Consider the following 57,671-nt stretch of genomic DNA (forward strand, 5'->3'; position numbering starts at 1 on the left):
GACTATATTAATATTGATATTAATGAACTTCAGTATGACTAATTATGAGTAAAAATATATTTGAAATAGGTTGTGGTAATTCAGATGAAGAGATATTTATAGATCTTTTTAAGAAAGAGGGTGTACATATTGAGAAAATAATATCTTATGGCCAAGTTACGCCAAAAGATAATCCATATATTCAAGATCATGATGAGTGGGTTTTAGTTTTAAGTGGCAAAGCTAAATTAAAGTTAGAAAATAAAGAATATACTCTAGAGACAGGAGAATATTTATTTATACCTAAAGATGAGAAGCATTGGGTTACATATACAGAATGTCCAACAATTTGGCTAGCTATACATTTATTAAAATGATTAATGGTATAAATATTTTCTATTTAAGCTAAATATTCTTATGTATCATTAGATTGATATTTATTAAATATTTTACAAAATGGTTGAATTTTTTTCTGAGCATTTCTATATTCTTTGTTTTTATCTTATCTGTATGGGCTTCTTAGCTGGGTTTATAGATGCTATAGCTGGTGGTGGAGGTCTGATAAGTCTTCCAGCTCTTAGTATAACAGGGCTGCCAATAGCACTAGTTTTAGGAACTAATAAATTTCAGAGTACAGTTGGTACATCTGTTGCTACTTATAAGTATTGGAGAAATGGATTAATAAATTTTAAAACTGTTTTTAGAGGTCTTGTAATGGGGTTTGTGGGCACAGTTTTTGGAACATTATTAGCTATTTTTATTCATAATGAGTTTATGAATTATATTGTCCCTGTGCTTCTTATAGCTGTATTCTTATTTTCTATTTTTAATAGGAACCTAGGTATTTCACCGGGTAAAAAAAGAATGTCAGAGTTAGCGTTTTTTAGTTTATTTGGTTTTATGCTGGGAGCGTATGATGGTTTTTTTGGCCCAGGGACAGGAAATTTCTGGGTTATAGCAATAGTTTATTTCCTTGGATACACTTTTCTGCAAGCATCAGGGTATGCAAAAATCTTAAATTTAAAAAGTAATATTTTTTCTTTATCAGTATTTTTATATTTTGGACAAGTTAGTTTTATGTTAGCTATAATCATGGCTATTGGAAATTTTGCTGGCGGTTTTATGGGTTCAAAGATGGTTATATTAAGGGGTGCTAAATTAGTAAGACCAGTTTTTATAATTGTGGTTGGAGTAAGTATATTATCCTTTTTAATTACAAAGTTTTAGACAAGTAAATAATAAATTTAATTCATACAACTATAATAATATTTCATAGAGTTTCATCATATTCTTATAAAATAAGATGATATAATTTCTTTATTCCTTATTTCTATTTTTGATGATGAGAAAACAAAAAGCTTTAGAACTTATAAATGTAAGTAAAATATATAAAGGTGGTTTAAAAGCTGTAGATGATATTAGTTTCATAGTGAATCAGGGGGATTTTTTTGCTCTTCTTGGTCCTAATGGCGCAGGTAAGTCAACAACTTTGGGAATGATATCGTCTTTAGTAAATAAGACTAGTGGTCAAATAAAGATATTTGGTTACGATATTGATGTTGATAGCCAAAAAGCCCGAAAGCATTTAGGAGTAATGTCTCAGGAGATTAATCTAAATATTTTTGAAACACCTCTTCAAACCCTTATCACACAGGCGGGTTTTTTTGGAGTCCCTAGAAAAGAAGCTTTGCCATATGCAGAAGAGCTTTTAAAGAAGGTTGATTTATATGATAAGCGTAATGTTCAAGTTAGGTTTTTATCAGGGGGGATGAAACGCCGCTTAATGGTTGTAAGGGCATTAATTCATAAGCCTAAACTTTTGATTTTGGATGAGCCAACAGCAGGCGTTGATGTAGAATTAAGAAATGCATTGTGGGAAATGATTTCTGAATTTCACAAAAATGGTTTAACAGTTATTTTGACTACTCACTATTTAGAAGAAGCAGAAGCTATGTGTAATAAAATTGCGCTTATTCATAAAGGTGTTCTTCATACTAATACTGATATGAAAACTTTTTTAAAATCAGCAGACAGACAAGTTTATGTGTTTGATCTAAAGAATGCATATTTGGGTGAGGAAATATCTCTAGAAATTGGACAAGCTAGGTTAATAGATGAATACACATTAGAAGTTGAAGTTAAAAAAGGGATACTTCTGAATGATGTATTTAATGAGCTAGTATCAAATTATAATTTAGAAATAATGGACGTTAGAACGAAAACAGCAAAATTGGAGCAACTATTTATAGATGTTGCAAGAAATAAAATTTAGGTGATTTTATGACATTTAAAGACTATTGGGTAATGTATATTACTATTTTAAATAGAGAAATTGTGAGGATATTTAGGATATGGCCTCAGACTTTGCTTCCCTCTGTTATTACATTGACTTTATATTTTTTAATTTTTGGGAAAGTTGTTGGTTCTAAAATTGGAGATATGGCAAATGGAGTCACTTATATGCAATATATAACTCCAGGACTTATAATTATGTCAGTTATTCAAAACTCCTATGGTAATGTTGTAAGCTCATTTTTTGGCATTAGATTTAGTAGATCTATAGAGGAATTGCTGGTTTCTCCAGTTAATAATCATATTATAATTCTGGGATATATTTCAGGTGGTATATTTAGAGGCTTCACAGTCGGTATTTTTGTGAGTATAGTTGCATTTATATTTGGTGGTTTTACCAGTGATATTCAGAATATTTTCCTTATTCTATTTGGCTTTGTTTTTTGTGGGGCGCTATTTTCATTGGGTGGGCTATTGAATGCTATATTTTCACAAAAATTTGATGATACAACTATCTTCCCAACTTTTGTTCTGACACCACTTATATATTTAGGTGGAGTATTTTACAACATTAATAGTTTAACAGGAATATGGCATTATATATCACTTTGTAATCCATTGTTTTATATTGTTGATTTTGTGAGATATGGTTTTATAGGACAATCAAGTGTTAATCCATATGTGGCTTTTTCAGCAATAATAATCTTCACCTTTTTATTATATTATCTTGCTTGGTATCTTTTAAGTAGAGGGATCAGGCTGAAACCATAGAGATATAACGGATATCTATTTATTCTTTATAAGAATTTTCTTTCCTAGATAGACAGATAATATTATTGTAAACATTCCTACTAGTTGTTGTAGAGAGAAGGTTTCCCTAAATAAAATATAGCCGTAAAGTAAAGCAAAAATTGGACCAATTAATAGAACTAGCGAACTTAAAGATAATGAAATATGCTTGATTCTGCTAATATAAAGTATATTGCCTAGAAGATGTCCAAATAGGGCAATTGCAACTAAGACTAATACACCACTTAATGTCGTTGGAAATATCTGCTCTTTAAGTACTATTGCGAGAGCAAATAAAATAATAGAACCACTTAATGAAGCTATAAACATCATTCTAAAAGTAGAGCAAGTATTTCTTAATTCTTTAGATAGGATTATAAAAAGTGAATAAAATACTGCTGAAATAATAGCTAGCCAGTTTCCTAGAATATGTTCTGAACTAAGTCCTGCCTGACTCATTAATAATAAAAGTCCTGCAAAAGCAATTAAAAGAACTAGATAATATTTTAAAGGAACTTTCTCTTTAAAAAAAATAATAGCAACGAAGGTGGTCATAAAAGGGCATAAATTTGTTAAAAGACTAGCCTCTGCAATAGAGGTGTACATCAAAGATATACTATAAAATGCAAGATCTAATCCTAAGAAGAAACCAGTTAAGATGGCAATATTAAAAGATTTCTTTGATAATTTATCTTCATTTTTAGAAATTGATAGGAATGAATAAAGGAAAATGCAAGGAAGTAGTAATCTATAACCAAAGCTTGCAATAGGGCCAATTTCAGAATATCGAACCAATACAGAAGCAATAATAAGATTTGAAAGAGCAAATATTATTATAAAAAAATTTCTATCCATGCTATCTCCTAATTTATGGAGCATTAAGCAGATGATAGCATGAAATTAGCAATATTGGTTTTATAGTATGCGAAAAAAAATATATAATTTTAGAGAAGTCATTTTTTATATAAAATCAATTAGGTTTGTTAGGTAGTCATATAAATGCAAAAGCAGATTCCAGTATTAGATAAAACAAATACATTAAACGTTTTAGTAAATAGTTTTATAGAAGATTTAAAGTCTAAAAAATTTGAGGGTGATATTCATTCAGATTACGCATCTAGAATATCTTCATCTATTGACAATAGTATTTACATCGTTGTTCCTGAATTAGTTCTTTTTCCAAAAGTTGCAGATGATGTAAAAAAAGTTTTTGAACTTGCTGCAAAGTCCGAATATCAGGATCTAAAGTTTTCTCCTAGAGGTGCTGGTACTGGAACTAATGGCCAGTCACTATGTAGCGGAGTAATGATTGATACAAGTAGGTATTTAAACAATATTTTAGAAATTAATTTAGATGAGGAGTATGTAAGAGTTCAGCCTGGAGTCGTATTAGATCAACTAAATGAAGCTTTACAAGATACTGAGTATTTTTTTGCTCCAAACTTATCTCCTAGTAATAGGGCTACTTTAGGGGGGATGGCAAATACTGATGCGTGTGGAAAGGGTTCTAGAATTTATGGTCGTACTAGTCAGCATATATTGGGTTTAGAGTGTGTACTGGTTGATGGAACAAATCTTGCTACTAAATCCATAAAACTATCTGATATAAAAGAAGGTGAGCTTACTCAGATAGAAAAAAATATATACTCAACAATTGTTGAACAAATTATAGATAAATATGATCAAATTGAGAAAGATTTACCTAAGTTAGATAGATTTTTAACAGGCTATAATCTTGCAAAAACTTATGATAAAACTAAAAATTCTGTTAATTTAAGCTATTTAATTTCTGGGTCAGAAGGAACTTTGGCTTTTGTTTCAGAACTTAAATTGAAACTTACTAAAAAACCAAAGTATAAAGCTCTTTTTGCTATTTCATACTTGGACTTTGATGTTGCTTTGAGATCTGCAAGAATGCTTTTGTCTTTTGACCCTTCAGCTATAGAGACAGTAGATGGCAATATTATTAGTCTTGCTAAAGAAGATGAAATCTATCATAAAATTAAGCATATGCTTGAAAAGAAAAGAGGTTTTAATGTTGCAGCTGTAAATTTTGTAGAGTTTATATCTCAAGAAGAGCATGTTCTTCATGACAAAACTGCGAGACTGGAAGAAAGTTTATTGGCTCAAGGTATTAGTTTTCATTTCACAGAATATAAAGAGGAAATAGAAAGTCTATGGGAACTAAGAAAGAAAGGAGTCGGTTTACTTGGTGCAATGAAGGGCGACAAAAAACCTGTTCCGTTTATGGAAGACACTGCAGTACCACCAGAAAAACTAGCAGATTACATAAAGGAACTAACTGCTCTTTTAGATTCATATGGACTAAAGTATGGTATGTTTGGGCATGTTGATGTTGGTTGTTTACACGTTCGCCCAGCATTAGATATGAATACTGAAGAAGATATGAAAAAAATAGCTAAGTTAACTAAAGAAGTTAATGAGTTAGTTAAAAAATATGGAGGATTATATTGGTCAGAGCATGGGAAAGGATTTAGAAGTGAATATGTAAAAGATTATTTTGGTGAAGAGCTATATAAATCATTAGAGCATATTAAAAAATCATTTGATCCATATAATCAATTAAATCCAGGAAAAATTGCTGTTCCTTATGGTAGCTCAGATAAACTAGTTAAAGTAGATGGCCCGTTTAGGGGATATGGGGATTCTCAAGTTCCTGAGAAAATGAGAGAACAGTTTTCAGGAGCATTTAATTGTAATGGTAATTCTCAGTGTTTAAATTATGATTCAAATACAGTTATATGCCCTTCAGCGAAGGCTAGTCGAAATTGGGTATACTCTCCAAAAGGACGCTCAGCTATATTAAGGGAATGGTTGAAGCAATTATCTGCTGAAGGATACTCGACAGTTGATAAGCTTGATAGTATAGGTATTGAAACAGCTAAAAATGTACCTAATGATTTTTCTCATCAAGTCTATGATTCTTTAGATGAGTGTTTAGGCTGTAAAGCTTGTGCAACAGCATGTCCAATTAAGGTTGATATTCCGCACATGAAATCAGAGTTTCTAGCTAATTATCATTCTAAATATCGTCGTCCAAAGCTTGATTATGTTATTAAGTATAGCGAAGCTATGTTAAAAGTTAACATGCGCATGCCTAGAATCTTTAATGACTTATTTAATACACAATTATTAAAAAATAGTGTGCCAAAATTAATAGGAATGGTAGATACTCCATCTATTAGTATGCTAAATCTACGAGCAGAGCTCGAGAAAAGGAAAGCCCCTGTTTTTGATTTAGAAACTTTTAAAACCCTGTCAAAAGAAGAAAAAAATAAAACTGTTTGTGTGATTCAGGATGTATTTACAACAGTTTATGATACAGACATAGCTTTGAGCTTGTATGATTTCCTAACATCATTAGGTTATAAAGTATATTTTGCTCCATTTAAGATAAATGGTAAGCCAGCACATGTTAAAGGCTTCTTAAAATACTTTAAGAAAAAGGCATTAAAAGCTACTTCTCTGTATAACCAAATAGCAGAGGCTGGGATAGAGATGATTGGTATAGATCCGGCGATGACATTAGTTTATAGAGATGAATATGTGAAATTGTTAGGTGATGAAGTTAAATTTAAAGTTAAGATGATTCAAGAGTGGCTACTTTCAAAACTTCCAGAAATTGCAATTGCTGAAGAAAATGTTGGTGAAGAGTTTACTTTATTTGCACACTGTACTGAAAGATCTTTGTCTAGTGTTTCATTAATTCAATGGCAGAGAATATTTAGACATTTTGGCTATAAGATGAATGTTGCTAAGGTTGGATGTTGTGGTATGTCAGGTAGTTTTGGTCATGAAGCTAAACATTTAGAAACATCTAAGAATATTTATAATTTGAGTTGGAAAGAAGAGATGACTAAAGTTGGGCTAGCTTCTGCTATGGTAACTGGATTCTCATGCCGTTCTCAGGTTAAAAGGATAGAGGGGCATAGAGTTAGGCATCCAATAGAGATTCTATATAGAAACAATAAAATGTCACAAAAGTTATTGACTTAAAATATCACATTAGTATAATAAACAGCATTGAGTTTGGGTTGTTAGCTCAGTCGGTAGAGCAGTTGGCTTTTAACCAATTGGTCACAGGTTCGAATCCTGTACAACCCACCACTTCTTTCAAATAAATTTTATCTATTAATTGGGTTGTTAGCTCAGTCGGTAGAGCAGTTGGCTTTTAACCAATTGGTCACAGGTTCGAATCCTGTACAACCCACCATTTACTTTATATCTTAATTTATAAATCTGAAGGCAACTCGTATATATAAGGCAGTAATTCTTTTATATTTGTCTCTACGATATCAGATCTTGCTATGTTTGTAAGAATTATAGGGCAATCTAAAGTAAGATGTTCCGACATTATTTGTCTACATGCACCACACGGAGAAACAGCTTTTTCAGTATCAGCAAGAACAGCAATTTTAACAATATCATTTTTCCTATATCCTTGTGAGAATGCATAAAAGATAGCAGTCCTTTCGGCACAGTTAGTAAGTCCAAATGTACAATTCTCAACGTTAGCACCATTTATAATATTTCCATCTTTCATTAGAAGAGCTGCTCCAACCTTAAACTTAGAATAAGGGGCATGAGCATTAAGGAAGGCTTCATATGCTTTATCAATTAAAATATTATCTTCACGAGTTATAGTCATATTCTTATATTCTCCTAATCTATATAGAAATTATTTTGGATGCTGTCTTTTATCATAAGCATTATAGTGCTCATAGAATCATTATATTTACTTTTATCAACTTTTTCTGAATTAGTTCTTTTTGCCATTACGCTACATAGACATGTCGCCTCTAATCCAAATGTAGCACAAATTGTAAGTATAGCAGATGACTCCATTTCTAAGTTTAGTACATTAAGTTTTCTCCATTCGCTAACAGTATTTTTAAATTGATTTCTAACATATCCACTATAGTTATCTTGTCTTTCTTGTCCTGGATAAAAAGTATCTGAAGAAGCTGTTATCCCGAAGAAAACATTGTGATTAGCTTTTGTAGCAGATTTTTGTAAGGAGCTATTTAGTTCAAGACTTGCTACGGCAGGATATTCTATAGGGGCGTAATGATATGAAGTACCATCTAATCTAACTGAAGCGTTTGTAACAATAATATCACCAATATTAATATGCTCTTGTATGGTCCCACAAGTTCCAACACGTATAAATTTCTTAACACCTATCATAGCTAGTTCTTCTATACATATTCCAGAAGATGGGCCTCCCATGCCTGTGGAAATAACAAGAATATCTTTATTAGCTACTTTAGCAAGGTAGGAAGTATATTCTCGATTTTTAGCTAGGAAAGAGGCATTTGTATCTAGCATCTTCGCTATAAATTCGACTCTTCCAGGATCGCCAGGAAGAATAGCAATTTCAGAATTTTTTATTAGATTAGTACTTAAAGAAATATGATATAGAATTTCATCTTTATCAACGCGATGGTTATTTATATTTGGATTAGCCATATTTATCTTTTAACTTATATATCCATATATGAATTATATATTATAAAACTGGTGTGGTTAAAGAAGATTGTTTTTATACTTTATTTATAATTCTTTTTTAATATACTAGATAACTAAATTTTAAATAAGTTAAGTTTGTAAATGGAATATAAATATGCAAATTTTGAAACTGTAGAAGACTTTCTTCTTTGTGAGACTCCAATTAGTTGGATTAAAAAGGCTCTAGAAAATATAGATCTAATGCTTTTAGATCATGCATATTGTGAAAAGAAAGCAGCTTCTGCAGCTATAAGCTATTTATATAGGCATCCAGATAAACCAGATTTAATAATGAGAATGTCAAAGATAGCTAGAGAAGAATTGGTTCATTATGAACAAGTTCAGAGAATTTTGAAAAAAAGAGGTATTAGTTATAAAAATGTAAGTGCATCTAGATATGCTGAGGGTTTACAGAAAGTTGTTCGAACTGATAAAGAGGGTCGATTTATAGATGCTTTAATTGTTGGAGCATATATTGAAGCACGCTCTTGTGAAAGATTTGCAAAGATAGCTCCATACTTGGATAATGAGTTGAAGAAGTTCTATAATGGTCTATTAGAATCTGAAAAAAGGCATTTTACAGTTTATTTACACTTTGCAGAGAAATATTCTAATAAAGATATAAGTGAGCATGTTCAAAGAATCGGAGAGGTTGAAAAGGAGTTGATCTTATCTGAAGATAAAGAGTTTCGTTTTCATAGTGGGGCTTAAATTTGGGGAAGTTTCCATTTATATTGAATGGTCAGAACTCTCAACAACATTCCAACACTAATTATAATTGCACTACCAACATAGATATTTACACCGTAATGCATAAATATAATATTTGTTAGGCCTATTATTCCTGCAACAGAAGCATAAAGCTCATCTTTAAAGGCTACAGGTATATCATTACAAATCATATCTCGCATAATACCGCCAGAAATTCCATTAACTATAGCTATCACTGTTCCAACAATTAAAACGTTAATGAAAGGCATATTAAATACATTAGTACATATATGGTAAGCTATGTTACTACCGATATAAGCGAATGCTATTAAGCCTATAGAGTCTAATATAAGGAATACTTTATAAAGGCGAGTTATATATTTTTGTGTGAATAATGCGATAATTGCACCAATTAAACAAATAAGAATGTATTCCGAATGTAGGATTATCGTTACAGGTAAGTTTCCAAGTAAAATATCTCTAACAATCCCGCCTCCTAGTGCTGTTGTAATAGCTATGGCAATCACACCAAAGGCATCCATATTTCTCCGGCTAGATGATATTACCCCAGTCATACTTTCAGCAGTTATGCCTATTACAAACATAATGCTAAAAATATATGGTCCACTAATGCCCACATGTTCAAAGTTAGTCATATTAATATTTCTGGAAGACTTAATTTTAATAAAGTATTGTAACTATAATTATAATTAATAGTAAATAGTTATTTTTTAGTTAAGAGATATGATGTTACATTTCCTGACTTTTTAAATTTGATTATATTAAAAGAATTCTCTAGATTAAGATGTGCTCCTTTTTCTATCTCAAGGTATATAAGAGTATTATTTGATATTTGCTCATTTATGGTGATAGCATTTAAAGCTTTCTCAGATAATCCTTTATTAAAGGGTGGATCAAGAAATATTATAAAATTGTCATTATTAGTATCTAATTCTGAGATTGCTTTAAGAAAATCTATTTTATAGGTGTCGGCATTTAAAATGTTTAGAGTTTGAAGATTTTCTTTTATTTGATTTAATGCTTTGAGGTTTATTTCATGGAAAATAGCCTTCTTGGCACCGCGAGATATAGCTTCTATGCCAAGAGAGCCACTACCTGCAAAAGCATCGATACAAATAGAATCATATATGTATGGTTGTAACCAGTTAAAAATAGTTTCTTTCATTTGGTCAGAAGTAGGGCGTAATCCTTGTGTATCAGGAAACTTAAGTTTTCTTCCTTTAAACTTTCCCGATATGACTCTAACAGTGTTAGTTTTCACTAAAGTCTCCGACCATGACAGTAATCATTTCATTTTCTTGTACTTGTTTAAAAGCATTATAAATATCTTTACTGTTAACGAGATTAACTTTATCAACATATGTTTTGAAAAAGTCTAAAGTTAATTCTTTATTGGCAATGGTTGATAACATATTTAATTTTGAACTATTTTTGACTGATCCAATTAAATGAGTTCCTTCAATATGGTTCTTGGTATTTTGTAAAGTTTCTTTATCTATTTCATTATTAATAAAGTCTAAATAAACATCATTTATAGTATCTAAAGCTAATTTATAGTTACTAGTTTGTGCAGAAATAATGAAGCTACCATAGTCAGGACTAATATTTAAGCTGCTTCCAACATGATAGACTAGACCGAGCTCTTCTCTTACTTTATTAAAGAGCTTGGAATTTAGACCACCACCGCCAAGTATTTCATTTCCAACCTTCAACGGAAAATATAGGGGGCTGTCAATAGGTATAAGAAGTTGATGACCCATAAGTATAGTAGTCTGTTTACTTTGGAATTGTTTTTTTAAAAGTTCTTTTTTTACAGGCTTTTGTATAAAAGATTGTGTATTTTTTTGACCCTCAGGCAAAGCAGAAATAATTTCTTCACTAAGTTTATTTGCTTCGGTATCATTTATATTTCCAACTATGCAGAGATTCATATTTGATGTGCATATATACTTTTGAAAAAAGCTTTTTATATCTTTAATAGCTATCTTTTCTACAGTTTCTTTATATCCAAGTGTGGGTTGTGCGTAAGGATTATCTTTAAATAATAATTTAGAAAATTCTAAAGATGCTAGATAGTTAGACTGTTGTTGTACATAGTTTATGTGTGTAATAGTTTGAGCTTTTTCTCTTTCTAAAATTTTAGTGCTAAATTTGGGCTCTAAAAATATTTCCTTTAGAATATCTATTGTCTTTTGGATGATTTCGGGGTCACTTAGTAATCTAATCTTTATTGAAAAGAATTCTTTGTTGGCATGAGCATCTATACATATTCCAATGTCTGTAGTTTTATTAATTAATTCGTCTTCAGATGAAATATGAGTTTCTGTTGCAAATAGTCCAACAGCTAAGTCAGATAAACCTACTTTTTCATTATCATAAATAGAGCCAGCTTTGAAGTTTATTTGGATATCTATTATAGGTAGGCTAGAAGTTTGCTCAAAATAAACAGGAGTTTTATTAATTATCCATTTTTGTAACATAAAAATCTCTTTTAATCTTTTTTAAGGTATAGGCTTGTTAAATTTTCTTTATTAAAGAATTTATTTAATACACGATTTACGTCAGATATAGTTACATCATAAAGTTTATCTATATATTTGTAGTAATCAACATCTAGCCCAACACAAGCGAGACTACCTATTAGGTTCGCCTGAGTCTCTAGGGAGTCCATAGAAAAAACTTTATCGGATTTAATGGTAACTTTTGCTCTATTTAACTGCTCTAATGTTATACCTTCGGTTTTTAATCTATCTAAAATCTCTTCAATTTTATTTTGAATTAGTTTTAATGAAAAAGTTTCATTAGCTATTGCAGTAATAATAAATATATCTTCACCTCTTATAAAAGGTGAATACTCAGTATCAATATGGCAACAGTAGTTTGTATCTCTAACCATTTCTTTTTGAAAGATAGAAGCGTCAGCATCACCTAATATATTGTTTAATATCATTAAGGCAAAAGGATCATTCTCTTCATATTCTGTAGTCAATGATGGTGTAATGTATCCTAATATTAAGTTATCTATATCATTTGGACTTCTTTTAATACTTTTATGTCTATAGCCAATATTTAAAATGCTTTTCTCTTTTTTAGGCTCACTAACTATAGACTCTTTGATATCCTCAAAATTTGTTTTAACTTTATCATAAGCTTCATCAGGATCTATATCTCCAACTAAAACAATAACTGCATTATTTGGAGCATAGTTCGCTTGATACCAGCTTTTTAAGTCATTTAGCTTATAATTTTTAATATCTTCCAGCCAGCCAATTATAGGAGTGTGCCTAGAATTATCTTGATAAGCTAATTTCATAAACTGTTCAAAAGCATAATTAAAAGGTTTGTCTTCAATGCGTAAACATCTTTCTTCTATAACTACTTTATTTTCAGGTGAAAACTCAACCTCATCAAATTTAAGATTTGACATTCTAGAAGACTCTATTGATAAGCTTAAATCTAGATTTTTTTTGTGCCAAAATTGATAATAGGCAGTAAAATCAAAACTTGTAAAAGCATTTTGAATGCCTCCATTATTTTCAACAAGGCTATTCATATCATCTTTTGAATACTTATCTGTACCTTTGAACATCATGTGTTCAAGCATATGTGATATTCCTGTTAGGCCTTTAGGTTCATATGTGGAACCGACTTTATACCAAATTTGAGAAAGAATTACAGGGGCACGATTATCTTGTTTTATATAAATTTCAAGGCCATTTTTTAACTTGTATTTGTGGATTAGCATATCTAAATGTTTATTCTTTTGCTTTCATAAATAAAATGATTAAGAGTACAGCGGCTATTATGGTGGGGGCCATGGCCCCAATAATTGGAGGAAGTCTTAACATAAGAGCCATAGGTCCAAATATTTGGTTAATAATAAAGAACATAAATCCAATAAATGCACCGAATAACAGTTTTAATATCATCGATGAGGAGCGTGTTGAACCTAGACTAAGAGGAACAGATATTAACATCAATAAAATTAAAGATATCGGCTGAAAGACTTCCTGCCAAAATTTTAAACGTATAGAACCATCGTCAGTATTTAGTTTTGGTGCAAAAGTATATTTAAACAGTTGATTTAGGTTTAAGTATGAGTTTTTATCAATAGTTACAATGTTGGCAATTGATAAAGCTAAAGCATCAGACCAAAAATCTTCTTTTATCTGTTTTGTAACATCAATATTTTGCTTTGGCTTGTTAGGAAACTGGATTTTACTTATGTTATAAGCAGTTGCTGTTTTATCTGAACTATAAACTGCTTTCTCAGCATATCTAACCTCATCAAGCTTACTATCCGTAACTAAAAATTTTCTAATACCAGTAGCTTCACCTTTTTCAGTATTTATATTTTTAATATTTATAAATCCACTTGGAGTTTTTAACCAAATATTTTTATTATACAAACTGCCTGTGGCAACTTGTCTTTCTAATGCTGGGGAGATGTAACCTCCAAGTATAATTGTAATTATTGTTGCAAGAAGCCCAACCCCTATCACTCCTCTAGCTATTTGAAAAGTTGACAAACCTGATGCTCTTAATATGATAATTTCTGAATTATTAGCTAACAAACTTAAGCCCATTAATGCTCCAACCATAGCACAAGCTGGCATAAGGACATATAAAATTCCTGGCAATTGGAATAAGGTGTCTAATAAAACGTCTAAGGCACTTTCTTGTGAGTTACTAACACCGGCTAGATAAGTGAATATAAAAAACAAAACACTAAAAATAATTGTAACTATTAAGCAGGAAGCAAGCACTGTTCTAAAAATATAGTTATCAATTTTACTAGTCACAAATTACTTCCTTTTAAGTTTTTTTATTTTTTCTGATCCATTTTGTTTACGAAGATTATAGATAGCAATAGATCCAAAAATAGCATGACATATCCATGCACCAATCCATATAGGTATTGTACCTGATAGCATGAGTGTATTTACAAACATTGATGCTGATAAATATATTGATAAAACAGCAGCAGAAGGTAATAGTTTGGCATATTTGTTCTGTCTAGGGCGGAGTCTACACATAGATAAAGCTAATATGGCTGCTATTATGACAGTAAAAAAAGATCCAAATCTTGTAACTAATTCAGTTAAAGCATACCTTTTATAAGTACTATTTGAACTTTGTAGAATATTAGTTATTAATTCACCAGGATAAAATTTGTTAAAGTTATCGCGTTGATAATCCTTAGATTGTTGATACATGATGTCTTCAGCTTTTACTGCGGTACCATAAGAGGTTTCGTTAGTTATTGGGTTGATTGTATAGATATTTGCATTATCAAGAATTATAGAGGAGCTATTTGACTCTGATGCAATATGACCAGTAGGAGCAGTTATTACGGTATATTTGGGCGATCCTATTTGATATAAAAATATATCTTTTAAAAAATCATCATCTTTTTGACCAATATAACCAGTTATTGTACCATTTGGAATTTTGATGATTTTTTTATCAGAGACAGCTTGTAACATTGTTTTAGCAGCTAAAGATGTTTGAAATATCATAGTCGTTTGGTTTGAGAAAGGAAGAATGTACATAGAAAGGCATAGGGCAATAAAACTTATAAACAGTATTGGTTTTAGAAGGTTTTTTATTATTTGAGCCCATGTAATTCCACCAGCTAGCGTTACAAACATCTCATTGTTCGAAAAATATTTTCCAAAACATAGCGTTATTGATAAAGATATTGTTATAGGTAGTAGATACGCAAGATCTTGAGGTATAGTTAATATTACATATTTAAAAACCACATCTACGCCAAAGCCATTTGAGTATGCTTCATTAAAGAGTCTAATAAGGAGATTGCTTAATACAATAGCTAAGATAAAAAATGTTAAGTTTATAAAGGTGTGAACTACGTCACGATTGTAATATCTTTCTAAAATCAAGTTTAAAGCTAGTATCATTTAAAGAAATGCTACTTTCGATTCTATATTTTTTCTAAAGAAAAGTCAGTAGTTAATGCACTAAATTTAATGTTGCAGAAATGTTTTTTTGCTATTATATATTCTAGATGTTTTTAAAAAACTCAATTTAATATATTCAGAGAGGTTCTATGAAATTGATGATTAATGATCAGAGCACGTTAGTGACTGAGATAGTATTAATATTTAATGATGATATAAAAAAGCTAACTGACAATATGAAGTGCCCAACTTCTAAAGCATTGTTAGATCAAAAAGTTTTTAAAGCTAAATTTGGAGAGGTGTTGCCTCTTCTTCATCCAGAAAAAAAAGGTTTACTAGTTGGTTTGGGAGAGAATAAAAACTTTTTATCCTCAGAGTTTCATAAAGTAGTAGCTAATGTATGTAAACAATTAAGACAATTAGATATTCAAGAAATATCAATCAATATTAATTATTTAGTGCCTAGATTTAATGATGTAAAACAATTGGCATCAGAAGTTGTAAGAAATTTTGTTTCTGAGAGTTATGGTTTTGATGCTCTTAAATCTGAGAAAGATACATACTCTTTAGAAAGTATAGAAGTTGTTTATGAGGGTGACCAAGATTTAGAAGAGTCTACTAAGGTTGGATCTGCAATAGCTTTTGGTCAAAACTATGCAAAAGATTTGCAAAATTTACCAGCTAATGTTTGTACTACTGATTACTTATTAAACGAAGCAAGAGAGCTTACATCTAAATATGATAAATTTAATCTTTCTTATTTGGATCAAAATGCTATGGCTGAGTTAGGTATGGATTGTGCTTTAGCTGTAGGGCGTGGCTCAGATATGTCTAACTATACTGTATGTATGGAATATAATGGCGGTAGTAAAGAAAATGCACCAATAGTATTAGTTGGTAAAGGGTTAGTGTTCGACAATGGTGGTGTTTGTATAAAACCAGCAGCAGGTATGGATTCTATGAAAATGGATATGGGCGGTGCTGCGACTGTTATAGGGACAATGAAAACTTTAGCTATGCTTGATCTACCTATAAATGTGGTTGGAGTTATGGCTTTAGCTGAAAATGCTGTTGATGCTCGTTCTTACCGCCCAGGAGATGTGCTTAAAACAATGAAAGGCATAACAGTTGAAGTTAGTAATACTGATGCGGAAGGTAGATTGGTTTTATGCGATACATTAACTTATGTTGAAAAATATAAACCAAAAGCTGTTATTAATACCGCTACTCTTACTGGTGCAATGATCGTTTCTTTAGGTGATGCTTATTCTGGTATGTTTGCCAATAGTGATAATTTAGCGAATAGTTTACAAAATGCTGCACAGATATCTAATGATTTAGTATGGAGACTGCCTTTACATAAGCCTTATTTAGATAAAGTAAAAAGTGATGTTGCAGATATTAATAATTGTGGTAAAGACAGATCAGCTGGTTCTATAGTTGCTGCATTATTCTTATCTAAGTTTACAGAAAACTATGAATGGGCTCATCTTGACATAGCAGGTTCAGCTATGGGAGATTTTTCAAATTGTAAAGCTAGTGGTAGACCCGTACCGTTATTAACACATTATCTTTTGTCACAAGTATCTAAATAATTAATTTTTATATAAATCTCTAGTATATTTCTTCTTATTTGTTAAAATATTGTCGTAATTAAATTCATAATCCTTAATTTAATTACGGAGTCTTTTTATGTTAAGAATCACAGAACAAGCAACTACATTTGATGATGTTTTGCTTTCACCAAGATATTCAAGCGTTTTACCTCATGAGGTAGATTTGCAAACTAATATCACTAAAGATATTAAGCTTAATATTCCTTTAGTTTCAGCTGCAATGGATACTGTTACAGAATCTAGATTGGCAATAGCAATTGCTCAAGAAGGAGGTATAGGTATTATTCATAAAAATATGACTATAGCAGCTCAGGCACAAGAGGTTAAAAAAGTTAAACGATTTGAAAATGGAATGGTTATTGATCCAATCACAGTTAAGCCATATAACTCTATCAAGGAGATTATGGCGTTATCACAGGAGCATAATTTCTCAGGATTTCCTGTCGTGGATGAGGATAACCATTTGGTTGGTATTATTACGAGAAGAGATTTTAGATTTGCTAAAGACTTAGAAGAGCCAATAAGCTCTATTATGACAACTAAAGATAAATTGGTTACAGTTCCAGAGAATGCTTCTCAAGGTTCGATTAAGAAAAAACTTCATGAGAATAAAATTGAAAAAGTTTTAGTAGTTAATGATGATTTTGAGCTTATTGGGCTTATTACTACTAAAGATATAGAGAAATCTCAAAATAAGCCTATGGCATGTAAAGACCATTTGGGCCGTTTAAGAGTAGGCGCTGCTGTTGGGACTGCTTCAGATACAAAGAAAAGAGTAGCAGCCTTAGCAAGAGAAGATGTTGATATAATAGTTGTTGATACTGCACATGGTCATTCTCAAGGTGTACTGGATATGGTTAAGTGGGTTAAGAAGAATTATCCACATATACAAGTAATCGGTGGTAATATTGCTACTGCAGAGGCAGCTAAGGACTTGGTGGAAGCTGGTGCAGATGCTGTTAAGGTTGGTATTGGGCCAGGATCCATTTGTACAACGAGAGTTGTGGCGGGTGTTGGTGTTCCACAACTTACAGCTATTTCAAATGTTGTTAAAGCTTTAGAGGGTACGGGAGTGCCAGCTATTGCTGATGGTGGCATTAGATACTCTGGTGATATTGCAAAAGCTATTGTTGCTGGAGCATCTGTTGTTATGATTGGGGGACTTTTTGCAGGGACAGAAGAGTCACCTGGGGAAGTTGAGTTATTCCAAGGACGTTCATATAAATCTTATCGAGGTATGGGTTCTCTAGGAGCAATGGAGAAAGGATCTTCTGATAGGTACTTTCAAAGTAATACTGAAGCAAGAAAGCTTGTCCCAGAAGGTGTTGAGGGAAGAGTGCCTTATAAGGGATTACTTAATGCTGTAATACATCAATTAATTGGTGGATTAAGATCAAGTATGGGATATACAGGTTCAAAAGATATACAAACAATGAGAACTGAGCCAACTTTTGTACAAATTACATCAGCTGGATTTAGTGAGTCTCATGTTCATAATGTGACAATTACAAAGGAGCCACCAAATTATCAGCTTTAATTTTTATCTTTAAATTTTTCATAGGAATTACTAAATATATTTAGATCCCTTAATATTAAGAGATCTATTTCATAATAGACTTTTGATAGATTGAAATAAAAAAGAATTATAAAAATATAGATGATTAAATAGCTGTAGGATTTTGTTGGTAATTATTTACTTTAGTTTTTAACCAACCACCATCATTGCTAGGGAAAGTACCAACGCTAGTGGTATTTCCACCTCCCCATAAGATAGAGAATACATGACTATCTTTAGCAAGATCCATGTGGCTATTATGCCAATCATTATTATCCATTTTTAGATATGATTTCATATCACATCCTGTATTAGAGCAGTTATATGAACCTGTAGGTAAATTTATAGCTTGGATATATGGTTTTAGATTTGTTAATCCAGCTACAAGATCATCATTACCAAAGAAATAGTCAGGAGCAGTAGCAGCATGATCTGTTCTTGCATCAACATCTCCAGTAATTTGTAAATGTCCACCAGGTATTTGCCATAGCATTACAGGAACATCACCTAAGCCTTCACTCATTTGCTTAACATATGTTAGATAATTAGCCCAGTCTCTTTGGTTCCATACATACCCAATACCTGCCGCTGATGGAATTGGATCCATCTCATACTTATCAAATATTAAGAATTCTGGTTTGTATGGGCCTGAATATACGCCTAAATCTTTCCATAGTTTAACAGTAGGAGCTGTTATAACGGAATCAATTTGTGCTTCTGAATAGTTGTTATGTACCCAGTTAGCAGAGTTGTCATTCCATACGTTCTCTTGCCATCCGAAAGTCACATCTGGACCTAATTTTTTGATAGCCCAGTTAGAAGCTTGAATCCAGCCATTGAAGTTGTCTTCAAAAGTAGGGACAGCTGGGTTTGCTAAATTTTTAGGAGCTTCACCTAATATTCTAATTGCTTCACTTTCCCATGCTGCTTTAATATCCCACGCTGAATAAACATTATATTTTTTGTACTCTCCAGCATAAGCTTCTTCTAGAACTTGAGAAGGAGTTCTATTTGTTATTGTAATAGTTGAACCATTTTGAAGTGTTAAATTCCAGTCGTGAGGAGTTGTAACAAACCAATATGCTTGCTGAACTGATTTATTAACAGCAATTGATTTCATATCTCCTATTTGTTTAGTAGAAGAGTTATATAGTTTTTGCTGTTGAATCATTCCTAATAAATCTGGATTTAGAACAATTGCACCAGTAGTGCCATTAGCTTTACCACCTTTTTCTAGAGTTTCAGTCACAAGCATTAGGTTTATGAAATGCATAGCTAAAACATCAACAGTTTCAAAGTCTTTATAAGCAGTACCACCACTCATTTCACCCGTATACATAACCATCACTGGTCTTACAGCGTGATTATTTAAAGTTGATAAGCTAGAAGCTAATTTGACAGTGTTTCTAGTATATATAGGGAATACGATTTTACCTGGATCACCGTTACCGCCATCACCAGCATACTTAAATATGGCATCAACATTGCGTCCTTGTAATTGAGCTGTATTAGTTGTATCTGCATCAGTAACAGCGCCCATAGCAATATGGTTTGGCCAACCAGCTACAGAGCTTCCAGTATTCGCAGATTCTGTAAATACAATGCTTATATTGTTTTGCCCAGATGATGTTATGCTTATTTGTTTATTTTCAAAAGTATATTTAGAGCCATCTTGATATAGAGTTTTAGCACTTACATTGTATGTTCCTTCAGGAAGCATTGCTTGATTTGCACCACTAGAAACAACAATCTGCTGAACTAAATTATTGTTTGAATCTTTAATTTCTAGTTCAGTTGAAGAATTTTGAGGTAAGCCAGATACTGTGAAATATGTTTGATAAGTCGGAGCTGGAGTCGGAGCTGGAGTCGGAGCTGGAGTCGGAGCTGGAGTCGGAGCTGGAGTCGGAGCATTACCGGTTACACGCCATACTCCCCATTGACCAGAATCGCTTGGCTTATCATTTTTTGTCCACCATTGAGCTTCATAAGTTGTGCCATTGTATACAACTGTATTACCTTTTGTATATGTTGCTTCAGAGTCCCATGTGTTATTAGTCGGAGCTGGAGTCGGAGCTGGAGTCGGAGCTGGAGTCGGAGCTGGAGTCGGAGCTGGAGTCGGAGCTGGAGTCGGAGCTGGAGTCGGAGCTGGAGTCGGAGAACCTAAATCCTTCCATGCATATTGTCCATAAATTCCAGAAGGTTTGTAAGCTGCGATAGTACACCAACCTGCAGCAGCGCCTTCCACGCATTGATAAGTATGTCCATTATCTGTAACTTTAGTACCAGCTTTATATGTTGATAGATCATTGTTTGACCATTCAGATAACGCAAAAGCAGGTGAGGTTAAGGATAAACTAATTGCTACTGTTAATAATTTATATTTCATATAATTTTCACAAAATTGATTAAGTATATTAAGTTCCTTAATTATAAACTAAAATAAACTTACAAACTTCATTTGTTATACAGCAAAATATAAAAATATTTTCTAAAGAGTTTTCTTATCTGTGAATTGTGTATTTGAAATTAAATATTAATGCTATAATTTGGTCTTTATTTTCTCTTTATAGGAGTTTGGTTTATGAAAAGTGTTGTTTTTATTTATCCGGATAGTTTAAAACCATATAAAGAAGAGTTTTTGAATAAAATTCAGTCAGATTTAGAAGCAAAAAAATATTTGACGCTTGTTATAGATAATATGCAAGAAGTTGTAGAAATATTGGAAGAAAATTCTAGAGTTTGCTGTATAGTCTTAGATAGATCTACATTCAATTTAGAAGCTTTTCATAATATAGCGCATATAAATTCAAAGCTTCCTATATTTGCTGTATCAGACTATGGCCAAAGCATTAAGCTGAATTTAAAAGATTTTAATTTGAATATTAACTTTATACAGTATGATGCTTTAGCTAGTGAAGATTCTGAATTTATACATAAAACTATAGCTACTTATTTTAACGATATATTGCCTCCATTTACTCATAGGCTTATGCAATATTCAAAAGAATTTAACTCAGTCTTTTGTACACCGGGACATCAGGGAGGGTATGGCTTTCAGCGTTCTCCAGTTGGAACACTGTTTTATGATTTTTTTGGTGAAAATATATTTAAGACTGATGTTTCTATATCAATGCAGGAACTTGGGAGTTTACTAGATCATAGTGGTGTTCATGAGGATGCTGAGGAATATGTTTCTAAAATTTTTAAATCAGATAGATCTTTAATTGTTACTAATGGAACATCTACAGCAAATAAAATAGTTGGAATGTATAGTGTAGCTGATGGTGATACAGTTTTACTTGATAGGAACTGTCATAAGTCACTTACTCATTTAATGATGATGGTAGATGTTAATCCTGTTTATTTTAGACCTACAAGAAATGCTTATGGAATAATAGGTGGCATTCCTAAAAGTGAATTCAGAAGAGATGTTATAGAGAAAAAAATAGCTGATAGTAATATTGCTACAGAGTGGCCTAGCTATGCCGTTGTAACTAACTCAACTTATGATGGTCTTTTATATAATACAGATACTATTCATAGAGATTTAGATGTTAAAAAATTACACTTTGATAGTGCATGGATTCCTTACGCTATTTTTCATCCAGTTTATAAGCATAAGTCAGGGATGACAATAAAGCCTAAAGAGGGACATACTGTCTTTGAAACGCAATCTACACATAAGCTTCTTTCAGCTTTTAGTCAAGCATCAATGATACATATTAAAGGTGACTATAATGAAGAAGTACTAAATGAATCTTTTATGATGCATACATCGACATCGCCATTTTATCCTTTAGTTGCAAGTACTGAAACAGCAGCGGCAATGATGGAAGGAGAACAAGGTTTTAATCTTATAGATAAAACTATAAATCTAGCTATAGATTTTAGAAGAGAATTATTAAAGCTTAAGAGAGAGTCAGAAACATGGTTCTTCGATGTGTGGCAACCTGAGAATATTACAAATAAAGAAACTTGGGCTTTAAGAAATGCAGATGATTGGCATGGGTTTGAAGAAGTTGATGGGGATTTTTTATTTTTAGATCCTGTTAAGGTAACTATTTTAACACCAGGTATTGAAGATAATAATATTCAGAAAAATGGTATTCCTGCAGATGTGGTTGCTAAATTTTTAGAAGAGCATGATATTGTTGTTGAGAAGTCTGGGCCTTACTCACTACTATTTATATTTAGTATTGGAACTACAAAAGCTAAATCTATGAGACTTTTATCGGTATTGAATAAATTTAAACAAATGTATGATGAGAATGCTTTAGTAGAAAAAATGTTGCCATCTCTATATGCGATTGATCCTAGATTTTATGAAAAAATGAAGATAAAAGATATTAGTGATACATTGCATAGTTTTATGTATGAGTCAAAGCTACCAAATCTTATGTATCATGCTTTTGATGTGTTACCGGAGCAAGAAATGAATCCGCATAGAGCTTTTCAGAGATTGTTAAAGGGTAAGGTGAAGAAGGTTCCATTAACAGAGTTGTATGGAAATACTTCAGCTGTCATGATCCTACCATATCCACCGGGTATTCCATTAGTTTTGCCGGGTGAAAAAATAACAGAAGATTCTAAAATAATATTAGAGTTTTTATTGATGTTAGAAAAAATTGGGTCTAGATTGCCAGGATTTGGTACTGATATTCATGGTCCTGAAAGAGCTAGAGATGGGACTCTGTATATTAAGGTAATAGATCCTGATATTGAATAATTCTTATTTTCATTTTTCTATTTTTTATAAATAGGTTATGATTGCATCTGTTATTTTGTGAATTGGTTGATTTGACATTGTATAAAATTCTTTTATTTTTGAATGGTAATATAAATCTAGATTTTTGTCGTAATTATTTAAAGAAATTTGAGGATTTTAAGATCATATGTACTGATGGCGCATATGAAAAAATACATAGTTGTGATTTTTTGTCTTCTAAAATAGAAAAGGTCATAGGTGATTTTGATTCAGCTACTTATATTGAATCGTCACTTTTTTTAAGAGATGAGAATCAATATAAGACTGATTTTGAAAAGGCTTTAGATTTTTTGATAAAAAAAGAATCTTTAAATGTGATAGTTTTTGGAAGTAGTGGTGGAGAGATGGATCATTTCCTTTCAAATATGTCGATAGCTAAAAAATATAAAGATAGTTTGAATTTAAGATTTGTGGATGAATTTTCAGAATATTATTTTATTCAAAATACATTTAAAATAAATGATGTTAATAATAAAATGTTTTCTATAGTCCCATTTCCTTTTGCTAAGAATATATATTATAAAGGGTTAAAATATGGACTATCAGGAGAAAGTTTAATCCTTGGTGAAAGTACAGGTGTTAGAAATCATGCTGTAGAAAATACAGTAGAGATTAATTATAGTGAAGGTGATATTTTATTATTTATATCACATGATTTTTATAGACAAATAAGAAAATAAGAGAGAAGTTGATATGGAAGAGTTGGCATGTCAAAAATTAGAGCATTTAATAAAAGAAAAGTATAAAGAACTAAAAATATCTCAAGAGTTTAAAAATGACTCCACCAGAGTGGAAAGATACTCATTAGAGCATGAAGGTATTTATTTTGATTTTTCAAAAAACCTTGTAAATGATGAGATTATGCAAGAATTGTATCAGTTGGCTAAGCAAGTAAATATTGATGCAAAAATTAAAAGTATGTTTAACGGAGAAAAGATAAATATTACAGAAGATAGAGCTGTTTTACATACTGCATTGAGAGATTTTTCTAATGAGTCATTAGTTATAGATGGACAAGATATTCGTAAAGAAGTATCTGAAGAAAAACAAAGAGTTAGGAGTTTAGTAGAAAGTGTTTCTTCAGGAGAATGGAGAGGATTTTCTGGTAAAAAAATCACAGATGTTGTAAACATTGGAATTGGCGGCTCTGACCTTGGACCAAGAATGATTGTTGAGGCTTTGAGACCTTATCATTGTACCGGGCTGAAGGTTCATTTTGTATCTAACGTAGATGCAGATTCTTTGTTACAAGCACTAAGCGTAGTTAATCCTGAAACAACTTTATTTATTGTAGCCTCTAAATCTTTTTCAACAGAAGAAACTTTACTTAATTCTATATCAGCAAGAAACTGGTTGGTTGACTTTTATGGTGATGAGAGTTCAGTATCAAATCATTTTGTAGCAATTTCTAGTAAGCTAGATAAAGTAAAAGAGTTTGGAATAGACCTAAAACATTGCTATAAAATGTGGGATTGGGTTGGGGGTAGATATTCATTATGGTCATCTATAGGAATGAGTATAGCTTTCGCAATTGGGTATGATAACTTTGGAAAATTATTACAAGGCGCATACTCTATGGATAGACACTTTAGAGAAACATCTATAGAAAAGAATATGCCAATAGTAGCTGCTCTTTTAGGTACACTTTATACAAATTATTACGATGCTCAAACTCAGACATTATTACCATATGATAATAGGCTTTGTTATTTAGTTGACTATTTACAACAAGCAGATATGGAAAGTAACGGCAAATCAGTTAATTTAGAAGGGCATTGTATAAAGAACTATCAAACTGGTGCTGTGCTATGGGGAGGTGTTGGTACTAATGGACAACATGCTTTTCATCAATTATTGCATCAGGGAGAAGTTTTTATACCAGTTGACTTTGTTGCTGTAGCTAAAAGTTATCATAACTATGATAATCATCAACAAGCTTTATTAGCAAATTGCTTTGCACAATCTCAAGCTTTAATGGATGGGTTATCCTATGATAAAATATTTGAAGAATTAAAAGCTACAGGCTTGTCTACAACACAAATAGAGTTTCTTGCGCCCCATAAAGTTATTAAAGGAAATAAGCCTAGTAATACTTTTTTACTTAAAGAGCTGACCCCTTATAATTTGGGGATGCTGGTAGCATTATATGAACATAAAATTTTTGTACAAGGAGTTTTGTGGAATATTAATAGTTATGATCAATGGGGTGTTGAGTTAGGTAAAAAGCTTGGTAAGAATATTATAAAAGCTATGGAGAATAAAAACTCAAAAGAGTATTCTTCATTAGATGCTTCTACAAAAGCTTTGTTAAACAGGATTTAAATATAAAATGTTTTGTGTAAAAAGAAATAAGGGTTTTTCACTTGTTGAAGTAATGGTTGTGATAGTTATTATGACTATTCTTATGATGGGTGCTATAAGCTCTTTTTCCTTTTATCAAAGAAATTTTGCTGAAACTAGATTAACAAGTTTGCAGAATATCATAGGGTATGGACAGGTAGTAGCTAGATCTCAAAGAACAAGCGTTGTTATTTGTCCAGTAACTTCAGATAGTTATATTGGAGCAACGGATGAGCTAAATGAAGATAGTTTAAGATGTTCTGGATCATCTAATTGGGGAAATGCTGAAATAGTGGCATTTACCAATCAGAGTGCTAATGGTGTTTTTGATAAAAATAATGATGAAATAATATCTACACTTCCAACTGGCAAGGGAAATATTTCGACAACTTTTAATACGGATTTTATTTTAATATCTCCAGTTGGCTTTTTAAATACTACAAATGCTAGTATAATTTACTGTCTTAACGGAGACTATCTGGCGGCCTTACAAGTTAATATGGTTGGCAGAGTAGTTTATACTACCGATAATAATAATTTTAATTGTAACTAATATTTGGTTCGTAATAAGGGAGACCATAATGAGTGAAAGAGTGCCTATGACACCAGCGGGTGAGTTAGCTTTAAGAGAAGAATTGGATAATCTAAAAAGAGTTCAAAGACCTCAGGTTATTGAAGCTATCGCAGAAGCTCGTGAACATGGAGATTTAAAAGAAAACGCTGAATATCATGCAGCTAGAGAAAAGCAAGGCTTTATAGAAGGAAGAATTAAAGAAATAGAATCTAAGCTTTCAAATGCTCAAGTAATTGATGTCACAACTATTCCAAATAATGGAATGGTTATATTTGGCGCTACCGTAACTCTTTTAAATACTGATACGGATGAAGAAGTTGTTTATAGAATAGTTGGTGAAGATGAAGCTGATATAGACGATCACAAAATATCTGTTTCAGCACCTTTAGCTAGAGCGCTTATCAAAAAAGAAGAGGGTGATGAGTTTAGTTTAAACACTCCTAAAGGCAAAGCAAATTATGAAATCTTAGAGGTTAAGTATATCTAACCCTCAAATATATGGATAAAATTATAATAAGAGGGGCAAAAACCCATAATTTAAAAAATATCAATGTAGAAATTCCTAGAGATAAACTAACAGTCGTTACAGGGTTGAGTGGCTCAGGAAAATCTTCATTAGCATTTGATACTTTATATGCTGAAGGTCAAAGAAGATATGTTGAGTCTTTGTCTTCATACGCAAGACAATTTTTATCCTTAATGGATAAGCCTGATGTTGAGCATATTGAAGGACTTTCGCCTGCTATATCAATTGATCAAAAAACAACTTCTCATAATCCCCGCTCTACAGTTGGTACAGTCACAGAAATTTATGATTATTTAAGAGTTTTTTTTGCTAGGGTAGGACAGCCGAAATGTCCAACACACAATATTGAATTAAAAGCCCAGACTGTTAGCCAAATGGTGGATCGTATTTTAGAGTTTGATGAAGAAGCTCGACTTATGATTTTAGCTCCTATAGTGTCTGAGAAAAAGGGAACGCATCATACGCTTTTAGATAAAATTTTATCTTTAGGATATATTAGAGTTAGAATAAATGGAGAGTTTTTTAATTTAGATGAAGACTATCCTGAGTTAGACAGATATAAAAAACATAATATAGAAGTAGTTGTTGATAGATTTAAACCAAAAAAAGAAAATTCTCAAAGAATAGCTGAATCCTTAGAAACTGCCTTAGATTTAGGTAATGGTATTATAAGATTAGCTAATATATCTGAAGAAATGGAAGATATTTTATTCTCTTCAAAACATGCTTGCCCACTATGTAACTTTGCTCTAAAAGAGTTGTCGCCGAGAATTTTTTCTTTTAATAGTCCTTTAGGAGCTTGTCCTAGTTGTGATGGTTTAGGTGTGAAAGAGTTTTTTGATGAGAATAAGATTATTATAGATGGCTCTCTTTCACTAAAAGCAGGCGCGTTAGCTAAGTGGAATAAGACAAATCAATATTATTATAGTCAATTAGAGTCTTTAGCTAAGCACTATAATTTTTCCTTAGATACTCCTTTTAATAAGTTATCTCAAAAAATCCAGCAAATTATTTTGTATGGATCAGGAGATGAGTTAATAAAAATGACTATTGATTCTATTCGCGGTGGTAAACAAACACGTGAAAAAACTTTTGAAGGTATAATCCCTCATTTTGAAAGAAGATACTATGAATCAGACTCGGAGATGGTTAAAAAAGATCTTTATGACCTAATGAGTAATCTTACATGTAAAGCTTGTAATGGAGCTAGAGTTGGTGAGTATGCACGCAATATTTTTATAGATGATAAAAACATTGCTAATGTTTGTGCATTGTCGATAGAAGATTTGCTTATATGGTTAGATGAACTTACCTTCGATGGTCAAAGGAAATTTATAGCTGAAAATTTGCTTAGAGAAATAAAACTAAGGGTAAAATTTTTAGAGAATGTAGGTTTAGAATATTTAAGTTTATCAAGGCAAGCAGATACTTTATCGGGTGGTGAATCTCAAAGAATAAGGCTAGCTAGCCAAATAGGTGCTGGACTTGTTGGAGTTATGTATATATTAGATGAACCTTCAATCGGTTTACATCAGCGAGATAATCAGAGACTCCTAGATGCACTGCATAACTTAAAGAATCTTGGTAATACAGTTATAGTCGTAGAGCATGATGAAGATGCAATTCGCCAAGCTGATTATATTATTGATATGGGTCCAAAGGCTGGGGTTCATGGAGGTGAGATTGTAGCTGTTGGTGATTATGATTCTATTATTAATAATAAAAAATCATTAACTGCAGATTATTTAAGTGGTAGAAAAAAAATTGAAACTCCTAAAAATCGATTAAAAGCCTCAAAAAATAGATATATAGAAATTCTAGGTGCAGCAGGAAATAACTTAAAAAATGAGCATTTAAAAATTCCTTTTGGTGCTTTGACTTGTGTTACAGGAGTATCAGGCTCTGGGAAGTCTACGCTTATTAACCGAACTTTGTATCCACTTGCTTCTAGACTTTTGAATAGAAGCACATTAGTACCTATGGAGTATAAGTCTCATAAGGGATTTAATCACTTAGATAAAGTTATAGATATAGATCAGTCACCAATAGGTAGGACTCCAAGGTCAAATCCAGCTACTTATACAGGCGTTTTTACTCCTATTAGAGAACTCTTTGCTGCAACAGCAGAATCGAGATCTAGAGGTTATTCGGCTGGTAGATTTAGCTTTAATGTCCGAGGTGGGCGTTGTGAAGCATGCCAAGGCGATGGAGTAATTAAGGTTGAAATGCATTTTCTTGCAGATGTTTATGTTGCTTGTGATGTTTGTGAAGGTAAAAGATATAATAGAGAAACTTTATCTGTACAATATAAAGGTAAAAACATCTACGAAGTTTTAGAAATGACTGTAGAAGAGGCTATAGAATTTTATAATGCTGTCCCAAGCATTAAATCAAAATTAGAGGCTTTAATGAATGTTGGGTTGTCTTATATTAGGCTTGGTCAGAGTGCTACTACACTTTCGGGTGGTGAAGCTCAACGAGTTAAGCTTGCAAAGGAGCTTTCTAAGCGCTCTACGGGCAAAACTTTATACATATTGGATGAGCCAACGACGGGTTTACATTTTTATGATATTCATCAGCTTTTGAAGGTAATAATGGATTTAAGAGATAAAGGAAATACAGTTGTTATTATTGAGCATAATCTAGATGTTATAAAAATGGCTGATTGGATTATTGATTTAGGTCCAGAAGGTGGCGCAAAGGGTGGAGAAATAATTTTCGAAGGAACTCCTGAGGAAATAGTTAAGTTTAAAAAGTCTTATACTGGCAAATTTTTAAAAAGTGTTCTCTAGTTTTCTGGCAAATAACTAGAGAATATGGTTTATTTTTACTATAGTATATAGATATTTATTTTTGAGAATTATTTTAGAAAAATTGTAAGGTAATAAAAATTATATGGATCAAAAGAATAACAATAAGAATAATATAATGAAAAGTATTATTTTTTGGGTTCTAATTATTGGTGGAATGCTACTTTTATTTAATGGTATTAATGAAAACACTGATTCCTCTAAAAAAATGGATTATTCAACATTTGTATCTCAGTTGAATGATGGTCAAATTTCTTCTGTAAATGTTGATGGTAGGACTATTTCTGGTAAGACTGATTCTGGTCAGAGTTTTGTAACATATGCTCCTTTATTAGATTCAGACTTAGTTAATAAAATGGAAGGCAGTAAAGCTAGTATAACTGCTAAAGCTCCGGAAAAACCAAATTTATTAATAGCATTCTTATTGAACTGGTTGCCAATGTTGCTTATTTTTGGTTTCTTCATTTATATGATGGTTAAAGCTGGTGGTGGCGGAAAGGGAGGCCCTTTTTCTTATGGTAGAAGCAGAGCTAAGCTACTTGGTGAAGATCAAATAAAGGTTACTCTAGATGACGTTGCTGGCGTTGAAGAAGCTAAAGAAGAGGTTGGAGAAATTGTAGATTTCTTACGTGAGCCTAAAAAATATGAAAAAATTGGTGGTAAGATACCAAAAGGCGTATTAATGGTTGGTCCTCCAGGTACTGGTAAGACGCTATTGGCAAGAGCTATTGCTGGTGAGGCTAAAGTTCCATTTTTCTCAATATCAGGATCTGATTTTGTGGAGATGTTTGTCGGTGTTGGTGCTTCTCGTGTGCGTGATATGTTTGAGCAAGCTAAGAAAAAGGCTCCATGTTTAGTATTTATTGATGAGATAGATGCTGTAGGTCGTCATCGTGGTGCTGGAATGGGTGGTGGTAATGATGAGAGGGAACAAACTCTTAACCAACTCCTAGTTGAGATGGATGGCTTTGCCGATAATGAAGGTGTAATAGTTATTGCTGCAACGAATAGGCCAGATGTACTTGATAAAGCTTTATTAAGACCTGGTAGATTTGATAGACAAGTTACTGTCAGTTTACCAACAGTAAAAGGACGTGAAGCCATACTTAAAGTACATATGAAGAAAATTGCTTTAGGTGATGATATTCATCCAGATTGGATTGCTCGAGGCACACCTGGATTTTCTGGTGCAGAGCTTGCTAACTTAGTAAATGAAGCAGCACTTTTCGCGGCAAGAGAGTCTAAAGATAAAGTTTCAATGGGGGACTTTGAAAAAGCTAAAGATAAGATTCTTATGGGATCTGAAAGAAGATCTATGGCGATGACAGAAAAAGAAAAAAGCCTTACTGCTTATCATGAAGCAGGGCATGCAATCATCGGTCGCCTAATGCCTGAACACGATCCGGTATATAAAGTTAGTATTATTCCTAGAGGTCGTGCTTTAGGTGTTACTATGTATATGCCAGATGGTGATAAAGTGAGTCAAAGTAGATTAGTTCTACAAGGTCGTCTATGTAGTATTTTTGGTGGTAGATTAGCTGAAGAATTAATATTTGGATATGAGCATGTTACAACTGGTGCTTCTAATGATATTCAGGTAGCTACTGATATAGCTAGAAATATGGTTGCTCGTTGGGGTCTATCTGATGCTATGGGAACAGTGTTGTATGATGTTGAAGATGAGGGACCTTTTGGTGGCTCTGGAGGACGCACCTCTAAGCTTTCAGATAGTACTATTAGAGAGATTGATGCAGAAGTGCGTAAGCTTATTGATTCTAGTTATGCTAAGGCTAAAAAATTATTAGAAGATAATGTAGATATTCTACACGCTATGGCAGATGCTCTTATCAAGTATGAAACTATTGATGCAATGCAGGTTGATGATTTAATGGCTAGAAGAGCAGTTCGTGAGCCAGGTGATTATGGTGATAGCTATAAGCCAAAAGAAGATGAGCATGGCAAAATAATTGCCCCTGAATATGAAGAAGATAGTGAGTCTAAAGATCTATAGCTGATCTTTATAAAAAACTCTTTTTATTATATCTGACTTAATTTAAGAATGGAAAATCAAATATATTTACGCTCTATTGAAAAAGGAAATTTCTCTAAGAAATTAATATTTAAACTAAGTGATGATAGAACTATAGAGTTAATAATAAATAGTAAAAAAGTTGATATAACAGCACTTAGCTCTTTTATGCATAAAAGAACAAACTATCCTGCTTGTTGCAATGAATTCGAAATTATAGAAAATGTGGAACAAATCGGAAGCATGAAGCTTTATGAAAACTATATTTTTCTATGTAACATTAGTGGACTATTAAAGACAAAAAACAAAATATTTTTTAATAATTGTATTTTTACTAAAAAGATTTTAATAAATGATTTGGATAAAATAGAATCCGTTTCATTTAATAATTCTTTATTTTTAATGAATATTTCTTTAAGTGGGAAATATGATGGAGAATATGAAACAAGGGTTAATTTTAGTAATAGTGAGTTTATTAGGGGTGTTCATATATTTTCAAATCTTAAAGAAATAGATTTGCTTAATAGTTGTTTCAGAGAAGAGCTAGGAATTTATAATAATTATGAAATGGTATCAACTAAAAAGAGTTTTAGATTACATAATTGTCATTTTATAAAGAGTGTTTTTTTAAAGCTTGGAGAGATAAATATAGATGGTCCATTACCTTATCATATAAGTGATAGCATTTTTTATTCAGAAGTTGATTTTAGGGGGTCTATATTTATAGATCCTATAGTTTTTTCTCGAGTGGAATTTAAGGGTTCAGTAAATTTTGCAGGAGTAATATTTAGGCAACCTGTCATATTTTTGTATTCTAAAGTATATAAGAATATGATTTTTAGGAAAACGGTTTTTGAGAAATCTTTAAATTTAGCATATTTATATTTTTTAGATGATGGATGTTTGGATATTTATAATATTAATATAAAAAATTTTGATAGTGGTAAAGGGCTAAGCTGGGAAAATAGTTCAATTTTTCCAAATTATAAAAATACAAATCAAATAAAAACAAAAGAAATAATATCAGATCAAGATGCTAAAGAGACCTATAGAATTTTAAAAAAAGAAGCATTAAAACAAAGTGATACTATAAGTGCTATTGAATTTTATAAACAAGAGTGTGAGAAGTACTATAAAAGCATAAGTAAAATTAGAAATTTTGGAAATAAATTTGTACTATTTTTTGAAAAAATAGTAAGCAACTATGGAACATCTATTATTAGGTCAATATTAAGTTTAATCATATTTAATTTTTACTATTATTTATTGGTACAATTATTTATTAATCAAGGTGATCTTAATTATTCTATGGTTTCTATATTGAATGGTGTGATGGGTGTGATGTTACCCCACGTATTAGGAGGTTATGATATTTCTTATATACCGATTACTTCGAGAAGTTTGCATATAATTATAAATGCTATTTTGCTTTATGAAGTTATTAAAAGTTTTCGTAAGTATTCTCGAAAACTTTAATTCTTCCATTTTTCTTTTAAAAAGTGAGCTACTAATTTAGGTTGGCGCTCTCTAGTGAAAACTCCCTTCTTATTTCCATTGCAACGAATGTGATTTTGTGACGTTCTAAAGTCTGCAAAATTCCATATGTGCTCACCAATAACATATGGTTTACTACGCATGACTTCTATCAATTCTAGAATTAAGTCTTTTTGATACTCTTCACTCCACATTTCAGCAGGTAGAGAGTGTACACCAGCATATGTATCTGCTCCAAACTCTGTAATTATTATAGGTAAGTTATATTTTTGATATACTTCCTCTAATAAGCTATCAAGTCTTTGCTTAGCAGCATTTATTTGCCCTGGAAGCTCATACCAGCCAGGATATTTATTAATGCAACAAACATCAAATAGATGCATAGATTCATCATTCGGAACAAAGCAACTAACCATAGTTACAGGTCTGCTTTGATCCATTAATTTAACTTGTTCTACTAAAGGTTCAAAATAAGCCTTAGCATTTTTCTGCTGGCTTTGAGGCTCATTAGCAACTGACCACATTACTACACATGGGTGGTTATAGTCTCTCTCAATCAATTCACCTAAAGCTTTTTTATGAACTTCTAAAGTTTTATCTGTTGTGAATTTAAAGTTTAAACTCACAGCAGGAGTTTCTGAAATAACAAGAAAGCCATACTCATCAGCTAAATCTAAAATATCTTCAGAGTAAGGATAGTGTGCTGTTCTAAATGAATTTGCATTTATCCATTTCATTAATTCAAAATCTCGGATATTAACAGCATCATTATTTCCTTTTCCAATAATTGGAAAATCTTCATGTTTACCAAAACCTTTAAAATAAGCAGGTTTTCCATTTATAAGAAATTGATTTCCTCGCACTTCAATCTTACGAATACCAAATCTTTCTAAGCGTTCATCAATCTTATTGCCATGGCTATCAAAGAGCTCTATTTTTAAAGGATATAAGTTAGGTTCTCCAACGTTCCAAAGTTTGGCTTCTGGAATGCTAATTGTTTCACAAAAAGAATTATCTTTAATAAGTACTTCAGTTTGTATCTCATTTATAGAAATTTTTACTTTTGAAGCATTACCAATAATATTGCCTTTTATAGTTACAACTCCATCAGTTGCATTAATATCTGTATCTATTTTTATATTATTTAAGAATGAATCATTAACTGTATATAAATGAACATTTCTATGAATGCCTGTATATGGGAAGAAATCAAAAATAACATCAGGATAATGGGTGTTAAAAATCCATTCTTTATCAACAAAACCACTTTGAGGAATAGTATCAGCAGTTAAATGATGATGTACTATAATTTCTAAGAAATTATCTGAGTCAAAATTTATATGCTTTGTTAAATCAAATTCAAAAGGTGTATATCCTGTTTCATGCTCTCCAAGATGGTGACCGTTTATATACACACTTGCATGATAACTTACAGCTTCAAAATAAATAAAAATATTTTTGCCTTTCCAATCATCACTAATCCGGAATTTTCGACTATAAAGCACTTTTCCAGAATGAGTTCTAATTTCATCATCTGTATATAAATCATTAAAGCTGGCGGGCACTGCCACTTTTTTATTAATTGATTTATCATTGTTTATTAATAATTCTAGATCCCATACACCATTTAGAGATGTTAAATTTCTTTTGCTGTTTTGTTGAGGTCTAAGCATTTTTTAAATCATCCATTGTTGTTGAAAAATTATTCAGGTCTTTTTGCTATAAGATCAGTTATCATTTGTTTACGCTTTGCTGGAGTTAGATTATAAACAAAAATAAAAATTAAGAATGCTATAAGCATTCCTATAGCTGGAACACCATTGGTTAAAAATTTTATGCCAAACATAGTAGCATCAGACTGAGTGGTTAAGTTCGAATCGTATCCTATAATTGTCAATCCAAATCCAGCTACTAATCCAGCAAGAGCTTGAGCAACTTTTCTCATAAAACTATAAGCTGCATAAATTATTCCCTCTGCTCTTGAATCGGTTATCCATTCACCATAATCTACAGAATCAGCTACCATCATCCAAAGTAAGGTGTCAGGAATAGTAAAGAAAATAAAGCCTAAGAAAAATAGGGTTAAGTATATGTATATACTATCTGGTAAAACCATGATGGTAGTAAAAAAGATAGAAGCAATTAGTGATCCAAATATGGCAAGATTTCTATTTCCATATTTATATACTAAAAAACCAACAATTGGAGCTAATACAAAAGTTGGTAGGACACTTAATATCCCTTTTAACCAGTACCAATTTTGGGCATCTAAATTATATTTAAAATAATAAATTGCCATTGTGCCATTTATCATCCAAGTTGTAACAGTAGCAACAGAAGCAAATGCCACACCGAGAAAAGGTCTATTGTAAATTATCGACTTGATAACTATTTTAGTATCTATTTTTTCATCCTCAGGCTTGCCATGCTTTATTTGCTCAGTTGTATTTTTGTAACAAAATACATAACACATGTATGAAATTACAGCCATAAGAGTAGTTACAGTTATCCAGCCGTATTTTTCATTAGCAAATAAGGAAAGGATTGGTAAAACTAATATTTGAGGAATTATAGCACCAGTTTTGCTTCCAATGCTTCTTGTTATTGAAAGAGATGCTCTATCTCTTAGATCATTTGTCATAGCAGCTGCTAAAGATCCATATGGAATATTTACGAATGTATAAGCCATTCCCCATGCTAGATAAGTAATATAAGCCCATACAATTTTACCAGTATCACCAAAATTAGGTGCTGTAAAAACTAAAACTGCCATAAAAAGTATTGGCCAACATCCTTTTAGAATAAAAGGTCTAAATTTTCCGGCAGAATTTTTTTGTTTTCTTTTATCAATGTATATACCCATGAGAACATCGGCAACAGCATCATATATTCTGGCAACAAGAAAAAGTATTCCTGCTTGATAGGCGGGTATTTGTAAAACATCAGTATAGAAAACTAGAAGAAACATCGCGGTTGCAGTATAAGTTATGCTGTTAGCGATATCTCCAGCACCATACCCTATTTTTTCCCAAGTGGTTAACTTTCTCATCAAAAACTTTTTAAGTCCACATTAGATAAAGTATAACAATTAAATTACCCTTAATCATGTAACTGTTTTTAGGGATATCTAAAAAAGAAGATTTTTATTTTCAAAATATAAATATATGCTAATATAAATCAAGTTTATAATTTAATAAATTAACCTTGGAGGAAACTTACATGATACCTACTCCTCATATAGAAGCAGAAAATAAAGAAAAATTTGCTAAAACAGTAATAATGCCTGGTGATCCATTAAGAGCTAGATTTATAGCTGAGAATTACTTGGAAGATAAAATGAGAGTAAATACTGTAAGAGGTATGCTAGCTTATACAGGTACTTATAGAGGTCATAAAGTCTCTATAATGGGATCAGGTATGGGTGTGCCTAGTATGGGTATTTATTCATATGAGTTGTTTAAATTTTATGACGTTGATCGCATTATAAGAGTTGGTTCAGCTGGTTCTTATACTGAAGATTTAAAAGTATATGATGTTGCGTTAGTTGAAGAGACATATGCAGAAACTCAATTTGTTGAAATAGTTACAGGTGAAAAAACTCATATAACAGAGCCTTCAAAAGAGCTAAATAAAGAAATTGAAAAATCAGCAAAAAGACAAGATATAGAGCTTAAAAAAGTTAAAGCGCATTGTACTGATGTATTTTATAGAAAAAACTTTGATGATTATAAAGCTATTAGAAAGAAGTTTGGTTGTGACTGTGTTGAAATGGAAACTGCAGCACTTTTTGCTAATGCTAAAGTAACAGGCAAGCAAGCAGCAGCAGTTTTAACAGTATCTGATTGTTTAGTTACAGGAAAGTCTACTACATCTAGAGAAAGACAGGCGTCCTTTACAAAAATGATGGAAGTTGCATTAGGTATACTAGAGAATAAATAAGCTATTTGAATTCTTCCTTTAATTTCTCAATAATATCTTTTGCCTTTTTATTTATTATGTTTTTATTATCTTTTTGAGCTTGGTATTTTATATCTAATTCAAACTCCTCAAGCTTTGAAAAAAAAGTTTTCTTTTTTAGAATTTCAAGATATTGATCATGAAGTTCCTTAACTTTGGTTTTTATGAATGAGTTATTACCTTGAATAACTAACTTGGTAGGTGAATAAAATACAACATTTGTATTTTCTAAATATGGTAGTTTAATTTTCTTAAATTCTTTATTGGCGACCTCTACACTAGATAATATATGAGATGCTTGTTTGATTAATTTTTTGCTATCTAAAGTATGATCTTTTATTTTTGCTCTAGTTTTATGTTTCTTAATGTTAGAAACTTTTTCTGGAAATATTCTTATGCTCATATAACTCCATTATTTACTAGATTTATATAAAATTGTTCTTTTAGTGATTCTATGGTTTCTTGTCTGCCATTATTAGAGCTTGCCTCTAAATTAAAAATTTTTGTTGTTATGTTATTAGTATAATTTTCTTTAGTAATAACTTCTATCTTAGAACTTATATAATACTCGCCCTTATCTGAAGAAGTTAGGAATTTTTTATTTTTACATATGAAAATAATATTAGCATCTTCCATATTGGGAACAATATTATAACCCTCACTTAATAGATATTTTTTTAAAGGAGCATAAAAATAACCAGAATTTTTGTTTATATATAATTTTAAATTTGGTTTTATATCATAAAATTTGTTTGTGTAGTTTACTATATCTCTCAAAAAAGGCTGAATATCTATTGAAGAATCTAATAAAAGCAATGTAATAGAAGCATTCTTTATGTAAGATATATTTTTAGATATATTTTCGGTAGCTTTAAATTTTATAAGAGAGTCTTTATTTGCACTAATTTTATAATCATGATCTATCTCATAACCTTTATTCTTTATATTTTCTTTGATTTCGTTTATGGCAGAAAGTTTATTAACTTTTAGTTGAACATAAAATCTATCATTTATTTGTTGTTGATTTTGTATTTGATAGTTCTGAATTATCACATTTGAAGTTTGAGTCTTTGTTTTAAGTGATAGTTGTTGCGATATAGAGTTATTATTTGATGAGGTTTCAAGAATGGAATTGGTTGATACTAAAACCTGTAATCTTTCTATCATATTTGCAAGAGCGTTGTTGGTGGCTTCTGCTAGGCTTTTGCCTTCTCCAATACCATATATATATTCTTCATTATTGTTTATTTCATTTATGTACCATTCTGGTATATAAATAGGAAGATTTTCTTTAATAGAATTATTTATTTTGTGATCTCCAAAAGCTGTATTATCTATATTGGTAGTATTAGTAGTGCAACCAAAGCAAAAAAAGCATAACAATATTATCAGTTGGTTTTTTAGCTCTTTCATAATAAATATAGGCAATTGAGGATTATTTTTAGAAGTTTACGAATATAAACTAAACATATCATAATTTAATTTTTTTCTAAACTCTATATAATTAACATAGGTTTATATTACTTATTAAAATTTGATTTATAAAATGTTTGGTCCAATAGTAAGAAAGATTCTCGGAAGTCGTAACGATAGGCTTATAAAAAAGATTAGTAAAACAGTTGAAAAGATAAATGAATTAGAACAATCATTTGAGGCTTTGTCTGATGAAGAATTAAGAAATAAAACTTTAGAGTTTAAAAAGAGGCTGGAGGAAGGAGAGACTTTAGATCAAATTTTGCCGGAAGCTTTTGCTGCAGTTAGAGAGGCATCTAAAAGAACTAAAGGCATGAGACATTATGATGTTCAAATGATTGGCGGTATCGTTCTTCATATGGGTAAAGTTGCTGAAATGAGAACGGGTGAAGGTAAAACTTTAGTTGCAACATTGCCAGTCTATTTAAATGCGTTAACAGAGAAAGGTGTTCATGTAATCACAGTTAATGATTATCTTGCAAAACGTGATGCTGAGTTGATGGGAGAAATTTATAATTTCTTAGGGCTATCTGTTGGAGTAATAGTTGCTGATTTAAACCAAAGACAAAGAAAAGAAGCTTATGCTTGTGATATTACTTATGGAACCAATAATGAGTTTGGTTTTGATTATTTAAGAGATAATATGGCTTTTGATAAGGAAGGCCAAGTTCAAAGAAGTCGTAATTTTGTAGTAATAGACGAAGTTGACTCCATTTTAATTGATGAAGCTAGAACACCATTAATTATTTCAGGTGCTTCTGATGATAGTTCAGAAATGTATAGGCTTTTTAATAGGCTTGTACCATTTTTACAAAAGCAAGAAAAAGAAGAGTTAGAAGAAGATCAAGAGGAAAAAGATTTCTATGTCGATGAGAAATCTAAAAGTGCATATTTAACAGAAAAAGGTCATATAAAGATAGAAGACATGCTTAAAAAAGAAGGTGTCTTAGAGGAAAGTGATAACTTATATAGTCCTAAAAATATTACTAAGATGCATTATCTAAATGCATGTCTTAGAGCGCACTCTCTTTATCAGTTAAATGTTGATTATATTGTTAGAGATCAAGAAATTATAATTATTGATGAAAGTACTGGTAGAGCAATGCCTGGACGTCGTTGGTCAGATGGTTTACATCAAGCTATAGAGGCAAAAGAGGATGTAAAAGTTAATGCAGAGAATCAGACTTTAGCATCTATTACTTTCCAAAATTTCTTTAAACTGTACAATAAAATGTCAGGTATGACTGGTACAGCTGATACAGAAGCTTTTGAGCTACATTCAATATATGGTTTAGAGGTTGTGGTAATTCCAACAAACAAACCAATTATCAGAAAAGATCATAATGATATGATTTTTGGAAGTATGAAAGAGAAATTTCATGCGATTGTTGAAGATATAAAAGAAAGATCTTCAAATGGTCAACCAATACTTGTAGGAACAGCTTCTATTGAAACTTCAGAATATTTATCTACTTTATTGAAGAAAAAGAAAGTAAAACATAATGTATTAAATGCTAAACAGCATGAAAGAGAGGCTGGCATTATCGCGATGGCAGGCTATCCTGGGGCGGTAACTATTGCAACAAATATGGCTGGTCGTGGTACAGATATTATATTAGGTGGAAATTGGGAAGTTGAAATTGATGAGTTAGAAGAGCCAACTCAAGAGCAAATTGAATCAATAAAGTCAGAATGGACAGAAAGAAACGACGCTGTTAAGAAAGCTGGAGGGCTTTGCATAATAGGTTCAGAAAGACATGATTCTAGAAGAGTTGATAATCAGTTAAGAGGAAGAGCAGCTCGTCAAGGAGATCCTGGAGAAAGTAAGTTTTATTTGTCTATGGATGATAACTTATTAAGAATATTTGCATCACCAGCTTTAGCAGAGAGAGTCAAAAAAGGGCTTTCAGGCGGTGAATCTTTAGCTTTTGGGTTTATGTCTAAGTTTATTTCAAAGGCTCAAAGTAAGGTGGAAAATTATCATTTTGATATTAGAAAAAACCTTCTTGATTATGATAACGTTGTTAATGAACAACGTAAGGTTATTTATAAGCAAAGACAAGAGTTGCTAGATAGAGAGGATGTAAGTGATATCTTAGAGGCAATAAGAGAGGACGTTGCTGAACAGGTTTTCTATGAATATGTTCCAAAAGGAAGTATGCCAGAACTTTGGGATGTGGAAGGCTTAGAAGCAGTTTTAAAAACTGACTTTATGATTGAAGTAGATCTTCAAAAAAGAATAGAAGAAGATGACAATTTAGATGAAGATGAATTAAGAAAAATAGTTATTGAAGCTATAACTTTGGAGTATGCTGAAAAAGTTAAAGGTCTAGATGTCTCAGCTATAAAGCATTTTGAAAAAGTTTCTATTTTACAAGCTTTAGATAGCCATTGGAGAGAGCATTTAAGCTCAATAGATCATTTAAGAAATAGTATAAATCTAAGAGGTTATGCTCAAAAAGATCCTAAGAATGAGTATAAGAAAGAATCATTTGAACTGTTCTCCAGTATGTTAGATAACTTTAAATATGAAGTTATAACGTCTTTAGCTAAGATAAGAATAAATACTGAAGAAGAAACTCAACAAGCAGAGCAGCAATGGAAAGATTCAGTTGGTGAGATAAAAGCAGAGCATGAGAGTGTGCTTGATAATCCATCTAAGCATAGTGATGAAGAGGAACAGCAAGAGCAAGAGGCCCCAAAAGTTCAAACGGTTAAAAGAGAGGGTGCTAAAATTAAACGTAATGATCCTTGCCCATGTGGTTCTGGGAAAAAGTATAAACAATGTCATGGTAAAGTTGACTAAATACTAATTGAAAAAAGGATATTTAAAAGGTATAATCCATACCTGCACATTGATATGTGTATGAATTAAAATAACTACAAAAAGTCAGAAATCAGTATTGATAGTTCTGGGGTGTTAAAAAAATCTAAATTGAATAATGGAGTTTGTCCGTATGTACGCAATCATAAAAAGTGGCGGGAAGCAATATAAAGTAAAACAAGGTGAAGTTGTTAAGTTAGAAAAGCTTAATCTTGGCATAGGCGATACAGTTGAGTTTGATACAGTTTTAATTGGTCAAACAGCTGAAGGAGAAGTGAAAGTTGGAGCTCCTGTAGTGGCTGGAGCTAAAGTAGTAGCTGAAGTAGTTGAGCAAGGTCGTCATCAAAAAGTTAAAATAATTAAATTCCGTCGTCGTAAGCATAGTATGAAGCAACAAGGACACCGTCAGTATTATACTGCGGTAAAAGTTTCATCAATTCAGTTATAATTTTTTAAAATATAAAGGAGTATAAAAATGGCTCACAAGAAAGCTGGTGGTAGTACTAGAAACGGTAGAGATTCTAACCCTAAGTATTTAGGTGTTAAAAGATATGGTGGTGAATTTGTAAAAGCGGGTACTATTATTATTCGTCAAAGAGGTACTAAAGTTCATCCTGGTAGTAATGTTGGTTGTGGTAAAGATCATACATTATTTGCTTTACAAGATGGACATGTTAAGTTCCACACAGGTGGTGCTTTAAATCGTAAATTAGTTTCTGTAGAAGCTTAATTCAAAAATCTTATTCATTATCCTTTCTTTATTCGATAGATTCTCAATATTTAAAATTATAAAATAGCTATAAGCATTATATTTAAATATAGTCTGTTATTATGGCTGAACAAAAATCAATTAATTATTTCAAAGCACTTGAGGCAGCCGTTCACTCTATTGTTATTATAGACGATAGAGGCACTATTTTAATGGCAAATAAAGCTACTTGTAAGCTATTTGGTTATGAGCCTGAGGAGCTTGTGGGTGAGAATGTAAAGATATTAATGCCACCGAAGATAGCAGGAGAACATGATGGCTATTTAGATAAATATTCCAAAACTCATAAAGCATCTATTATAGGAACTGGTAGAGAAGTAGAAGCAATTAAGAAAAATGGTCAAAAATTTAAAATTCTTCTCTCAGTTAGTGAAATTAAAGATAAAGATAAAATAACTTTTTTAGGAATTATACAAGATCTATCAGCACAATATGCTCTAGAAAACAGGCTTAAAGTAGCATATAAAGCACTTGAAACAGCCGTTCACTCTATTGTTATTATAGATGATAGAGGCACTATTTTAATGGCAAATAAAGCTACTTGTAAGCTATTTGGTTATGAGCCTGAGGAGCTTGTGAGTGAGAATGTAAAGATATTAATGCCACCGAAGATAGCAGGAGAACATGATGGCTATTTAGATAAATATTCCAAAACTCATAAAGCATCTATTATAGGAACGGGTAGAGAAGTAGAGGCGATTAAGAAAAATGGTCAAAAATTTAAGATTCTTCTCTCAGTTAGTGAAATTAAAGATAAAGATAAAATAACTTTTTTAGGAATTATACAAGACCTATCAGCACAGTATGTATTAGAGAATAAAATGCAAATAGCGTTACAAGCTATAGAATTTGGTATATGGGAGTGGGATGCTGAGTCTGGTAGTGTGGCATGGGATAGGGGTATGCTTTCTCTATATGGTATAAAATTTAGAGAAGAGTTTAATAATCGATATGATACGTGGTTAGAGAAGATACATCCTGATGATAGAGAAGAGTTTGATCAGGATATGAAATTAGCATATAAAGAAAAGCGCTCTTTTGAAAAAGTATTTAGAATCATAACACCAGAAAGAATTAAATCGATACAGTCATTTGTTAACTATTTGCATGATGGAAATAATAATGTTTCAAAATTAGTCGGTATTAACTGGGATATTACTGAAAAAACTAGACTTGAGGACTATATATTAAAAATATCAGAAATACAAAATAAGTATTTAGTAGGGAAAAGCTTAAAAGAGATATTTCAAGAAGCTTTAGAACATACTTTAATCTTCTCTAATAGCGAGTATGGATTTATAGCTATTTATGAAGAGGGAAATAAGGACAAATTGAATTTATTCCTATCAAATATAAAAAATAAAAGAGTTCAAGAAAAAAGTATAGTTTTTAAGAATGTGCCAGAGATACTAAGAAAAACGCTAGAAGAAGGAACTGATATTGAGACTGATATTCTTCCTAAAGCTTCTTTAAATAATCTTTCTACAGAATATACAAATATTAAGAATTATATTGGAATTACAATATTTGATAATGATAAGAAAGTAGTTGGAGCATTGGGTTTAGTTAATTGTAGTAGTTATTATATGAAACGAATGACAGAGTTTTTACAACCTGTTGTTAGTTCCGTTGGAGCTATTATGTCATCAAATAAACAATATAAAGAAATAGAAAAACTTGCAAGCAGAGATAGTTTAACGGGATGCTATAATAGACACTTTTTTGAAAAAGAATTAAATAAAGAGTTTGAAAATTATATAAAAGTAGAAAAGACTTTTGCTGTACTTATTATAGATATTGATAACTTTAAAAAGGTTAATGATATTTATGGACATAAAATAGGAGATACAGTTTTAAGAGAATTTGCTAATAGAATACGCAGAAATAGTAGAGCTCAAGAAAAAGACTTGCTTGCTCGACTGGGTGGAGATGAGTTTGTCCTTCTGTGTAAAGATGTAACAGTAAGTGAAGTTAAAAAAATATCTCAAAGAATAATTCAAGTTTCTGAAAAACCTTATGTAATAGAAAATTTAAGCTTAGACTGTACAGTTTGTGTTGGAGCAGCCGTGTATGATACCAAAGAGACTCTAAGTGATTTGATGAAATATGCTGATTTTGCACTTTATGAAGCAAAAAAAGAGAAGCCATCGATTTGTATTTTCTCTGAAAAGACTAAAGAAAAATATATTCAAAGTAATAATCTAGATAATTTAGTTAATAAGATTTTAAAAGAAAAAAGTTTAAATATTTATTATCAGCCAATAATAAATATAGAAGATAATAGTTGTTCAAAGATTGAGGCTTTAATAAGACCGTCAGCTCCATTAAATGGTATTGATGTTCTTGAGATAATACATTTGATAGAAAAAAATGGATTAGCTGAGAAATTGAATTCTATAGTTTTTGATAAAGTTTTTGATGATTTAGAAAAAATAGAAAGTTTAAAAGAAAAAATTATTGTATCTGTAAATGTATCTCCTGTAGTTAAAGACCTCCCTAGTTATCTATCTAATCTTTGTGATTTTATTGATGCTAATAGTAGGAGAGTGTCTGCTAATATTCAATTTGAGCTAGAAATAACAGAATCAGCTTTTATGAAATTTTCCGAAAAAGAATTGGAAGAAGCTGTTAATAAATTACATGAATATAATATAAGATTAGCAATTGATGACTTTGGAGTAGAATATTCATCATTAAATAGGGTAGTTGCTTATAGTTTTGACACATTAAAAATAGATAAATCATTAACAGATAAATTAAGAGATAAAGATAATATTGCAGCAAAGAGTGTTTTTAAAGCTATTTTTTATATTGCCAAACAGATAGATCTGGATGTCATTATTGAAGGAGTTGAAACTGAAGAGCAGGTTGATAAGCTATATAAATTAGGTGGAAGATATATTCAGGGTTATTATTTCTCAAAACCAAAGCCACTTTTTGAAATAATAAAAAGATTTTTAATTTAATTAAGTTATTGATTAGTTAATTTTAGAATAGTATTTTCAGCATTTTCTATTTTGCCTAAATCTTCTGAGAAAAATAATTTTATATTTGTAATATCTTCAATAGTAGTATTTTCTGATATGGTAGTGCTTTTTAATCTATTTAAAACTATTAAGCCGTCATCTTTAAAAGTATTTGGTAGCCATATCCAAATATTTTTTTCAGATATGCGGGTTAACACATCAGTTTTTCGTAAAAGACTTTTTACACCTTTAATGAAATTGTCAATTTGTTCTATATCTAATTTTTTTATTACACTTATTTTTATTAAAGAAAATATATATTCTTTGTTTCGGTATTGCATGTTAGAGTTCCATTCTAGCATGCTATAAAAAAAGTCTGGAGAAATATAATTTATATTATCAAAAGCAGATAAGGCATGATCAATATCTATTCTTATGTATTGCTCTGCTTTATCTGCTATCTCATAGTTATAAATTTTTAGTTTTCCTAGATTGTGTATATCAGAAACAGTCTTACACTCTAGACATGTACTAATTATGTTTACTTTTTCAAAGTGCTTTCCACACTTGTTACAAGAATGTTCTGTAGATAGGCTTTCATTATTACAGTGAGGACAGCATTCTGAAAAAATTAAATGCGCAGATGAACATTTAATACAGCATAAACATGATTTAACTTGGCTTTTTATTTTAATAAATTCACTGGTTTCTAATTCAGATAGCCATTCTAGATAACAATTCTTTTTATTACTAAAAACTTCGATTAAAGGATAACTAAATAAAGAATCAGATTCTTCATTAAAATAGGCATCTAAAGTTTTATTGTATACTTTTCTCGTAAATAAGTAAGTTATTAACCTAAATTGCCAGTCTCTTTTAGCTCTATCAACTATATGTTTTTTATTACTTAAACTCGAACTTTCTTGTTTTATTACATTTATATATTCTACTAATGTTTCAAAATTAGAATATTGTTCATCAACATATTTTGTATCTTCAGGATTAATACAGAATATTGGTATCAAGTATGTTTTAGAGCTTGATCTGATATCATATATAGTATTAAGAAAAGCAGTTTGATCTTTTATATTAATAATGACAGCATCGACAGCATTGTAAGCTAAAGATAAATGAATTTGATCTTCTCTAGCTTCTGGGAAATCTTTTATTTCACATTTTAATTCCTGTCTTAGATCTTCTCCGATATCACCAAATATAGCTACTTTAGATTTGTCAGAAAACATTACTTATACCTTTTTTGATGTTCTATAAAAATTATACATTTAGTATGCTAGATAATGCAAAGATATAATTTTAAAGACTAAAAAAGAGTTGCTAGAAAAGATTACTATTTCTTTCCATATGTATTTTTATTTAGTTTTGAAAGGATTATCATACCAGTTACTACAGCTATTATTATTATGGCTATCATAATAGTTGCTAGAGCATTTATTTCAGGAGTAGGTCCGTTTTTAACGGTTGAGTAAATATACATTGGTAAGGTAGGGTTATCGCTTCCTGCTACGAATTCGGTAATTACAAGATCATCTATTGATAATGTAAAAGTAAGTAAAGCGGATGTTATTAATGCTGGCATTAGTTGAGGTAGCATAATAAAGAAAAATGTCTTAGTTGGGCCTGCTCCTAGATCAAGAGCAGCTTCCTCTTGAGATATGTCTAGGCTTGCTATTCTAGATTGCATTACAATTGCCACATAGGCTGTACACATAGTTACGTGCGCAATAACAACAGTAGTAGTGCCTCTTTCATGAGGCCAACCTATAAGTTGTTGAAAACTTGAAAAGGTAAGTAATAATGCCACCCCAAGGATAATATCTGGTAGTACTAGAGGTGTGGCAACCAGACCATATAAGAAATTTCTTGTACGGAAAAATTTAAATCTAGTAATAGCATAAGCAACAATAGTACCTAAGATGGTAGATATGATTGAAGCAAGAACTGCTATTTTTAAACTAACAAGAGCAGCATTTATTATGTCATAATCATCAGCTAATTCTTCATACCAGTCAAGTGTGAAACCTCCCCAAAGATTGATGATGGCTGAGTCACTAAATGAGAAAATAACTAAAATTATTAATGGGACATAGAGAAAGATAATTCCTAAAATTAAAACTGTATTGCTAAAATTAAATCTTTTCATAATTTCAAGCCTCTTTACCTAAACAAAAGTTTGTTTAGCTTGTATTCTTTGCATCCATAAAATAGGTATTGCAAGGATTATGATTAGTAGCATTGATATTGCGGCAGAAATTCCCCAGTTATTTGATGTGAAAAACTCCTCCCAAATGATATTTCCTATCATTAGTGTATTTTTTCCACCCATGATTTGAGGTACTACTACTTCACCAACGGCTGGAACAAAAATTAATAAGCTTCCAGAAATAAGACCAGGCATCGATAAAGGGAGCGTTATTTTAAAGAAAGAGCTAATTGGTTTTGAGCCTAAGTCTTCAGCAGCATCATATAGGATTGGGTCAATTTTAATTAAAGTACTATAAAGAGGTAATACTAAAAAAGGTAAGTAACAATACACCATGCCTAAGTACATTGAGAAATCATTATATAATAGAGCCATACTAGGAAAACCTAAACTCATAAGGAACTGGTTTAGCTTATGATTTCCCAATAATGTTACCCAAGCATATGTTCTAAGTAGAAAAGAGGTCCAGTAAGGGATAATTATAAGTACTAAGAAAAATATCTGAGTATTTTGCTTTGCTCTAGATAAAGCTAAAGCCATAGGATAGCCTATCAGAATACATAATACAGTAGTAATGAAAGCTACTTTTATAGAATCATATAATGCTGTAAAAATTAAATTATAGTGTAGTAACTCTAAATAATTTCTTAGATAGAGAGTGAAGTGTAAAGTATCATCTTTAAACATTAGTATAGGAGTAACTGGTGGAGTTCCATTTGCAGGAATAGTAAAGCTTATACCTAGTACAAATATGAATGGTACAAGTAAAAATATAATAAACCATGAAAATGGTAATAAATAAACCAGAGTATTTCTTAAGTTCCTATTTGATTTATCCATTATGAATATAACACCATTATATTTTGTGATTCCCACGTTAAATATACTTCATCACCCCATGAAGGATGATCAGCATTTCTTTCTATATTAAAGTCCGTAGATTTAACTATTTTGCCACCTTCAGTTCTTACGTGATATGTAGATAGTCCACCTAAGTAAGCAATATCTTCGACTACTCCTTTGATACAGTTTACAGGTTTTTTGGGATCATAATCTTCTGGTTTTTCTTTATCAATGAATATCTTTTCAGGTCTTAATCCTACCCATATTTCCTGGTCTTCTACACCATCTATATTTCTTTCTAATATGAATGATGTTTTAGCTTCATCTGATTCAATTACGCTCTTATTTTTTGAGGTTTTGCTAATTCTACCTTCAAAGATAGCACTTTTTCCAATGAAGTTAGCTACAAATTTACTTTTAGGGAATTCATAAATCTCTGATGGAGGACTTACTTGCTCTAGCCAACCATCAGACATGATTCCTATTCTAGTTGACATTGTCATAGCTTCCTCTTGATCATGCGTTACCATGATAAACGTGCTACCTGTTTGTTCTTGAATATCAACAAGTTCAAACTGCATTTGATCTCTTAGATTTTTATCTAAAGCAGATAGGGGCTCATCTAGTAATATTAGCTTAGGTCTTTTTGCAAGACATCTTGCTAATGCAACTCTTTGTCTTTGACCACCAGAAAGTTGATGAGGCTTTCTTTTTGCAAGATGCTCCATTTTAATAATTTTAAGAGCAGCATTTGTTCTTTTTTCTATATCTTCTTTTGGTAATCTATCTTGCTTTAAGCCAAACATAATATTTTGTTTAATTGTCATATGAGGGAATAGTGCATATGATTGAAACATCATGTTTACAGGTCTTTTATACGGCGGGATATTTGACATATCGACACCATCAATAATGATTTTACCATCAGAAGGTTTTTCAAATCCGGCAAGCATTCGTAATAAGGTACTTTTACCACTACCAGACCCTCCAAGTAGTGAAAAAAATTCTTTAGGATAAACATCTAGGTTGATGCTATCTACTGCCAAATGACCGTCGTCAAACTGTTTTGATAGGTTCTTTATAGTAACCAAGGGTTTTTTAGGAGTTTTAGACATCTTCAAACCTTCAGCAAATAAGATTTAGTGACGTTAATAATAAGTAATTTTTTTTAAAAGATAAAGCAATATTTAGGTAAATCAAAATAGTTAAAAAAACGTAGCTTAAATGTTACTATGTTTTTGAGGGAGAAAGTTAAATTTAGGAGATTGGATGAGTCTGTTTTATTTGAAAGGTTTAGACAACGTAACTCAAGAGTGTAAAGATATTTTATTAAATCCAGAAGTTGATAATTTACCAAATTGGTTTGATGGGAAAATCTTAAGAATAGGTCCAGCAAAATTTAATATAGGAAATCAAAAGTTAAATCATTGGTTTGATGGCTTAGCAATGGTTTATAAGTTTGAAAAGATAGGTAACGATATTGTTTTTAGTAATTCATTTTTAAAATCACCACAATATAGGGCGAATCTTAAAAATAAAATATTATTCGATGAGTTTGCCACATTATCTCCAAAGAATAAGCTTCAAAAAATACTTACATCAATTAAGCGTATACTAAAGATAAGTAAGGAAAGACCTAGCTGCAATGTTAACTTTATGAAAGCTGGAAAAAACTTACTTGCTATAACAGAAGTAACTAATACTATAAAACTTGAGAATGATGGTATTTCAACTTCGGGGGAATATAGTTTTAATGATGATATAAAAGGTCAAATCACTTGTGCTCATCCTCAATATGATCCAGATACTAAAGAACAGTTTAATTTTGCTGTAAGTATTGGAAAGGACTTTGAGTATAGTGTTTTTAGAATGAAAAACGAAGAAGAAAAGAGAAATATTATTTGTAAGTTTAAAAGTAAAGATTTCTTTTATTCTCATAGTTTGTTTTTAACTAAAAATTATATTATTTTATATGCTGGTCCACTACGAGCAAAAGCAACCTCTTTTTTAACAAAAACATTTAATGAAAGCTTATATTATAAAAAAGATGCTAGATGTGAGTTTATTTTTATTGATAGAAGTAGTGGAGATATTTCTAAAATTGATTCTGAGCGAATGCTATTTTTACATTCAGTTAATGCATATGAAAAAGATGGATTCGTTAACTTAGATATAGTTGCTTATTTAGATGAGCTAAATCCTTATGATAATTTGTATTTAGATAAGATAAAAACAGGTTCTTTTATGATGAGAACTGAATTAAGAAGATATGAAATAGATATTTTAAATAAAAATAGTGGCTATAAAATTTTGAGCAAACAGAATCTTGAGTTTCCGAGAATAAATCCAGGTTTCTTAACAAAAGAGTACAGATACGTTTATGCAGCAATGCAAAATCAAGAAACTTCAGAAGAGTTTTTTAATGGGTTAGTAAAACTTGATTTAAATAATGATCAAGAAGACATACTTTTACTTGACGAGGGAGAGTATATTTCAGAGCCAATCTTCATTAAAAAGCCTAAAGCGATTGATGAAGATGATGGTGTGATTTTTATTAATGTTTTGGATGCTAAAAAAGATTTATCTTATATTAGTATTTTGAATGCAAAAGATTTAACACTTTTATATAAAGCATATTTACCAATAAAGATACCTTTTTCTTTACATGGTATTTATTTGAAATAAAAAGAAAGAATTAGAAAGATATTTGTTGGGAGTTGATTAACTCCCTTTATATTTAGAATTTGTCCCAAGCATCTGTCCATGAAGCACTTGAACACCATCCAGTATATGGTCAGACTACATTTATAAAGGTTTCCGTCAGAAGCTTTAACAATGTCACCATCTTTATATGCTGTACTAGCAATATAGTTTGGATAGTTGTTAGGTGCTGGAGTTGGCTCATCATCTTTTGTAGAGTTGAGTTTTACATAAGTTAATAAAACTTTACTGAATAATTAATCCGTATAGATATCTTTATAAAAGAAATTGATATGATCTAATAAATAAAATGTATAAGCTTTATTTTAAAATATTAAATTAGATTTACTATAAGTGCAGAGGTTTAAATGAAAAATATTATTTTTGATTTTGATTCTACTTTGATAAAAGGAGAGTCGTTGGAAATTCTTTTAGAACCAATTTTAGCTCAAGAGCCACAAAAGCTTATTGAAATTGAGAAAATTACAAACATGGGCATGAGTGGTGATATTGACTTTAAAACCTCTTTGGAGAAAAGGCTGGCTATTGCGAAGCCCACTAAAAAGGCAATAGATGATTTTGTTAAATCTTATTGTCCTAATATTTTTTCTAAGGGTATGGTAGAGCTAATAAATAAGATGCACAAATATAAATATAATGTTTGGATATTTAGTGGGGGATTAGCTGATTCTATTAGACCATTCGCTGAACATTTGAATATACCTAAAGAAAATATTTATGCTGTTGAAGTTGAGTGGGGCAGTAAAGGAGAATTTATTAAATTAAATTCAAGTAATGGTGCGGCAGAATCAAAAACTACTGCTATGGATAAAATTAAAGACAAGTTTAAAAAAATCGAAAGTATAGTTGTTGGGGATGGCTATACTGATTATCAGCTTTATGAAAAAGGGTATGTAGATAAATTTGTGGCTTATGCAGAACATGCTCAAAGAGAAAATGTTTTGGCTAAGGCAAAATATATAGCAAAAGACTCTAAAGAGCTTGAAGCTTTATTATTTTAATTTTTTATTTGTTATTACTGAATGTAGGAAAGCCAAGGCTAAAATAAGTACCCCAATACTTCCACTAAACCATTCTGGAATGTGGAAAAATATTTTCAAAATCAAAACAATTGCTAAAAATCCAATAGCATAATGGGCGCCATGTTCTATATATATATATTTTGAAAGGGTTTCTTTTTCAACAAATAATATAGTTAATGATCTAACAAACATCGCACCAATACCTAGACCAATCATTATGATTATAATATTTGTTGTAATAGCGAATGCTCCTATAACTCCGTCGAAACTGAAAGAAGCATCAATTATTTCTAAATAAATAAAGCCCATAAGGCCATTTTTTGCTATTTCCGTAGTATTAAGCTGAGGTTTGTTAAAGATTGAGGTTAGTATTCCTAAAACTTCATGAGTTATTACACCTAACAAAAATGCTAAAGCAACTTTTCCTTGAGACTGTATAGGTGCGTATAGTACTAAGAGAAAACCTATAGTTATAGCAAAAACAATATATCCTCCATCATAAGCTTTAATTTTTCTTACTAGAACGTTGTTTTCTATAATTGGTATCCATTTATACTCATTGTTTTCACTTAGGAAAAAGTTTAAAAATACCATAAGCAAGAAAGCACCACCAAAGCCACATATTAAAGGCATAGATTGTTCTAATATTTCTTGGTATAAGAGAGGATTGTTGGTTGCAAGTTTAACAACCTCAAGAAAGCTAAATTCACTTGTTGAACTAACAAGAAGGATAGGGAAAACAAGTCTCATTCCAAATACGGCAATTGGTAGACCTACAACTATAAACATTTTTTGCCAAAATTTAGACATTCCATTTAGTATTTTTGCATTAATAACAGCATTATCAAAACTTAATGAGACTTCTAAAACAGCTAGTAATAATATGGTATATATTGTTGCAGCGATATTGTCTGGGAATAGATAAACGCCGATGATTATTCCTAAGATTGTAATAGCTATAGAGCCATAAAAATATTTTAAAATTTTCACCTAGTTTAAGACTATGTAATTTATTTTATAATAGTCAGATTTTAACATATAATGTAGTACAGTCAGTAATTTAATAAGTCTCATGGTTATGTCAATAGCTTTGTATACATTGATACTATTAGCAATTGTTTTTTTTCTTTGGAGAAATTTTCTTAAGAATAAAGAATTTGCTATAGATGTGGCACATAATGTGGCAAAGAAAAATGATATTTCTTTACTTGATGAGACGGTTTGTTTAAGAAAGATAAGAGTTAAGTTAGAGCATAAAAGATTGTGTTTTTATAGGGCATATTCATTTGATTATAATATTATGGAAAGCTTTGAAAGATATAGAGCATATATAGTATTACGAAATGGATTTTTAGATGATGTTATAATTTCAAGAACGGAATCTGTTTCTGCTCATGAAGATACAAGTATTTCTAACGCAAATCATGAGAGAAACGTTATCAATTTTGACGAATAAGGATAATTTATGATTCATTTATATCAGTTGCCGAAGTTTAAAGATAAAGAGTATAGTATGAGTCCTTTTTGTCTTAAGTTGGAGTTGTATTTTAAAGCTATGGGCATAGATTATGTAAATCAGTTTAGCCTTGAGTTAAGTAAGTCACCTACAGGAAAAATGCCATATATAGAAACTCAAGGTAAGAAATACGCAGACTCTGGGCTTATTATAGATATGTTAGAATCAGAGTCCGGTAACTCTTTAGATAGCCCTCTTTCAAAAGAGCAAAAAGCACAAGCTTGGGCTTTTATTAGAATGTGTGAGGATAATATATATTGGGTTGGTGTATATAGCAGATGGATTGATTCAGATAATGCCACAAATTGGAAAAGTATTCTTCAAGAAACTGTTGGTATGCCAAAAATAATGTTGAATTTATTATTTCCAGCAATGAAGAGAGGAGTTATTAAGCAACTTAAAGGGCAGGGATTATTATTGTTGTCTAAAAAAGAGATTTATCAAAAGGCTGAGAAAGATATTAAAGCAATAGCAGATTTTCTTAATGGAAGGAAATATTTTTTTAATGGAAAATTATCATTGGTCGATATTGTTGTATTTAGTATGTTAGTGATGTCGTTAAATGGAAGTTGCAGCAAGAGACTTTTAAATATTGTCAAAGAAAATAATTTAGAGAATTTTATAGAAAATATTAATACAAAATATTTCACTTAGTTTTCAGAATCCCCTTGTAGGTAATTTATCAAGTTTATATAATCAAAAGATGTGCTTAGAAAATATATCGTTTATTTAAGTATAGTTTGCTTTATTTATTTTTTATAGAGATATCTTTTAATCAAGGTTTGGGGGAGGAAAGTTGGTTTCAGTTGATGAAAAAAAGAGGACAAGATATTTTGTTTCTTTATTCTTTTTACAATTATTTGAAAGATTTAGTTTTTTTGGTTTTTTTTATATTCTCATATTCTTTTGTATCAATAAGCTCAGCTTGACAGAATCTCAAGCATCGATTTTTGCAGGATCATTTACAGCATTATGTTATGTACTTAGCTCACTAGGAGGATATGTTGCAGATAAAGTTCTAGGTGTTAGAAGGGCTTTATTTACGGGAGGTATCTGTTTGCTCTTAGGCTATTCTATTTTAGCGAGTGGAGATTTTTTTACTGATGCAGCTGTTTATTTTGGGTTAGCTATGGTGATTACGGGTGCATGCATGTTTGTACCTATGACATTAAATAGCGTGTCAAGATTGTATGCGGGAGATCCGGCAAAACTAGATTCAATATACGCATATTTTAATATGGCAAATAATTTAGGGGCTTTGACTGGAGCTATTCTAATTCCTTATCTTAGTAGCGCAGATTCATATGGTTTAGAAAATAGGAATTATGGACTTGCTTTAGGTGTTTGTGCTTTTGGAGTTTTGCTGGCTTTATTAAATGTATTTCTAAATAAACAACTATTTTTATCAATCGCTGCACCAATAGGTAAAAAAGCATTGGGCTTAAAGAAGTTAGTTGCCGTTATATTAGGGGTGATAATTTTTATTTCTCTAATAGCAACTCTATTATATTTTAATAGGCTTATTAGCATTGTTCTTGTGGCTGCTGTTATTGCGATTGTTGGATATTTTATTTACATGACTTTTCAACAAGATAAAGAGTATCGATTAAAGATGTTATTATTACTGGTATTTATATTTTATGCGACCATATTTTTTATGACATATGCTCAGAAAACAACATCTTTCTTCCTATTTAATGTGCATCATGTTGACTTGAATGTGCTGGGGATGAAGTTAAACTCACAGACAGTTCCAGGTTTGCTAAATACTTCAGGAATACTTATATTTTCGCCACTTTTAGCTATGTATTTTAATAAGATGGGTGATAGGCTTCGTTCAACTAGTAAATTTGCTCTTTGTTTAATGTTTGCTGGTCTATGCTATGGTTTTTTATTTCTAGTTTGCTTATTTAATGATCCTACATCTAAAGTTTCTTTTTGGTGGGAAGTTTTCGCTGTAGGAGTTTTCTTTTCTTGGGCGGAAATTATGGCAACAGCAGTTGGACTTTCCCTAATCACACAGCTTGTACCTACAAGAATTAGAGGTTTTTGTATGGGTATGTGGTTTTTGACATGGGCTGTGGGTATAAAAATGGGAGCATTTGTAGCATCTTTGTTTGCAAGTAGTAACTTGGAAAACTCTAAAAGTTCAAAATTATTAGGTCAAGCTAAGATTGATAGTTATTTAGGATATCAAGAACTATTTATGTGGATTATGATAGTCACTTTAGTAGCAGCATTTTCCTTATTCATAATAAAGGGATGGATTAATAAGGTTATTTATAACAACTAGGTAGTTTTATGGCAATAAATGTTTTGGAAATAAGTAAGGATAGGTTAAGAGCTAATATAGAAATAATCAAAAAATATATTGGAAATACAAAGCTATGTTTTCCTGTTAAAGCTAATGCATATGGGCATGGTTTAGAACTTGTTGTAAGTAGCTCTTGTGATTTGGTTGATTATTTTGCTACGGCTAATGTATTAGAAGCATTGAGAGTGGTTAAGATAACGGATAAGCCAGTAATTGTTTTTGGCGTAGCTGAATTTGAATATATTGAAGATATTGTGAAATATGATTTACGCATAAGTATTCAAAATTATAATGATATTGCTATTTTAGAAGATCTTGCAAAGATGTATAAAAAAAATATTAAAGTTCATATCGCTGTTAATACAGGTATGAACCGAATGGGAGTTGATTATACTGATGCAAAAAGAACTATAAAAAGAATTAAGGAATCAGATTATATAATCTTGGAAGGTGTTTATAGTCATTTAGCTTGCGCAGATAATAGAGATCATCCTACTAATAAAAAACAAATATTGAGATTCGAAGAGATTAAGCAGTATACAAAATTGATTGATGAAAATATTCTTTGTCATCTATCTAATTCTTATGGTTTTTTAGGTCAAAAAAATATTCTTTATGACATGATCAGGCCAGGAATATTAACTTATGGTTTCTTACCTTATTTCTATCTTGATAGAGAGATTAGGGAAATTAAACCAATAGCACGACTTTTATCTAAGGTCGTTAAAGTTATAACTCTAAATGAAGATGAAGGCGTTGGTTATTCGGTAATATATCGTGGTTTCGAAGGCGAGCAGATAGCTGTTGCTCCAATAGGGTATGGAGATGGTTTCCCTAGAGAACTTGGAGATAGAGGTGTGGTTAATATAAATGGTCATATGTATCAAATGGCTGGAAAGATGAGTATGGATGCTTTAACTATTTCTCTTGGTAGGAATGAATATGGAGTTAAAGTTGGAGATGAGATTGAGTTGATATCAGATATTTCTAGAAATAGGAATAGTGCATTTTCATTAGCACAGCAAGTTCTTACCATAGAGTATGATATTATGTCAACATTAAATGATAGGATTGTTAGAAAGCTTGTATAAAGGGCGCTTTCTTTACTTTGCGCTAGAAAGAAAGTAAAATGTAATTTAATGTTTTTCTGAATTGATTTTTAATTTTTTAGGAGATTTTGTGGAAAGAAGAAGTCTTTCAACCTTTAGTTTAGTGGCTATGGGAGTTGGTGCAATTATGGGATCTGGGTGGATGTTTGCTGCTCAATATACTACTCAAACAGCAGGGCCAGCTTCTTTCTTTTCTTGGATAATTGGTGCTTTATTGATGCTGTTTATAGCTTTGGTTTTTGCCGAAGTTTGTACAATAGTGCCAGTTGAAGGGTCGACTTCTAGAATACCTCATATTACACATGGAACGCTTACTAGCTATATTTTCGCATGGATTACTTGGATATCTTATTTAGTATTAGCACCGATTGAAGTACAAGCAGTAATTCAATATTTGGCGGTTTTTTATCCTGATTTAATTAATGCTTCAAAAGAGGGGGCATTATCTATAGTTGGTTTTCCTGTTGCTGCATTGATGCTTTTGGGCTTTTGTATTATTAATTTCTATTCACTTAAATGGTTGGCTAAAATAAATAATGTTATTACTTTATTTAAAGTACTTGTGCCAGTGTTTATATCTATAGTTTTTATAGTTTTTTGTTTTACACTACCAGCCTTAAAAGATATTAAAGCAGAGCCAATAGAGATGATACCATTTGGTTTTGATGGTGTTTTGGCAGCTGTTTCTGTTGGAGGTATTGCATACGCTTTTACAGGATTTAAAACTATAGTTGAGTTAGCTGGAAGTACTAAAAATCCTAAAAAATCTATACCTTTTGCAACTATTGGAGCTATATTAATTTGTCTAGTAGTTTTCTTGTTTTTACAGTTTGCATATTTATTGGTAATGTCTAAGTATGTTCATGGGAATAATTGGGATACTATAACAATATCTGGTGAAGCAACTTCAAGCTTTGGACCGTTTGCTGTAATGGCCCAGCATTTTGGAGAGAAGTGGGTTATGTATCCTTTATATTTTGGAGCT

General features: G+C 31.2%; 48 protein-coding genes and 2 tRNA genes (2 of these 50 only partly in view). 31 read left to right on the plus strand and 19 right to left on the minus strand.

Going from position 1 to position 57,671, the window contains the following annotated elements; genetic code table 11:
* The 5 genes from DNK87_RS05780 to DNK87_RS05800 form a co-directional block, all read left to right on the plus strand.
* Window positions 1-42: the end of a hypothetical protein gene (locus DNK87_RS05780; protein ID WP_119329934.1), read on the plus strand. 348 nt of this gene lie to the left of the window's left edge; only the last 42 of its 390 coding nucleotides appear in the window; the start codon falls outside the window, past its left edge; its stop codon occupies window positions 40-42.
* A gap of 2 nt (window positions 43-44) precedes the next feature.
* Complete coding sequence (locus DNK87_RS05785) at window positions 45-356, plus strand: cupin domain-containing protein (protein ID WP_119329935.1); 312 nt, start codon at window positions 45-47, stop codon at window positions 354-356.
* Between the two features lie 79 nt (window positions 357-435).
* Entirely contained in the window at window positions 436-1,206 is a 771-nt protein-coding gene (locus DNK87_RS05790) for a TSUP family transporter (protein WP_119329936.1), read from the plus strand.
* 115 nt (window positions 1,207-1,321) lie between these two features.
* Window positions 1,322-2,251, plus strand: coding sequence for an ABC transporter ATP-binding protein (locus tag DNK87_RS05795; RefSeq protein ID WP_119330151.1), 930 nt, complete (start codon window positions 1,322-1,324; stop codon window positions 2,249-2,251).
* Between the two features lie 8 nt (window positions 2,252-2,259).
* Complete coding sequence (locus DNK87_RS05800) at window positions 2,260-3,042, plus strand: ABC transporter permease (RefSeq protein ID WP_119329937.1); 783 nt, start codon at window positions 2,260-2,262, stop codon at window positions 3,040-3,042.
* Between the two features lie 15 nt (window positions 3,043-3,057).
* Here DNK87_RS05800 and DNK87_RS05805 read toward each other — a convergent pair whose 3' ends face one another.
* Window positions 3,058-3,915, minus strand: coding sequence for a DMT family transporter (locus tag DNK87_RS05805; RefSeq protein WP_119329938.1), 858 nt, complete (start codon window positions 3,913-3,915; stop codon window positions 3,058-3,060).
* A gap of 144 nt (window positions 3,916-4,059) precedes the next feature.
* Here DNK87_RS05805 and DNK87_RS05810 point away from each other — a divergent pair, with 144 nt between their 5' ends.
* The 3 genes from DNK87_RS05810 to DNK87_RS05820 all read left to right on the plus strand — a co-directional run bounded on the left by DNK87_RS05810 (window position 4,060) and on the right by DNK87_RS05820 (window position 7,294).
* Complete coding sequence (locus DNK87_RS05810; protein ID WP_119329939.1) at window positions 4,060-7,077, plus strand: FAD-binding and (Fe-S)-binding domain-containing protein; 3,018 nt, start codon at window positions 4,060-4,062, stop codon at window positions 7,075-7,077.
* 35 nt (window positions 7,078-7,112) lie between these two features.
* Window positions 7,113-7,188, plus strand: a tRNA-Lys gene (locus tag DNK87_RS05815).
* A gap of 30 nt (window positions 7,189-7,218) precedes the next feature.
* Window positions 7,219-7,294: transfer RNA gene (locus DNK87_RS05820), tRNA-Lys, on the plus strand.
* Window positions 7,295-7,312: 18 nt separating this feature from the next.
* Here the strand turns inward: DNK87_RS05820 and DNK87_RS05825 are convergent.
* The gene (locus tag DNK87_RS05825; protein WP_119329940.1) at window positions 7,313-7,729 is read right to left on the minus strand and encodes a cytidine deaminase; all 417 of its coding nucleotides are present in this window, start codon (window positions 7,727-7,729) and stop codon (window positions 7,313-7,315) included.
* A gap of 14 nt (window positions 7,730-7,743) precedes the next feature.
* Complete coding sequence (udp, locus tag DNK87_RS05830) at window positions 7,744-8,550, minus strand: uridine phosphorylase (RefSeq protein WP_119329941.1); 807 nt, start codon at window positions 8,548-8,550, stop codon at window positions 7,744-7,746.
* 141 nt (window positions 8,551-8,691) lie between these two features.
* Between udp and DNK87_RS05835 the strand changes: the two genes are divergently transcribed.
* Complete coding sequence (locus DNK87_RS05835) at window positions 8,692-9,300, plus strand: MiaE family protein (protein ID WP_119329942.1); 609 nt, start codon at window positions 8,692-8,694, stop codon at window positions 9,298-9,300.
* Here DNK87_RS05835 and DNK87_RS05840 read toward each other — a convergent pair.
* The 6 genes from DNK87_RS05840 to DNK87_RS05865 all read right to left on the minus strand — a co-directional run bounded on the left by DNK87_RS05840 (window position 9,297) and on the right by DNK87_RS05865 (window position 15,242).
* Window positions 9,297-9,956 carry a trimeric intracellular cation channel family protein gene (locus tag DNK87_RS05840; protein ID WP_119329943.1) on the minus strand — a complete coding sequence of 220 codons (660 nt, stop codon included), beginning with the start codon at window positions 9,954-9,956 and terminating at the stop codon, window positions 9,297-9,299. The genes DNK87_RS05835 and DNK87_RS05840 overlap by 4 nt on opposite strands.
* 68 nt (window positions 9,957-10,024) lie before the next feature.
* Window positions 10,025-10,582 (minus strand): 16S rRNA (guanine(966)-N(2))-methyltransferase RsmD, encoded by a 558-nt coding sequence (rsmD, locus tag DNK87_RS05845; protein ID WP_119329944.1) that lies wholly within the window; start codon window positions 10,580-10,582, stop codon window positions 10,025-10,027.
* Complete coding sequence (locus DNK87_RS05850; protein WP_119329945.1) at window positions 10,572-11,801, minus strand: M16 family metallopeptidase; 1,230 nt, start codon at window positions 11,799-11,801, stop codon at window positions 10,572-10,574. Before DNK87_RS05850 ends, rsmD begins: the two co-directional genes overlap by 11 nt.
* Window positions 11,802-11,812: 11 nt before the next feature.
* Window positions 11,813-13,066 carry a M16 family metallopeptidase gene (locus tag DNK87_RS05855; protein ID WP_119329946.1) on the minus strand — a complete coding sequence of 418 codons (1,254 nt, stop codon included), beginning with the start codon at window positions 13,064-13,066 and terminating at the stop codon, window positions 11,813-11,815.
* Window positions 13,067-13,076: 10 nt separating this feature from the next.
* The gene (gene lptG, locus DNK87_RS05860) at window positions 13,077-14,123 is read right to left on the minus strand and encodes an LPS export ABC transporter permease LptG (RefSeq protein ID WP_119329947.1); all 1,047 of its coding nucleotides are present in this window, start codon (window positions 14,121-14,123) and stop codon (window positions 13,077-13,079) included.
* A 3-nt stretch (window positions 14,124-14,126) separates the two neighbouring features.
* Complete coding sequence (locus DNK87_RS05865) at window positions 14,127-15,242, minus strand: LptF/LptG family permease (protein ID WP_244614624.1); 1,116 nt, start codon at window positions 15,240-15,242, stop codon at window positions 14,127-14,129.
* Window positions 15,243-15,391: 149 nt separating this feature from the next.
* On the opposite strand from DNK87_RS05865, the gene DNK87_RS05870 reads away from it, so the two are divergent.
* Window positions 15,392-16,837 carry a leucyl aminopeptidase gene (locus DNK87_RS05870; protein ID WP_119329948.1) on the plus strand — a complete coding sequence of 482 codons (1,446 nt, stop codon included), beginning with the start codon at window positions 15,392-15,394 and terminating at the stop codon, window positions 16,835-16,837.
* A gap of 97 nt (window positions 16,838-16,934) precedes the next feature.
* On the plus strand, window positions 16,935-18,395 hold the full coding sequence (gene guaB / locus DNK87_RS05875) for an IMP dehydrogenase (protein ID WP_119329949.1): 1,461 nt from the start codon (window positions 16,935-16,937) through the stop codon (window positions 18,393-18,395).
* A 124-nt stretch (window positions 18,396-18,519) separates the two neighbouring features.
* On the opposite strand, the gene DNK87_RS05880 is transcribed toward guaB, so the two are convergent.
* The gene (locus DNK87_RS05880) at window positions 18,520-20,799 is read right to left on the minus strand and encodes a carbohydrate-binding protein (protein ID WP_119329950.1); all 2,280 of its coding nucleotides are present in this window, start codon (window positions 20,797-20,799) and stop codon (window positions 18,520-18,522) included.
* A gap of 195 nt (window positions 20,800-20,994) precedes the next feature.
* Here DNK87_RS05880 and ldcC point away from each other — a divergent pair, with 195 nt between their 5' ends.
* The 8 genes from ldcC to DNK87_RS05920 all read left to right on the plus strand — a co-directional run bounded on the left by ldcC (window position 20,995) and on the right by DNK87_RS05920 (window position 32,933).
* Window positions 20,995-23,139, plus strand: a complete 2,145-nt coding sequence (gene ldcC, locus DNK87_RS05885) for a lysine decarboxylase LdcC (RefSeq protein WP_119329951.1) — start codon at window positions 20,995-20,997, stop codon at window positions 23,137-23,139.
* 41 nt (window positions 23,140-23,180) lie between these two features.
* Window positions 23,181-23,858 carry a thiamine diphosphokinase gene (locus DNK87_RS05890; RefSeq protein WP_244614625.1) on the plus strand — a complete coding sequence of 226 codons (678 nt, stop codon included), beginning with the start codon at window positions 23,181-23,183 and terminating at the stop codon, window positions 23,856-23,858.
* Between the two features lie 13 nt (window positions 23,859-23,871).
* Complete coding sequence (gene pgi / locus DNK87_RS05895; RefSeq protein WP_119329952.1) at window positions 23,872-25,500, plus strand: glucose-6-phosphate isomerase; 1,629 nt, start codon at window positions 23,872-23,874, stop codon at window positions 25,498-25,500.
* Window positions 25,501-25,507: 7 nt separating this feature from the next.
* Window positions 25,508-26,071, plus strand: coding sequence for a GspH/FimT family pseudopilin (locus tag DNK87_RS05900; RefSeq protein ID WP_119329953.1), 564 nt, complete (start codon window positions 25,508-25,510; stop codon window positions 26,069-26,071).
* 28 nt (window positions 26,072-26,099) lie between these two features.
* On the plus strand, window positions 26,100-26,579 hold the full coding sequence (greA, locus tag DNK87_RS05905) for a transcription elongation factor GreA (protein WP_377654834.1): 480 nt from the start codon (window positions 26,100-26,102) through the stop codon (window positions 26,577-26,579).
* An 11-nt stretch (window positions 26,580-26,590) separates the two neighbouring features.
* Entirely contained in the window at window positions 26,591-29,410 is a 2,820-nt protein-coding gene (gene uvrA / locus DNK87_RS05910; protein ID WP_119329955.1) for an excinuclease ABC subunit UvrA, read from the plus strand.
* A gap of 103 nt (window positions 29,411-29,513) precedes the next feature.
* Complete coding sequence (gene ftsH, locus DNK87_RS05915) at window positions 29,514-31,439, plus strand: ATP-dependent zinc metalloprotease FtsH (RefSeq protein ID WP_162523387.1); 1,926 nt, start codon at window positions 29,514-29,516, stop codon at window positions 31,437-31,439.
* Between the two features lie 48 nt (window positions 31,440-31,487).
* The gene (locus tag DNK87_RS05920; protein ID WP_119329956.1) at window positions 31,488-32,933 is read left to right on the plus strand and encodes a pentapeptide repeat-containing protein; all 1,446 of its coding nucleotides are present in this window, start codon (window positions 31,488-31,490) and stop codon (window positions 32,931-32,933) included.
* Here DNK87_RS05920 and uidA read toward each other — a convergent pair.
* Together uidA and DNK87_RS05930 are read right to left on the minus strand one after the other, a co-directional pair.
* Window positions 32,930-34,624: a beta-glucuronidase gene (gene uidA, locus DNK87_RS05925; protein ID WP_119329957.1), complete on the minus strand. Its 1,695-nt coding sequence runs from the start codon at window positions 34,622-34,624 to the stop codon at window positions 32,930-32,932. The genes DNK87_RS05920 and uidA overlap by 4 nt on opposite strands.
* 29 nt (window positions 34,625-34,653) lie before the next feature.
* Window positions 34,654-36,000 (minus strand): glycoside-pentoside-hexuronide (GPH):cation symporter, encoded by a 1,347-nt coding sequence (locus DNK87_RS05930; RefSeq protein WP_119329958.1) that lies wholly within the window; start codon window positions 35,998-36,000, stop codon window positions 34,654-34,656.
* 170 nt (window positions 36,001-36,170) lie between these two features.
* On the opposite strand from DNK87_RS05930, the gene deoD reads away from it, so the two are divergent.
* Window positions 36,171-36,890: a purine-nucleoside phosphorylase gene (gene deoD / locus DNK87_RS05935; RefSeq protein WP_119329959.1), complete on the plus strand. Its 720-nt coding sequence runs from the start codon at window positions 36,171-36,173 to the stop codon at window positions 36,888-36,890.
* A 1-nt stretch (window position 36,891) separates the two neighbouring features.
* Here the strand turns inward: deoD and DNK87_RS05940 are convergent, their stop codons facing one another.
* A complete protein-coding gene (locus DNK87_RS05940) occupies window positions 36,892-37,311 on the minus strand; it encodes a hypothetical protein (RefSeq protein ID WP_119329960.1) in 420 nt (139 codons plus the stop codon).
* Window positions 37,308-38,321 (minus strand): LPP20 family lipoprotein, encoded by a 1,014-nt coding sequence (locus DNK87_RS05945; RefSeq protein WP_119329961.1) that lies wholly within the window; start codon window positions 38,319-38,321, stop codon window positions 37,308-37,310. The genes DNK87_RS05940 and DNK87_RS05945 overlap by 4 nt, the downstream gene beginning before the upstream one ends.
* A 133-nt stretch (window positions 38,322-38,454) precedes the next feature.
* Here DNK87_RS05945 and secA point away from each other — a divergent pair, with 133 nt between their 5' ends.
* The 4 genes from secA (at window position 38,455) to DNK87_RS05965 (ending at window position 44,940) form a co-directional block, all read left to right on the plus strand.
* A complete protein-coding gene (gene secA / locus DNK87_RS05950; protein ID WP_119329962.1) occupies window positions 38,455-41,187 on the plus strand; it encodes a preprotein translocase subunit SecA in 2,733 nt (910 codons plus the stop codon).
* Between the two features lie 151 nt (window positions 41,188-41,338).
* The gene (gene rplU, locus DNK87_RS05955) at window positions 41,339-41,653 is read left to right on the plus strand and encodes a 50S ribosomal protein L21 (RefSeq protein ID WP_071664667.1); all 315 of its coding nucleotides are present in this window, start codon (window positions 41,339-41,341) and stop codon (window positions 41,651-41,653) included.
* A gap of 27 nt (window positions 41,654-41,680) precedes the next feature.
* Window positions 41,681-41,935, plus strand: coding sequence for a 50S ribosomal protein L27 (rpmA, locus tag DNK87_RS05960; protein WP_119329963.1), 255 nt, complete (start codon window positions 41,681-41,683; stop codon window positions 41,933-41,935).
* Between the two features lie 101 nt (window positions 41,936-42,036).
* Window positions 42,037-44,940 (plus strand): PAS domain S-box protein, encoded by a 2,904-nt coding sequence (locus DNK87_RS05965; protein WP_119329964.1) that lies wholly within the window; start codon window positions 42,037-42,039, stop codon window positions 44,938-44,940.
* A gap of 5 nt (window positions 44,941-44,945) precedes the next feature.
* Here DNK87_RS05965 and DNK87_RS05970 read toward each other — a convergent pair whose 3' ends face one another.
* From DNK87_RS05970 to DNK87_RS05985, 4 genes are all read right to left on the minus strand, one after another.
* Window positions 44,946-46,184 (minus strand): TackOD1 domain-containing metal-binding protein, encoded by a 1,239-nt coding sequence (locus DNK87_RS05970; protein ID WP_119329965.1) that lies wholly within the window; start codon window positions 46,182-46,184, stop codon window positions 44,946-44,948.
* A gap of 104 nt (window positions 46,185-46,288) precedes the next feature.
* Window positions 46,289-47,101 carry an ABC transporter permease gene (locus DNK87_RS05975; protein ID WP_119329966.1) on the minus strand — a complete coding sequence of 271 codons (813 nt, stop codon included), beginning with the start codon at window positions 47,099-47,101 and terminating at the stop codon, window positions 46,289-46,291.
* An 18-nt stretch (window positions 47,102-47,119) separates the two neighbouring features.
* Entirely contained in the window at window positions 47,120-48,001 is an 882-nt protein-coding gene (locus DNK87_RS05980; protein ID WP_162523388.1) for an ABC transporter permease, read from the minus strand.
* Window positions 48,001-49,119 (minus strand): ABC transporter ATP-binding protein, encoded by a 1,119-nt coding sequence (locus DNK87_RS05985; RefSeq protein ID WP_119329968.1) that lies wholly within the window; start codon window positions 49,117-49,119, stop codon window positions 48,001-48,003. The genes DNK87_RS05980 and DNK87_RS05985 overlap by 1 nt, the downstream gene beginning before the upstream one ends.
* Before the next feature lie 154 nt (window positions 49,120-49,273).
* Between DNK87_RS05985 and DNK87_RS05990 the strand changes: the two genes are divergently transcribed.
* Both DNK87_RS05990 and DNK87_RS05995 read left to right on the plus strand, forming a co-directional pair.
* Window positions 49,274-50,689 (plus strand): carotenoid oxygenase family protein, encoded by a 1,416-nt coding sequence (locus tag DNK87_RS05990; protein ID WP_119329969.1) that lies wholly within the window; start codon window positions 49,274-49,276, stop codon window positions 50,687-50,689.
* Between the two features lie 383 nt (window positions 50,690-51,072).
* Window positions 51,073-51,726 carry an HAD-IB family phosphatase gene (locus tag DNK87_RS05995; RefSeq protein ID WP_119329970.1) on the plus strand — a complete coding sequence of 218 codons (654 nt, stop codon included), beginning with the start codon at window positions 51,073-51,075 and terminating at the stop codon, window positions 51,724-51,726.
* Here the strand turns inward: DNK87_RS05995 and DNK87_RS06000 are convergent.
* Complete coding sequence (locus DNK87_RS06000) at window positions 51,718-52,737, minus strand: DUF475 domain-containing protein (protein WP_119329971.1); 1,020 nt, start codon at window positions 52,735-52,737, stop codon at window positions 51,718-51,720. The two genes, DNK87_RS05995 and DNK87_RS06000, sit on opposite strands and share 9 nt — an antisense overlap.
* An 88-nt stretch (window positions 52,738-52,825) precedes the next feature.
* On the opposite strand from DNK87_RS06000, the gene DNK87_RS06005 reads away from it, so the two are divergent.
* From DNK87_RS06005 to DNK87_RS06025, 5 genes are all read left to right on the plus strand, one after another.
* Window positions 52,826-53,203, plus strand: coding sequence for a DUF3301 domain-containing protein (locus DNK87_RS06005; protein WP_119329972.1), 378 nt, complete (start codon window positions 52,826-52,828; stop codon window positions 53,201-53,203).
* A gap of 9 nt (window positions 53,204-53,212) precedes the next feature.
* Complete coding sequence (locus tag DNK87_RS06010; protein WP_119329973.1) at window positions 53,213-53,917, plus strand: glutathione S-transferase family protein; 705 nt, start codon at window positions 53,213-53,215, stop codon at window positions 53,915-53,917.
* A gap of 142 nt (window positions 53,918-54,059) precedes the next feature.
* The gene (locus DNK87_RS06015; RefSeq protein ID WP_119329974.1) at window positions 54,060-55,556 is read left to right on the plus strand and encodes a peptide MFS transporter; all 1,497 of its coding nucleotides are present in this window, start codon (window positions 54,060-54,062) and stop codon (window positions 55,554-55,556) included.
* Window positions 55,557-55,570: 14 nt separating this feature from the next.
* The gene (alr, locus tag DNK87_RS06020; RefSeq protein ID WP_119330155.1) at window positions 55,571-56,668 is read left to right on the plus strand and encodes an alanine racemase; all 1,098 of its coding nucleotides are present in this window, start codon (window positions 55,571-55,573) and stop codon (window positions 56,666-56,668) included.
* A gap of 88 nt (window positions 56,669-56,756) precedes the next feature.
* Window positions 56,757-57,671, plus strand: the 5' portion of a protein-coding gene (locus DNK87_RS06025; RefSeq protein WP_119329975.1) for an APC family permease. Its footprint extends 696 nt past the window's final position; the window shows 915 of its 1,611 coding nt (coding positions 1-915); it begins with the start codon at window positions 56,757-56,759; its stop codon lies beyond the right edge, outside the window.

It is taken from the genome of Pseudofrancisella aestuarii (genome assembly GCF_003574475.2).
GTDB classification, from domain to species: domain Bacteria; phylum Pseudomonadota; class Gammaproteobacteria; order Francisellales; family Francisellaceae; genus Francisella; species Francisella aestuarii.

Bases quoted from the DNA above. Each gene is read 5' to 3' on its own strand.
- DNK87_RS05825 (WP_119329940.1), bottom strand. From the start codon at position 7,729: ATGACTATAACTCGTGAAGATAATATTTTAATTGATAAAGCATATGAA.
- secA (WP_119329962.1), top strand. From the start codon at position 38,455: ATGTTTGGTCCAATAGTAAGAAAGATTCTCGGAAGTCGTAACGATAGG.
- DNK87_RS05855 (WP_119329946.1), bottom strand. From the start codon at position 13,066: ATGCTAATCCACAAATACAAGTTAAAAAATGGCCTTGAAATTTATATA.
- DNK87_RS05990 (WP_119329969.1), top strand. From the start codon at position 49,274: ATGAGTCTGTTTTATTTGAAAGGTTTAGACAACGTAACTCAAGAGTGT.
- DNK87_RS05795 (WP_119330151.1), top strand. From the start codon at position 1,322: ATGAGAAAACAAAAAGCTTTAGAACTTATAAATGTAAGTAAAATATAT.
- greA (WP_377654834.1), top strand. From the start codon at position 26,100: ATGAGTGAAAGAGTGCCTATGACACCAGCGGGTGAGTTAGCTTTAAGA.
- DNK87_RS05800 (WP_119329937.1), top strand. From the start codon at position 2,260: ATGACATTTAAAGACTATTGGGTAATGTATATTACTATTTTAAATAGA.
- DNK87_RS05790 (WP_119329936.1), top strand. From the start codon at position 436: ATGGTTGAATTTTTTTCTGAGCATTTCTATATTCTTTGTTTTTATCTT.
- DNK87_RS05900 (WP_119329953.1), top strand. From the start codon at position 25,508: ATGTTTTGTGTAAAAAGAAATAAGGGTTTTTCACTTGTTGAAGTAATG.
- DNK87_RS05835 (WP_119329942.1), top strand. From the start codon at position 8,692: ATGGAATATAAATATGCAAATTTTGAAACTGTAGAAGACTTTCTTCTT.
- udp (WP_119329941.1), bottom strand. From the start codon at position 8,550: ATGGCTAATCCAAATATAAATAACCATCGCGTTGATAAAGATGAAATT.
- DNK87_RS06010 (WP_119329973.1), top strand. From the start codon at position 53,213: ATGATTCATTTATATCAGTTGCCGAAGTTTAAAGATAAAGAGTATAGT.
- DNK87_RS05980 (WP_162523388.1), bottom strand. From the start codon at position 48,001: ATGGATAAATCAAATAGGAACTTAAGAAATACTCTGGTTTATTTATTA.
- uvrA (WP_119329955.1), top strand. From the start codon at position 26,591: ATGGATAAAATTATAATAAGAGGGGCAAAAACCCATAATTTAAAAAAT.
- DNK87_RS05840 (WP_119329943.1), bottom strand. From the start codon at position 9,956: ATGACTAACTTTGAACATGTGGGCATTAGTGGACCATATATTTTTAGC.
- rpmA (WP_119329963.1), top strand. From the start codon at position 41,681: ATGGCTCACAAGAAAGCTGGTGGTAGTACTAGAAACGGTAGAGATTCT.
- DNK87_RS05985 (WP_119329968.1), bottom strand. From the start codon at position 49,119: ATGTCTAAAACTCCTAAAAAACCCTTGGTTACTATAAAGAACCTATCA.
- DNK87_RS05975 (WP_119329966.1), bottom strand. From the start codon at position 47,101: ATGAAAAGATTTAATTTTAGCAATACAGTTTTAATTTTAGGAATTATC.
- DNK87_RS06005 (WP_119329972.1), top strand. From the start codon at position 52,826: ATGTCAATAGCTTTGTATACATTGATACTATTAGCAATTGTTTTTTTT.
- DNK87_RS05810 (WP_119329939.1), top strand. From the start codon at position 4,060: ATGCAAAAGCAGATTCCAGTATTAGATAAAACAAATACATTAAACGTT.
- DNK87_RS05785 (WP_119329935.1), top strand. From the start codon at position 45: ATGAGTAAAAATATATTTGAAATAGGTTGTGGTAATTCAGATGAAGAG.
- DNK87_RS05805 (WP_119329938.1), bottom strand. From the start codon at position 3,915: ATGGATAGAAATTTTTTTATAATAATATTTGCTCTTTCAAATCTTATT.
- DNK87_RS05865 (WP_244614624.1), bottom strand. From the start codon at position 15,242: ATGATACTAGCTTTAAACTTGATTTTAGAAAGATATTACAATCGTGAC.
- DNK87_RS05930 (WP_119329958.1), bottom strand. From the start codon at position 36,000: ATGAGAAAGTTAACCACTTGGGAAAAAATAGGGTATGGTGCTGGAGAT.
- DNK87_RS05940 (WP_119329960.1), bottom strand. From the start codon at position 37,311: ATGAGCATAAGAATATTTCCAGAAAAAGTTTCTAACATTAAGAAACAT.
- DNK87_RS05880 (WP_119329950.1), bottom strand. From the start codon at position 20,799: ATGAAATATAAATTATTAACAGTAGCAATTAGTTTATCCTTAACCTCA.
- DNK87_RS05920 (WP_119329956.1), top strand. From the start codon at position 31,488: ATGGAAAATCAAATATATTTACGCTCTATTGAAAAAGGAAATTTCTCT.
- DNK87_RS05945 (WP_119329961.1), bottom strand. From the start codon at position 38,321: ATGAAAGAGCTAAAAAACCAACTGATAATATTGTTATGCTTTTTTTGC.
- DNK87_RS05870 (WP_119329948.1), top strand. From the start codon at position 15,392: ATGAAATTGATGATTAATGATCAGAGCACGTTAGTGACTGAGATAGTA.
- guaB (WP_119329949.1), top strand. From the start codon at position 16,935: ATGTTAAGAATCACAGAACAAGCAACTACATTTGATGATGTTTTGCTT.
- uidA (WP_119329957.1), bottom strand. From the start codon at position 34,624: ATGCTTAGACCTCAACAAAACAGCAAAAGAAATTTAACATCTCTAAAT.
- DNK87_RS05965 (WP_119329964.1), top strand. From the start codon at position 42,037: ATGGCTGAACAAAAATCAATTAATTATTTCAAAGCACTTGAGGCAGCC.
- DNK87_RS05970 (WP_119329965.1), bottom strand. From the start codon at position 46,184: ATGTTTTCTGACAAATCTAAAGTAGCTATATTTGGTGATATCGGAGAA.
- deoD (WP_119329959.1), top strand. From the start codon at position 36,171: ATGATACCTACTCCTCATATAGAAGCAGAAAATAAAGAAAAATTTGCT.
- DNK87_RS05850 (WP_119329945.1), bottom strand. From the start codon at position 11,801: ATGTTACAAAAATGGATAATTAATAAAACTCCTGTTTATTTTGAGCAA.
- ftsH (WP_162523387.1), top strand. From the start codon at position 29,514: ATGGATCAAAAGAATAACAATAAGAATAATATAATGAAAAGTATTATT.
- ldcC (WP_119329951.1), top strand. From the start codon at position 20,995: ATGAAAAGTGTTGTTTTTATTTATCCGGATAGTTTAAAACCATATAAA.
- DNK87_RS05995 (WP_119329970.1), top strand. From the start codon at position 51,073: ATGAAAAATATTATTTTTGATTTTGATTCTACTTTGATAAAAGGAGAG.
- pgi (WP_119329952.1), top strand. From the start codon at position 23,872: ATGGAAGAGTTGGCATGTCAAAAATTAGAGCATTTAATAAAAGAAAAG.
- rplU (WP_071664667.1), top strand. From the start codon at position 41,339: ATGTACGCAATCATAAAAAGTGGCGGGAAGCAATATAAAGTAAAACAA.